This is a genomic window from Moraxella oblonga NBRC 102422, from assembly GCF_001598275.1.
GTDB classification, from domain to species: domain Bacteria; phylum Pseudomonadota; class Gammaproteobacteria; order Pseudomonadales; family Moraxellaceae; genus Moraxella; species Moraxella oblonga.
Genome location: NZ_BCYQ01000015.1, coordinates 1 through 54,751, shown reverse-complemented (window position 1 = coordinate 54,751; position 54,751 = coordinate 1). Strand labels below are relative to the sequence as shown.

Genomic DNA, 54,751 nt, shown 5'->3' with positions numbered 1-54,751 from the left:
GGGCTAATCTAGTACAGTCCCTAAAATTATCCTCTTTTTGCAATGAACCGTAAATTTTATGGAAATTTGGACGTAGTTAGTGAATTAAAAACATCCACAGGAATAATGTGATGAGCTTGAATGGGTGCATTTTCTGCTCTTTGAGTAGTATTGTTTGTCATAAATCTTCTCCAAATAAATCATTAAAAAAATCAAACCAATGCACAAGAACGAAGTGCCCAACCTATCGTCATATTTTGCTCTTTCAGAGCATTTCTTAGCGGCTCAGACATAAAAACAGAGCCAACCAGTCTTGGGTCATTCCAAATGTCAATATCGCAGTTGCTTGCTGTCGCATCAACCTCAACAACACCATCTCTTACACCCCCTTGCTCGGCATAGGTACCATCTTCAAACTGACTCATGGGGTGTGGTATAAATGCCAAGATACCTTTACTTTGAGATTTTGCAAGATAATGACGCTTCTCACAAAAGTTAAAAAAATAAAAAATTTCATCAGACCACAGTTTTCCTGTGTTGATATCGTATATTTGTAATGGTGTTAGCGTGCTTTCTCCCAATCTAAATTGTTTAAAAATATTGGCACACCTTTCACGCATAATAATACAGCCACCTTTAATTTCAAAAACATACTCATCATCTTGTGGATATTCATATTCATTATTAAATCCTGCCCAAAGGCTGTCTGGCAAGACCTCAAATTTTTCTAAGCCTCTCATTTTATGTTCAATTTCAAGACCATAAGCACTGACTTTTTTATACCTTGCAAGTAGTTCTGGGTTATTTTCATCTTTAATAAACTCCATGTGTGTCCTGTGATATAAAGGAAAATCATAAAGAGTTGGAATATTCATGCCAATAGAATAAATATCAACAGACAATCTGCCATAATATACAGCTTGATTACTCATCTCACTTCTCCTTTAACCAAGATAATGTGGTGTGCTTGTGGAAAAACGCTCATAATAAATTCCTTAAAATAAAAAATAAAATGTTAAGTTAAATTAATTGACAAGATTTTATATGATTATCCAGCGTATTGACTGGATAATCCCAAAATCAAACAATCCCAATCTTCAGCCCGTAGGTTGGGTTAAATGACAGTGAAACCCAACGGTTTAAGCCCTGAAATTGTTGGGTTTCGTACCTCAACCCAACCTACGGGCTCAATAACACATTGGGTTAAATCCCAATCTTTTACCATACCCGCATTATGCAATGCTTGATATAATCTATCAGACAAAAATACAGAGTTCATTAACATAGGGTCATGCCAAATATCCAAATCACAATTTGGTGCTTCTTGGGACAATACAAGCTCTCCTTCCCAAGGGTGATAAACATGACGATTATATCCATTTCGTTCATAACCAGAATAATGACATGATTTACTTTTTTCAGGAATTATATAATGTCGCCATTCAGCAAGATCAAAAAAATAAAAAAATCTTTCATCATCAGGTTCTAGCGTTGCCATATTATAAATTTGGAGCTTTACCAATTTGCTGTTCCCTAAATTAAATTTTTGAAAAAGCTCACCACATTGCTCACTTAATACCAATTGACGACCTGTGATTTTAAACACACTTAAGTTAGGGTCTGGGCTATTTACATCACTTGTCCATAATTTATTGGGCAAGATATTCATTCCATGAAAATCCCTAGATTGACCCCATGCCTTTTCGGTTAATGACTGTAAATATTGCAACTCAGCCTCTTCTTCAGTGGTAAAAGTAATATTACTATTAACCACTTGGGCATTATGTTGCTTATGTTCTAGTACAAATTGTCTTTTATAATCAACATGGGAATAACCATTACCAATATAAAAAGATTTAGCCCAACCAAAAACCTCACTAATCCAAACAGTTTGATTGCTCATCTGACCCCTCCTTTAACCAAGATAATGTGGTGTGCTTGAACTGAAGTATAGTCTGACATCATAATCTCCAAAATATTAAATTAAATTATCAAGAATACAAGGCACGAAATCAAAATCAGCAATTATATTGGCATTACTTAATTCCATATACAACCTATCGGACAAGAAAAGTGAATCCCATAACATTGGGTCATGCCAAAGGTCTATATCACAGTTTAATGCTTCATCTGATAATGTTAGTTTTTCATTGCTGTACAAACGATACTGGTACGCATCATAGCCATGTTTCTGATAACCAATCGACCGACAAGCATTGCTACTTTTTTCAGGCAATAAATAATGTCGCCATTCTGCAATGTCTAAAAAATAAAAAAATCGTTCATTATCAGGTTCTAGCGTTCCCATATTATAAATTTGAAGTTTCACCAATTTGCTATTACCCAAATTAAATTGCTGAAAAAGCTCGCCACATTGCTCGCTTAATATCAAATAACGACCTGTAATGGTAAATGCATTTAAGGCTGGGTCTGGTGTACGCACATCCCTTGTCCATAATTTACTGGGTAAAATATTCATGCCTTGCAAATCAGGAGATTTCCCCCAAGCCTTTTTTGAAAGCAAGCTAAGTTCTTGCAACTCCTTTTCTTCTTCAGGAGTAAATACCATATCACTATCAACCACTTTGGCATTGTGTTGCTTATGCTCCAAAATAAACATTCTTTTATAGTCAATATGCGGATAACCTATGCTAATATAGAAATGTTCTGCTGTACGCAAAACGCTACTAAACCATACAGTCTGATTGCTCATTTTAAATCTCCTTTAACCAAAATAAAACTGTATGCTTGTGGATAAACACTCATGATAAATTCCTTAAAATAAAAAATAAAATGTTAAGTTAAATTAATTGACAAGATTTCATATTCCATTGATAAATCATATTCTCATCATTTAAAGTTTGATATAATTTATCAGACATGAAAATTGAACTGCCTAACATAGGATCGTGCCATAAATCAATATCACAATCCAATATGGATTTATTCACTTCAAGTGTATTTGGTTGTATAGGAATTCCACGAGTTGAATATCTTTTTGCTCCTTGTATATAAACAAAGGTTTCATCAGACTGCGGATAATTAATATATTGCCTATGCTCGCATAAATTTAAAAAATAAAAAATCTCATCAGACCATAATTCTCTAGTCTCATATTCATAAATTTTTAATGGCGTTAAAGTTGTTTGACCTAGATTAAACTGCTGTAGAATTTTTGCACAGGGTTCTCTTAGAATTATCCCTCCTATTAGTACCTGAAATATATATTCTTCATTTTTTGGTAACGGATTTTTATTACTTGTTACCCACAAACTATCTGGCAATATTTCATATTTATTAAATTGACTGTTTAAGTTTGATATAACGCCACCATAACCACTTAACCGTTTATGTTTTACAATCAAATCCTGATTGTCTTCATCTGCATAAAGTTCTAGCAAACTTGTTTGATAAGCAGGAAAATCATACAATGTCGGAATATTCATACCAATTGAATAAATATTAACATATTCAAAGGACATAGAACCAACATACACATTTTTATCAAACATAAATCACCTATTTTTAAAAAATATACTCACCGAACTATAAATTTAATACAGTCTTGTAGGGGGCAATTGCAATTTACCCCTACGGACAATGGCTAATTTTGTACCATTTTTAAAGTTGTTTTGGTATAAATGCAGTATTGTAAACAAAAAAGCCCACCGAAGTGGACTTTTTTAGCTTCAAGGTTTAAATCTGTGGATTGTCGCCTTGTCCTAGCTCATCAGCAAAGGCTTTGGCAAAGTCATCAACCGCCGCCGTTTGCTCTGCATTACCAAGTAGCACATTATCAGCGACAATGTTGGCTTTATTGGCTTGCTCGGCTTTACGTTTGCGATTTTGGTGATATGCCAAACCTGTACCTGCAGGAATCAAACGACCTACAACCACATTTTCTTTTAGACCTGTCAAATCATCCACTTTACCCATCGTAGCAGCAGCAGTTAAGACACGAGTAGTCTCTTGGAAAGATGCTGCCGAGATGAAGCTTTCGGTTGCCAAGGATGCTTTGGTAATGCCCAGTAGTTGACGTTCGTACTGTACAGGGAACTTGTTGTTGGCGATAAGCTCAGCATTCAAAGCACGAATCTTAGTATATTCGGCTTGGTCGCCTTTGAAGTAGCTAGAATCACCACCGTCCACAATCTCAACTTTACGAAGCATTTGACGTACAATGACTTCAATATGCTTGTCGTTGATTTTTACACCTTGCAAGCGGTAAACTTCTTGGACTTCTTCTACGATGTAGTTGGCAAGTGCTGTTTCACCTTTAAGACGCAAAATGTCATGTGGATTTTGTGGGCCGTCAGACACCACCTCACCACGCTCTACACGCTCACCCTCAAAGACGTTGATTTGACGCCATTTTGGAATGAGTTCCTCATGGATATTACCTTCATCGTCAGTAATGATGAATCGGTTTTTGCCTTTGGTTTCTTTACCAAACGATACCACACCACTCACCTCAGCCATGATGGCATGGTCTTTTGGTTTGCGAGCTTCAAAGAGGTCAGCAACGCGTGGCAAACCACCTGTAATGTCCTTCGTACCTGAGGTTGCTTGTGGTACACGACCCAGTACTGTACCTGCAGTCACATCTTCACCATCTGCCACACGAATTACAGTTTCGGCAGGTAGGAAATACACCACTTCTTTACCATCAACGGTATTTAGAATTACCGCAGGACGCAAATCTTTGGCAACGCTTGGGCGATCTTTGATTGCCAAAATCTCAAACGAACTCATGCCTGTCATTTCATCTGTTTTCATGGTGGCGGTCATGCCATCGGTAATGTCACTAAACCGTGCTCTACCTGCAAACTCAGTAATGATGGGGTGAGTATGTGGATCCCACTTAGCAACCACATCACCTGCATTTACTGCTGTCTCATCACGCACCAAGACGGTAGAACCATAAGGCACTTTGTAACGCTCACGCTCACGCCCTTGTGCATCAGTAATACCAATCTCAGCAGAACGAGAAACAACCACCAAATGACCTTCGGCATTCTCTACCGTTTTCATATTACGGAAACGCACCGTACCTGTATTGCTCACAGACACGCTATTGTCTACTGATGTGGCAGAAGCTGCACCACCCACGTGGAAAGTACGCATGGTTAGCTGAGTACCTGGTTCACCGATGGACTGAGCTGCCATAACACCCACAGATTCGCCAATATTCACCAAATGACCACGAGCTAAATCACGACCGTAGCACTTGGCACATACACCATGATGAGCTTCACAGGTAATCACTGAACGCACATAAACTTCATCAATGGCGTTTTTGTCAAGCACTTCTACCAAACGCTCATCAATCAAGGTATTTTTGGCAATAATCACTTCACCGTTAGCATTAATCACATCTTTGGCGGTAACACGACCAAGTACACGGTCACCTAAACGTTCTACGATTTCACCACCATCAATCACAGGTGTCATAAGCTGACCTGCATCTGTACCACAATCATCATGAGTGATAACCAAATCTTGTGCCACATCCACCAAACGGCGAGTGAGATAACCCGAGTTGGCAGTTTTCAAAGCGGTATCAGCAAGACCCTTACGGGCACCATGCGTAGAGATAAAGTACTGCAATACCGACAAACCTTCACGGAAGTTTGCCTTGATTGGCGTTTCAATAATCGAGCCATCTGGTTTTGCCATCAAGCCACGCATACCAGCAAGCTGACGAATCTGGGTGGCACTACCACGAGCACCAGAGTCCGCCATCATGTAGATGGAATTGAAAGATTTTTCTTTTTCTACCGTACCATCATTAAGAGTTACCAAATCTACTGATAGGTTATCCATCATCGCATTGGCGATTTTGTCAGCAGTACGAGACCAAATGTCCACAACCTTGTTGTAGCGTTCGCCTGCGGTAACATAACCTTGTTCAAACTGCTGTTCAATATCACGCACTTCGGCATCAGCCGTATCAACAATCTCTTTTTTGGCTGGTGGAATGACCATATCTTCCATACCAATAGAGATGCCTGACAAAGTCGCTTGGGCAAAACCCAAGTACATCAAATGGTCAGCAAATAGAACCGACTCTTTCACACCCAATTTACGATAGCATGAATTGAGCAATTTAGAGATGTTTTTCTTGGTCATCTCTTTGTTACATTCTTCAAATGCCATACCTTCTGGCATGATATTCCAAATCAGAAGGCGACCTGCTACGGTGTCTTTGATTTCGGTTTTGGTGGTTTTTTCACCAGTTTTTTCGTCCAAAATGGTCTCGGTAACACGCACCTTGATTTTGGCATTGACAGACAAATCATCAGAACCAATAGCACGCAAAGCCTCATTTACAGTACTAAACACCATATCCTCACCTTTGGCAGTAAGGTGACTACGGCTGATATAGTAAAGACCCAACACAACATCTTGAGATGGTACAATGATAGGCTCACCGTTGGCAGGAGATAATACGTTGTTGGTAGACATCATCAATGCACGTGCTTCAAGCTGTGCTTCTAGAGTCAATGGCACGTGTACTGCCATCTGGTCGCCGTCAAAGTCAGCGTTAAATGCCGCACAGACCAGAGGGTGTAGCTGAATGGCTTTACCTTCAATCAAGACAGGTTCAAAGGCTTGCAAACCTAGACGGTGCAAGGTTGGCGCACGGTTTAGCAAAACTGGGTGCTCACGAATGACACTAGCCAGCATATCCCAAACGACTGGATCTTCACGCTCCACCATCTTTTTGGCAGCTTTAATGGTTTGGGCAATGTTGTTTTGCAACAACTTAGCATAAGTAAATGGTTTGAACAGCTCCAATGCCATTTTCTTGGGCAGACCGCACTGATGTAGGCGTAGTGTAGGACCAACCACAATCACCGAACGACCCGAGTAGTCCACACGTTTACCCAAAAGGTTTTGACGGAAACGACCTTGTTTACCTTTGATCATGTCAGCCAAAGATTTGAGTGGGCGTTTGTTTGAGCCTGTGATGGCTCGCCCTCGGCGACCGTTATCAAGCAGGGCATCGACCGCTTCTTGGAGCATACGTTTTTCGTTACGCACGATGATGTCAGGGGCATTTAACTCCAAAAGGCGTTTCAAACGATTATTACGGTTAATGACACGGCGGTACGAATCGTTCAAATCAGACGTGGCAAAGCGACCACCTTCAAGCGGTACAAGTGGACGCAAATCAGGTGGCAATACAGGCAATACTGTCATCACCATCCATTCTGGTTTGTTGCCAGAGTCACGGAAAGATTCCAAAAGTTTTAGGCGTTTAGACATCTTTTTGAGTTTGGTCTCTGATGAGGTATTCGGAATTTCGGCACGAAGCTCATCAATCTCACCATCCACATCAATGTCTTTTAGCAAATCTTGGACAGCCTCAGCACCCATCTTGGCAATAAATTCATCACCATATTGCTCTAAGGCGTTAAAATACTGCTCATCATCTAAAAGTTGATATTTTTCAAGACCTGTCATGCCTGGGTCAGTTACGATATAGCTTTCAAAATAAAGCACACGTTCAATATCACGCAAAGTAATATCAAGCAAAAGACCAATACGGCTTGGTAGTGATTTTAAAAACCAAATATGAGCAACAGGCGAGGCAAGCTCAATATGCCCCATGCGTTCACGGCGAACTTTGGCAGCCGTAACTTCTACACCACATTTTTCACAAATGATGCCTTGAAATTTACGGCGTTTATATTTACCACACAAGCACTCAAAATCTTTAACAGGCCCAAAGATTTTGGCACAAAACAAACCATCACGCTCAGGTTTAAATGTGCGATAGTTGATGGTTTCAGGTTTTTTGACTTCGCCATGAGACCATGATTTGATGGTGTCAGGGCTTGCCAACGAGATTTGAATGCTGTCAAATTCTTTCATGCCGTTGTCGGCAGGGTTTTTCATGATGTCTAATAAATCTTTCAAATGAGTTCTCCGCTTAATTCATTTTCATCTTGCGTGGGTATTTGCATGGCAAACACCCGATTAACAGCAATTATTTGTTCTCTTTTAGGTCAATGTTGATTGCCAACGAACGAATTTCTTTGGTCAACACATTAAACGACTCAGGCATGCCCGGATTCATGTATTGCTCACCGTCAACGATGTTTTTATACATACGGGTACGACCTTCCACATCGTCTGATTTGACAGTAAGCATTTCTTGTAGAGTATAGGTTGCTCCATACGCCTCCAATGCCCAAACCTCCATCTCACCAAAACGCTGACCACCAAACTGAGCCTTACCACCCAGTGGTTGCTGAGTAACAAGCGAGTAAGAACCAGTAGAACGGGCATGCATTTTATCATCAACCAAGTGGTTTAGTTTGAGCATATACATATAACCAACCGTTACAGGGCGGTCAAATTTTTTACCCGTACGTCCATCGTATAGAGTTTGCTGACCTGTTTCATTTAAACCTGCCAATTTCAACAACTCTTTGATTTGGGTCTCTTTGGCACCATCAAATACAGCTGTACCCATTGGCACGCCAGCACGTAGATTTTGAGCCATCGCTACAATATCTTCGTCTGACAAGCTGTCCAAATCCACCTGCTCACCGCCGACTTGGTTGTAAATTTTGTCTAAAAATTCACGAAGTTCAGATACTGCCACCTGTGAGCGAAGCATGTCGTTGATTCTGTCGCCCAAGCCACGAGCCGCCATACCCAAGTGCGTCTCCAAAACCTGACCAATATTCATACGAGAGGGTACACCAAGTGGGTTAAGCACGATGTCCACAGGGTTGCCATTTTCATCATAAGGCATGTCCTCCACAGGCATGATGCGAGAGACGACACCCTTGTTACCATGACGACCCGCCATCTTATCACCAGGTTGGATACGGCGTTTGACTGCCAAATAGACCTTGACAATCTTTTGAACGCCATGTGCCAAATCATCATTGGCAGTCAATTTGGCTTTTTTCTTGGCAAATTTATCATCAATCTCTGCTTGCTTGTCGGTCAAAAATTCAGAAATTTGAGTCAAACGCTCCGAAATTTCTTCTTCGGCAGGTTGAATGTCAAACAAAGTATTAAGCGGTAGATTTTCTAAATCTTGTGCGGTCAAAATCGTACCTGACTTAAAGCCAGCTCCGCCTGAGACTTTTTTGCCTGTCAAAAGTGCAATCACACGTGAGCGAGCTGCCGCCTCAAAAATCACAAGCTCTTCTTTTAAGTCCTTGCGATAATCATCAAGCATCGCTTTTTCAATCGCTTTGGCACGGCTATCTTTTTCCAAACCATCACGAGTAAACACCTGCACATCAATCACCGTACCTTTGGTTGATGATGGTACACGAAGTGAAGTGTCTTTAACGTCAGCTGCTTTTTCACCAAAAATCGCACGTAGCAGTTTTTCTTCTGGGGTTAACTGACTTTCACCTTTGGGAGTAACCTTACCCACCAAAATATCACCTGCATCTACTTCTGCACCGATATAGACGATACCTGCTTCATCTAGGTTGGCAAGAGCCGCTTCACCCACGTTTGGAATATCGGCAGTGATTTCCTCTGGACCCAATTTGGTATCACGAGCCACACACGTTAGCTCTTGAATATGAATGGTGGTGAAACGATCTTCTTGGACAACACGCTCAGACAGCAAAATGGAGTCCTCAAAGTTATAACCATTCCACGGCATGAATGCCACACGCATGTTTTGACCAAGTGCCAACTCACCCAAATCCGTAGAAGGACCATCTGCCAAAATATCGCCCTTAGCAATCACATCACCAGCATTAACGATAACACGTTGGTTGATACAGGTATTTTGGTTGGAGCGAGTGTATTTGATGAGATTGTAAATATCAATACCTGCTTCGCCTGCGGTCATTTCACTTTCGTGAACACGCACAATCACACGGCTGGCATCAACTTCCTCAATCACACCACCACGCTTGGCAACCACACACACGCCACTGTCACGAGCCACGTGGCGTTCCATGCCTGTACCGACAAGTGGTTTATCACTACGCAGGGTTGGCACAGCTTGACGTTGCATGTTTGAACCCATCAAGGCACGGTTAGCATCATCGTGTTCTAGGAACGGAATGAGCGATGCGGCCACTGATACCACTTGACGGGGTGATACGTCCATATGAGTTACTTTATCAGGACTCATACGTACTGACTCACCTTGATAACGTACCATAACCATTGGGTCGGTCAGCTCACCATGCTCATTCATGGGTGAATCTGCTTGAGCAATTACCATGCCTACTTCTTCAATGGCAGAGACATAATCAATGTCATCTGTTACCTTACCATCAACCACACGGCGGTATGGTGTCTCTAAGAAACCAAATTTGTTGGTTTTAGCAAATACCGCCAAAGAGTTAATCAAACCAATGTTTGGACCTTCGGGTGTTTCAATCGGACAGACACGACCATAATGCGTGGTATGTACGTCACGCACCTCAAAACCTGCACGCTCACGAGTCAAACCACCTGGACCAAGTGCTGATACACGGCGTTTATGAGTAATTTCCGATAGAGGGTTGTTTTGATCCATAAACTGTGAAAGTTGTGATGAACCAAAGAACTCTTTAATAGAAGCTGCTACAGGCTTAGAATTAATCAAATCTTGGGGTTGTAGATTATCAGACTCAGCCATACTTAGACGTTCTTTGACTGCACGTTCCACCCGAGCCAAGCCGATACGGAATTGGTTTTCGGTCATCTCGCCCACCGAACGGATACGGCGATTACCTAGATGGTCAATATCATCTACTTCACCACGACCATTGCGAATTTCAATAAGCATCTTGACCACATCGATGATATCATCTTTGGACAACACACCTTGCTCACGTTGCACATCAATATCATCGCTTTCTACAAAATCACGACCCAAACGGCGATTGAATTTCATGCGACCAACGTTAGACAAATCGTAACGTTCTTGGCTAAAAAACATTTGCTCAAATAGTTTTTCTGCCGTCTCTAACGTAGGTGGTTCGCCTGGACGCATAACTTTATAAATCTCAATCAACGCTTCTTCACGAGTAGTGATGGTATCAGCACGGAGGGTATCGGCGATATATGTTCCATGATCGATGTCGTTGGTAAATAGAATTTTGAATGCTGGCACTTTCTTTTCAAGCAGTCTTACCAAAGTCTCATGTGTAATCAAATCATTAGCACGAGCAACAATCTCATCATCAACCATTACATCTTCGGCAAGCACACGCTCATATAGGTATTCATCAGGCACTGCAAGTTTGGTTAAACCAGATTCCTTAATCTCCTTGATGCGTTTGGCATTGATACGTTTGCCTTGTTCAACAATCACTGTACCATCTGGAGCAACAATATCAAACTGAGCCATTTCGCCTTGCAGACGATCTGCCACCAATTCCATTTCAAAAGAGTTTTCACCCCTAAACACATCTACTGTTTCAAAGAAAGTTGCCAAGATGTCTTTGGTTTCCATACCAATGGCACGCAAAATTACCGTAGCCAACATTTTACGGCGACGGTCAATACGAGCGTACACCAAATCTTTAACATCAAATTCAAAATCAAGCCACGAGCCACGATAAGGAATGATACGGGCATTATAAAGCACCTTACCGCTAGAATGTGATTTGCCTTTGTCATGGTCAAAAAATACACCAGGAGAACGATGAAGCTGTGATACAATCACACGCTCCGTGCCGTTAATAATGAATGTGCCGTTAGCAGTCATGAGTGGGATTTCACCCATATATACTTGACTTTCACGCACATCTTTGATGGTGCCTTTATTGTCCTTATCTTTGACCACAAGGCGGATTTTGACACGCAAAGGAGCAGCAAAGGTTGAACCACGCATGATACATTCGCGCTCATCATACTCAGGCTCACCCAAATAATATTCTACAAATTGGAGTTCAGCATTGCCAGAATGGCTGATGATGGGAAAAATAGATGAGAACGCCGCTTGTAAACCGATGTTGGCACGTGCCGCAGGTTTTTTATGCTCTTGCAAAAACTGCTCGTAAGAATCCACCTGAATGGCGAGTAGATACGGCACGTCCATCACATCGGGCAGACGAGAAAAACTTTTACGAATACGTTTTTTTTCGGTATAAGAATATGCCATTGAGATTCCTTACGTTAAACCTAGAAAAGACACTCTGGCAGAGCGTCCACTAACACAACTTTAAAAACCACATCACCAACGCCAAACCATAAATATCGTTTTAAAGACGAAAAAACACGCCAAATACAATCATGTATTTAGCTTAATCTCAATCTAAAATAGTAAGGTCGTTCGCATGAGGTATGCTTGTCCTTTTTTAAGTGTAATAACACAAAAGGTCAAATTCCCAATTATACATGAAAAAACCCCATAACGCAATAGGCAATATGGGGTTTTTATTTATTTGGTTAGGTCAATTAAGACGCATGTTCCAAATTATTTCAACTCAACAGAAGCGCCAGCTTCTTCAAGTTTCTTCTTGATTTCTTCGGCTTCAGCCTTAGCAACACCTTCTTTAACAGTTTGTGGTGCGCCTTCAACTAGGTCTTTAGCTTCTTTCAAACCAAGACCAGTTAGCTCACGCACTACTTTAATGACAGCTACTTTCTTATCGCCACCATTAGTTAGAACAACGTTAAAGTCGTCTTTTTCTTCAGCAGCAGGAGCATCGCCAACAGCGGCAGGAGCAGCAGCAAGGGCTGCAGCAGATACGCCAAACTTTTCTTCCATCGCAGAGATAAGCTCAACGATTTCCATTACTGATTTAGCTGCAATCGCATCTAAGATTTGTTCGTTAGTCAATGACATAGCAATTTCCTATGAAATAAAAATTGAATTAAAAATAAAATGAAACTTAAAATTAAGCCTCTGCTTGCATTTTGTCGCGAAGTGCTGCAAGTGTACGAGCCAATTTGCCCGCCGCAGCTTCTTTCATGGTACCCATCAAACGTGCAATGGCTTCGTCGTAGGTAGGTAGGGTTGCAAGTTTATCAATGGATTTTGCATCAATAAATTCGCCTTCAAAAGCTGCACCCTTGATTTCAAACTTGTCGTTAGTCTTGGCAAACTCTTTGAACAAACGGGCAGCTGCACCAGGGTGTTCGTTTGAGAATGCAATCAGAGTAGGACCAACAAAAACATCATTCATGCAAGCAAAATTAGTATCTGCCAACGCACGGCGTAACAAAGTGTTACGAACGATACGCATTTCAACATTTGCTGCACGAGCTTGTTTACGAAGTTCGGTCATCTTAGCTACTGTTACGCCACGAGAATCGGCAACAACAGCAGAAAGGGCAACTTTGGCAGCTTCATTTACTTCAGCAACAATTGCTTGTTTGTCTTGAAGATTTAGTGCCATGGGTTGTCTCCATTTTTTATCACTAAGTGATTTAAATTTACAAATCAAATGATTTGCACCGAAAATACGGCGAGATTTCACCGTCTGCGTAGGCTGATTATTCATTTAGGTTGGTGATTAAAAATAAATACCAACACCTACGGTCTTAGACAGCACAACCCGTTGTGCTGAGCTAAAAATTGGTTCTTTGTTAAAATCAAACGGGTTATTTCAACAAAAACTTTGCCATTATAAGCGAAAAACTACAAAATGCAAGCACTTTTAAGTAAATCATTGAAAATAATAGTTTTTCGCCCAATCCCTAAAGATTATTTGTTGGCACGGTGTGGAACTGGATCAATCGCAAGACCCGGACCCATGGTGCTAGACAGTGTAATCTTCTTGATATAAATACCTTTAGAAGTAGCAGGCTTAGCACGTTTTAGATCATTTAGTAATGCTGTTGCGTTTTGCTCAATTTGCTCGCCAGTAAAACCAACTTGACCGATAGAAGCATGGATAATACCTGCTTTATCAACACGGTATTGAGCCTGACCTGCTTTGGTATTTTTAACAGCAGTTGCAACATCAGCAGTAACAGTACCTACTTTTGGGTTTGGCATTAAACCACGTGGACCCAAGATAGTACCCAATTGACCAACAACACGCATTGCATCAGGAGATGCAATAACCACATCAAAGTCTAAGTTGCCTGCTTTGATACTTTCCGCCAAATCTTCAAAACCAACAACATCAGCACCTGCTTCTTTGGCAGCATCAGCAGCTGCACCTTGTGCAAATACAGCAACACGTTTGGTTTTACCAGTACCAGCAGGTAGGTTGGTAGCGCCACGCACGACTTGGTCTGATTTACGTGGGTCAACACCTAGATTGATGGCGATATCAATAGACTCTTTGAATTTTGCAGGTGGTAGGCTATTTAGGATAGCTACTGCCTCTTCAATGGTGTATAGTTTGCTGCCATCAATTTTTTCATTGATGAGCTTTTGACGCTTGGTTAGCTTAGCCATTATACACCCTCCACATTAAGACCCATAGAGCGGGCGGTACCAGCGATGGTTTTTACCGCAGCTTCTAGGTCAGCAGCAGTCAAATCTGCTTCTTTGGTTTTAACGATTTCTTCAAGTTGGGCACGAGTTACTGTACCTACTTTGTTTTTATTAGGCACACTAGAACCTTTGGCAATACCAGCCGCTTTGCGTAGCAATACTGCCGCAGGTGGCGACTTCATGATGAAAGTAAATGATTTATCACTAAATACAGTGATAACCACAGGCACAGGCAGACCTGGCTCCATGTTGGCAGAAGCGGCGTTAAATTCTTTACAGAACGCCATGATGTTCACACCTTTTTGACCCAAAGCAGGACCAATTGGTGGTGATGGATTTGCCTTACCAGCAGGCACTTGTAGTTTGATGTAGCCATCAATCTTTTTTGCCATGAGAATCTCTCCGAATGGTGGGTAATAACGCCAAAAAGCTCCCCAAGTTGTAAATCAGCACAATGCCGATTCAAGGAAAAAGCCCCAATATTGGAGCTAGGTTGTAATTATACAACAATTAAATAATTTTTTCAACTTTATTAAATTCAAGCTCAACTTCGGTCGGACGGCTAAATACACTGACCGTCAAATATAGCTTGGATTTGTCATAGTCAACCTTTTTCACCATGCCTTTAAAATCCGTAAATGGACCATCAATGATAAGCACTTCCTCGCCTGGCTCAAACATGGTTTTAGGTCGTGGTGCATCTGCACCTTTGTTAATGCGATTTAGGATACGGTCAGCTTCGGCTTGGGTGATGGGTGCAGGATGCTCTGGTGTACCGCCAATAAACCCTGTAATATTTGGGCAACTTCTAACAATGTGCCAAGTATCTTCACGCATTTCCATATTAATAAGCACATAACCTGGAAACAGTTTATGCTCAACGGTACGTTTTTTACCATCTCGCATCTCAATAACTTCTTCGGTTGGCACAAGCACATCACCGAAAAATTCGGTCAGTTCACTGCGTTTAATGCGTTCAATCAACGCACGCTGAACTTGCTTTTCATAACCAGAAAATGCTTGAATGATGTACCAACGCATGATGTTTCCCCAACTTATTTAACTAAAATCAACCCAAATAATGAATGTAACAAAATATCAAATAACCAAATCAACACCCCAAAGACAATCATCACCAAGATGACCTGCCATGTATACTTGACAGTTTCATCTTTGCTTGGCCATGTAACACGGCGAAGTTCAATGCCCGCATCCTTCAATAAAACCTTGAAAGCACGACCTTGATTGGTAAAAGCCAAACAAATTACCGCAAACACAATCAATCCTGCAGTAATGGCAAGCTGTGTTATTGTGTTATTGGCAGGTGCCCAGTATTTGGGTAGATATTGAGAAATCAAGGTGGAGCTGATGAGTGCAACAATAGCAAGCAACCACAAAACCATGTCTTTTGGTGAGCGAGTTTTGGCAACTTCAACCATGTTTTCTTCGGAAACAACGACTGCTTTATGCTTATTAAGCATTTGTTGAGCAGTGGCTTTTGCGTCCGCCAGTTGATTCTCTAAATCGTTTTTGAGATTGTTTTTGTTATCGCTCATGCAAAAGATTTCCTTAAAATAAGGAATGGCTAATTAAAATAGGGAAGTGAGAAAAGATGGCAGGCGATGAAGGACTCGAACCCTCAACCTGCGGATTTGGAGTCCGCTGCTCTACCAATTGAGCCAATCGCCTGTAAGGTGTTAAGGACTGCTATTATATACTTAATTTTGATTTTTGCAAGTACTTTTTGCAAAATTAATAAAATTTTTGGCTTTATTTTAGGTGGATTTGATGTTAAGATATTTTCATTTGGAAAAATACCATGAAAATCCTTTACTTACCCCTAATCGCTGTCGCTTTATCACTAGGTGCGTGTGCCACCACTAATCCCACCTCCAAAACCATCCCAAGCATCATGACAACCAAAACCACCACCCTAACTAGCCCATATGGATTTGATGATACCGTTCGTCTCCTAAAAAACACCATTGAAAGCAAGGGCATGACCACCTTTGCTGTCATCGACCACAAACAAGCAGGTCAGAATGTCGGCTTATCCATGCAACCTGCCACCGTACTCGTCTATGGCAACCCCAAAGCAGGCACACCACTCATGCAAAAAGACCCTACTTTTGCTCTAAGCTTACCCCTAAAAGTACTCGTTACCGAAATCAACGGTCAAGTGCAAGTCATTTACACGCCTGCTGATGAACTCATCAAAGGCAGTAAAATTGAGCCTGCGGACGTAGCAAATACGCTTGCTAATGCCGAAAAACTCATCAAAGCAACGCTTGCCAGCAAGTAATGTAACATACACACAAAGCCATAAGTTAAGATTATGGCTTTTTTAATGACCCCAAATAAATCGCCAACAGCACCAAAAACGCCCCACCCCATTGCCCCCTTGTGATTGACTTATTTAACCAAAAATAATCAATCAGTAGTGTGGCAACAGGTTCGGTCAAAAGCAAAAGCCCTGTCAAAGACAAAGCAATCTTGGGAATGCTATACGCAATCAACCCCCACGCCATACATTGCATGACTGCCCCATACACCAAAATCCAACCCCATGCAGTGAGTGTGGTGGGCAGAATCTGACCTTGATTAAACATCAACATAAGCGGCATGAGCGACACAGTCCCGCCCACGCCCACCAATGTCATCATTGGAAAAATCGCCACTTCTGCCACTTCGTGAGTGCGTCGCACAAAAGACATGGATACCGCCAAAAACGCTCCTGACAAAATCCCTGAAACAAAACCCCACAAGGCAGATGAATTGTGAGCAAACTCTGGGCTTGCGATGAATGCGACACCAATAGATGCCAAAGCAAGGCTAAGTAGTTGCAATTTGGTTTGTTTTTCACCAAACCAAAGAAATCCAATGAGTGCCAAAAAGAAAATTTGCAAACTGTTTAATAGTGTAGAAATGCCCGGCCCTACCGCATGAATACTCTCATGCCACAATCCCAAATCAAGCCCCAACGCACCGCCTGAGATGAGTGCCAAAAAGACCGCCTGTCGTGAATGGGGGAATTTTTGACCAAAAATCACGGTCAGCCCCAAAAAGATAAAGGTAGAGACCAAAAGTCGCCAAAACGCCATGGCATATGCCCCCACACCGTCCACATGAGCAACAATGAGACTACCAAGCCCAAACAGTACACAGCCAACCACCAGCCCAATCATAGAAAACAGATTGGTAGGATTGGCATTTATCTTGTTCACATTCACACTCTATCATCTACCATACTTGGCAAGCATTGCCATAAACTCATCTTCGCCAACCACACGCACACCAAGCTCGGTTGCTTTGTCTAGCTTGGAGCCTGCTTTTTCGCCTGCCAGCAATGCCGTGGTCTTGGCAGAAACCGAACCTGAAACTTTTGCTCCCAATGCCTGCAAATGAGCTTTTGCTTCATCTCGCCCCATGCCAGACAATGTACCTGTTACCACCCATGTTTGGTTATCAAGAGGTGCATTACCCACATCTTTGACGACTGCTTGCCAATGCACGCCTAGTGCTATCAAGTCATTCACGATTACCATGTTGTGTGTGTTGTTAAAAAACTCATGAATATTTTGGGCGGTAATCTGCCCAATATCCACAACCTTCAAAAGCTCCTCCACGCTTGCTTTTTGTAAATCATCAAGCTTGCCAAAATGCTGTGCCAAGTTTAACGCCGTACTCTCACCCACCCCACGAATGCCCAAGGCAAAGATAAAGCGTGGGAGTGTGGTAGCTTTGGATTTTTCTATGGCAAAGAGTATGTTGGCGACCGATTTTTCGCCCAAGCCTTCTAGATTTTGTAAAACATCTACTTTATCAGATAGGCGGTAGATGTCGGCAACGGTTTTGATAAAACCCATTTCAAAAAATTTGACAAGCCACTGACTGCCCAATCCATCAATATCCATCGCACGGCGTGAGACGAAGTGTTTTAGGGCTTCTTGAACTTGGGCGGTGCAGATAAATCCCCCTGTACAACGAGCCAACGCTTCGCCCTCAGGCAGCACCACAGGCGAAGCACACACAGGGCACGTGGTGGGTAAACTCACCTCACGCACATTGTCATCACGCAAATCCATCATGACACCTGATACCTTAGGAATGACATCGCCCGCCCGATGTACGCTCACGACATCACCAATCATCACACCCAAACGCTGTATCTCGCCAAAGTTGTGGAGCGTTACATTGGAGACCGTTACTCCACCAACATTGATGGGGTCAAGTTTGCCCACAGGGGTAAGCTGTCCTGTACGTCCCACTTGCCATTCTACATCTAGCAGGCGAGTGGTGGCAGTAGTGGCAGGAAATTTATAGGCGGTTGCCCAACGTGGCTCACGACTTAAAAAACCCAAATCCTCTTGTAGGGCGAGCGAATTTACTTTTACCACCATGCCATCAATCTCAAAAGGCAACTCATCACGCCCACTCATGGTCGCTTGATAAAACTCATCAATCTGCCCCAAATTTGCCACCACTTTAAAGGGGGAGACATCAAACCCTTGATGTTTTAAAAATTCCATCGCCCCGCTTTGTGTATCGATGTTGTTGGGCAAACCCTGAATGACCGAATAACCATAAAACGCAAGGGGACGAGCTTTGGCGATGTTTGGGTTGAGTTGGCGAAGCGACCCTGCGGCGGCGTTGCGAGGATTGGCAAAGGTTTTTTCACCTTTGGCATGGCTGTCTTGATTCAGCTTGGCAAAGCCTGCCTTTGGCATCAGTACTTCGCCACGCACTTCCAAAAGCTCAATATCCACACAATCGGGCAACACCAGTGGCAAATTACGAATTGTACGTACATTGTGCGTTATATCCTCACCCACACGCCCATCGCCACGAGTAACAGCTTGGGTAAATATGCCGTTGACATACTTTAAAGACACCGCCAAACCGTCCAGTTTTAGCTCCATTTCAAATTTGGGATTTTTACTTTTATCATCTAGACGGTCATTGACACGGCGAACAAAGTTGGCAATATCATCTTTATCAAACACATTCCCCAAAGAAAGCATGGGAATATCGTGGGTAATTTGGGTAAAAAACGGCAACGGCTCACCACCCACATCATCAATGGGGCTATCAGGTTGTTTTAAGTGAGGAAAATTACTTTCTAACTCAACAAGTTTGGCACGCAAGCTGTCATACTCACCATCGGTAATGACAGGGTTATCAAGCACATAATAGGCGTGGTTGTGTTTTTTGAGTGCTTGTATCAAAGCACGCATTTGGGTGATGATGTCAATATTTGTCATGGCGTTGTCCGTGAAAATTGGTTTTTAAATTTGGTAAAATTTAACATTTAAAAAACCGTCTAAACAGACGGTTCTTAGAACATACTACCTCTTAGGCAACATAATCAGCGACTTGTAGGCGAATCTTTTCAATATAACCATCGTCCAAGAGATACCCCTCTTCATCGTGAATGTCAGCATTCAAATCTTTGGCAATCATGCGAGCGGTTGATACCATACTCTCAAAGCCACGCAAGGCGTGCGGATGTGGCAGGGATAAAAACAGCGAAAGTCCTGTAAAATGAGCATCTGGCAAGGTATTTAAGTCAAACACTTGTACACCATTATAATCCACACCCATCATACTAAACCACAAATCTCCCATGCCATCTTCACGCTCATAGCGATGGTACATATTCATCACGCCGTATTTGAGTCCATAGTTGCGAACGATATTAAGGACTTCTTTGCCTGACAAACCAACATATTGGTTGCGTGGGGTAATGACAATAGTAACGGTATCTTGGGCGTTGAGTAGTGGGTCGTTATTTTGGTCAAAGGCTTGTTGTTCAATCAAATGACGGTCAAGCATTGGCGAATTTTGATTGAACTCATTAGATGGTTCAGAAAATTTTTCTACAACGCTGTCTGTTTCTTGTTCATTTTCATAAGACACATCAGAATGCTCAACAGAAGTGTGGGTTGCCATTTGTGTTGCCACACCGTCTGCCATCTCTTGATGTGTAAAATCTTGGTGGGGTGCTTGGCGTATCACCTCTTGATGTTTTGCACTCTCTTGGTGTGGTACATCTGACTGATTGTCTGGTTCTGGGTGTATGGTGTATTTTGGTGACTCGGTAGGATTTTGGCTAGCAACCATCGCAAGGCTAGACAATGCGTCTGCTTTGGTTTCCTCAGCAAGTTCTCTGGCGGATTTGGGCTGTGGCACTTCGTCCAAGTCAATATCTACCGACTGCATGGGTTCATCTGGCACGATGTCAGGTGTTGTTGTTGGTTCTGGGGTAGGTACTGGCAAAGCTTCATCACGCTTATCTCGTGGCAAGATTGGCAAACCGTCTTTGTATTCCAAAGTTTCAGCGTCACCAGCGTAGGTTTTTGAACGTAAGTATTGAACAATCAAAAATAACCCAAATAGTACCACCAAACAACAAAGTATCGTCAAAAATGTATTCATAACCCAAACATCCTACATTTAAATTTTAAAAAATTTACCTATTTTATCACGCTTTATTCACTTCGTCATACATTTTTATCAAACAATCACAAACTACCCCACTCACACATACCTTTCCATGATTTGTTTCATCATTTCAATATGTAACTCATCGGTATTCAAGGCAGGAATATATTCATACGATTTACCCCCCGCATTCATAAAGTTATCACGGTTTTCCACCGCAAGCTCCTCCAAAGTTTCTAGGCAGTCAGCACTAAATGCAGGGCTTAGCACTTGTACCGATACACCCTGTTTGCCCCATTCACTCAAAAGCTCATCGGTGTAGGGTTTAAGCCACTCTTGAGCCCCAAAACGAGATTGGAAACTAACCGCCCACTCATTCGTCCCAAGCCCAAGCTCGCTTGCTACCAGTACGGCGGTTTTGCGACATTGCTCGGCATAGGGGTCGCCTTTGTCGGCATAAGGTTTGGGAATGCCATGAAAACTCATCAAAAGGCGGTCGGCTCGCCCATGCTCTACCCAATACTTTTGAATACTCTCAACCAATGCTTGTATATATAAAGGGTGGTCATGGTACTCACGAGTAAACTGTATGGCAGGCATATTACGCTCACGTTTACAATAATCTGCCACCTTATCAAATACCGCCCCTGTGGTCGTGGCAGAATACTGTGGGTACAAAGAAAATACTACCAAATCATCATAGCCTTGATTTTGCAAATCTCTCATCACGTGCTTGATGTTGGGATTGCCATAGGTAGTAGCAGGAAATACAGGGATATTTTTGCCATCACTGGCAAGGGCAGTTTGCAATAAACTTGCTTGCTTTTTTAAAATCGCAAGTAGTGGCGAACCTTCATCTGTCCAAACACTCTGATAAGCATGGGCAACACGCTTGGGGCGAGTGGTTAGCACAAATAAATTAAGAATGATTTGCCAGATAAAAGGCGGAATCTCAATCACCCGAGTATCGGACAAAAACTCACGCAAATAACGGCGTACTCCCTGTGGTGTGGGTTCATCAGGCGTACCTAGATTGACAAGAATGATGGCTGTTTTCATGAATGTTTATCATTTAAAAATTTGTCTTAGTTTAGCATTTTTTGGCACAAATAACAGTCAGTTTCATCAATTTTTCACATCAATCCTTTAAACCTACTTGCTTTTATGATTGTTATGCAATAACATAAATATTTTTTATTGCTGGAAAATATCATGAAACTTCGCCCCACCCCCCTTATTTTTGCTCTGACCGCCCTTGCCCTGTCTGCCTGTGGTGGCGACAAGGCACCGACAGACAGCCAAACCAAAACCAACGCCACCCCAGCCGACAAAACCCTGACAGTCGTTACTCCTTGGGAAATCACCAATGCCGACCCCAGTACATCAGGTTTTATCTATCAGCGTCTAGGCATTGGTGAGACACTCACAGACGTAGATGAAAATGGAGCAATCATTCCTGCCCTAGCCCAAAAATGGGAAACCACCGATGATGGTAAAACGTGGGTGTTTACCCTGCGTAGCGATGTCAAATTCCATGATGGCACGATAATGACCGCCAAAGAAGTGGTCAACAGTCTAAATATGGCACTCAAAAAACCCACCGCCCTAGAAAATGCCAAAATCAGTACCATCAAAGCCCTTGACGACAAAACAGTAGAATTTGCCCTATCCGAACCCATTAGCACACTACCTGCATTTTTGGCACACGCCACCGCCATCATCTTAGCACCCAACTCTTTTGATGATAAAGGACAAGCCATCACCATCATCGGCACAGGAGCATACAAAGCCGACAAAGTAGAACCACCCCAAAAACTTGAACAATCCGCCTATGCTAACTACTGGGGAACAAAAGCCCACATCAACCACATCAACTATCTTGCCAACTCTCGTAGCGAAACTCGCACCCTACTTGCCGAAGGCAATGATGACCATCTGGTGTACACGCTAGATTCAGCAAGTTTAAAACGTTTGCAAAATAACCCTGATTTACAAGTCGCTACTGCCACACTCGCTCGCACCATCACCCTAAAAATGAACATCGCCAACCCCCTATTTAGCGATAAAATCGTCCGCCAAGCACTCTCTGACGCCATTGACCGTGATGCCATCGCCCAATCCGTGCTACGCATTGGCGATGCAGGGGCGTATGAGCTACTACCGCCGATGTTTGGTGGTTGGCAAGTGGGCAATCACAAAATAGGCACGCCTGACTACAACGCCATCAAAGCCACCTTGCTTGCCAATGGTTTTACCGAACAAGATGGCAAACTTCATAAAGATGGCAAACCATTTACCATTTCACTCTTAACCTTCTCTGATCGTCCAGAGCTACCACTCATCGCCACCGCCCTCCAAGACCAATGGCGTAAAATCGGCGTGGATTTACAAATCAACATCACCAACGCCTCAGAAATCCCCAAAGCCCACCAAGACGGCTCACTACAAATGGCACTCTATGCTCGCAACTACGGCATGAGTCCTGACCCATTGCTCGCTTTGTCCGAAGATTTAAATCCCAAAGGCAGTGATTGGGGCGTGATGAATTATAAAAATGATGAACTCACCCAAGCCCTAACCGACATCGCCACTACTACCGATGATGCCCAAAAAACCAAACTCAAACAACAAATTGCCAAAATCCTAGTTGATGAACGCCCACTCATTCCTGTGGCTTATTATCAACAAAGTGCGTCCACTCACAAATCTCTACAAGGATTGACACTTGACCCATTTGAACGCAAATATAATTTAAATCTGCTAAAATGGTAAAAAAACAAAGACCACTTTTAAGTGGTCTTTTTTATGGCTAAAAACAATAAAAAGCGATGATTTTTAACAAAGGATAGATGAAATTGAACCATGTAGAAGTTTACTTAAATATTACTGGCGTAGTGATTTTGTAATCATTAAAAATTCTAATTGATAATATTGATAAAATGTGTATAAAATAAACCAATGTTATTTTTAGTGATTTTGTTTTTTAAATAAAAGAGGTGTTTTGTATGAAAAAACTTATCCTATCGGCACTCTTTGCCACCGCCCTATTTTCTGCCCCTGTAATGGCAAAAGTTGCCCCTGATATTATCAAGAGCTCGTATGGCGATTTTGATGCACAAGGGCAACTCTTATCTGCCAATCCTACTGCCCTAAAAGCAATGAAGTTTAAAACCGTTCAGAAAAAAGCCAATAAAGGCGATAATATGGCTCAATTTCATCTTGCCAAAATGTATCAATTGGGCATTCATACCCAAAAAGACGAAACTAAAGCCCAAGAATGGTATAAAAAATCTGCCGAAAATGGCAATGCCTTTGCGATGAATAATTATGCTAATTATTTAAGCGAAAATGAAGCCTTAGAATGGTTTAAAAAAGCCAGTGATTTAAATCAACCGCACGCCAAAATGTATGTGGCAATGTATTATATCAACAGCAAAACCGATATTCAAAAAGGCGTGGACATATTATTAGAGCTTGGAAAAAATGGCTTTGCCCCTGCCTATTTTTTGTTATCGCAAATTGCCACAGATTTACCTGCTGATATTTATAAAAATCTTTATCCAGACGAAAACGGCTCATTACATCATATCAAACAATCTGCCGAAATGGGATATAGCGATGCCCAAGTTTATTTGGCACAATTTTCTAGTATGCTGTTTTTGTTTGGAGCGGATATTGATGAAAATGGCAAAAAAGCCAATAATGAAATTAGCCAACTTGAAAAAACAAAACAAAATATCATCAACGCTTATGGTTGGGCAAAACGGGCGTGCAATAATGGCAATGAGCAAGGTTGTCGGGCATTGGCATTTTATGATGATTTTAAAGATGGGTTTAAAGATACTGAGCGAACAGAATTTATAAACTCATCTTGCAAAACCGAAACAGACCCTGAATTAAAACAGGAAATATGTCAAAGCGAGAAACTGTATCAAGACTTAAATCAGGCATTTGAAACCATAGACAAACGCTATCAATAATGGTTTAATAAAATGAATTGGGGAATGGTATTCTTTTTTCCCAATTCAATTAACTTTAAAAGGAAAACTTTTATGAAAAAATTTATTCTCCCCCTAACTCTTGTTTTAATCGCAAGCCCTGCCTTAGCAAAACCTGTCGTTACGCCAATTCAATTTGCCAAAGGCAGTGATTGTGGTTATTTTGAAGGCAATGTTAAAAATCGTGAATTGACCTTAAATTTAAAGAAAGGGCAATATTTAATTGTTACTGTTTCCAAATCATTTGACGAAGACGACTATGTAAACCCAAAATTAAAAGACCCAAAAGGCAAAGATCAACTGCCTTTTTCTAGCACCGTATTTGTTGATGAATATTTGGAGGAATATCAGATTGCACACACGGGCAAACATCGTTTTACTTTTGATTTGTATGATGAATATACCTTTGCTGAAATTAAATTTTGTGCTTACGATAAATAACTGGCATTCATTCCCTAATTGATTTAAATTGAGGAATGACATTTACTTTAACCTTAAAAAGGAAAATCCTTATGAAAAAATTTATTCTCCCCCTAATCCTTGCTCTAATTGCAAGCCCTGCATTGGCAAAACCTGCCAAAACTTATGTTACGCCAATTCAATTTGCCAAAGGCAGTGAATGCGGTTATTTTGACGGTAGTTTGGCAAATCGTGAATTTACTTTACATTTAAAGAAAAATCAATGGATTCGTATTGGTATTGAAAGCAGTAAACCCATTACAGAAATCGTCAAAGACCCAAAAGGCAAAACCCTAAAACACGATGATGGCGATGAATGGGGCGTTATTTATGACATTAAGCAAACAGGCAAATATCGCATTGCATTTGATTTGGACGATAAAGCCTATCCTTTTGCCGAAGTCAAAATTTGTGCTTATGACAAATAAATATCTTTCATTCCCTAATTGATTTAAATTGGGGAATGACATTCACTTTAACCTTAAAAGGAAACTTTTATGAAAAAATTTATTCTCCCCCTAATCCTTGCGTTAATTGCAAGCCCTGCCTTTGCCGAAACGGTGTTTTTGTGCAATACCACAAATGGCAAACAAATTAAATTGACGGATAATGGCGACACCTTTACCTATCAATTTGGTAAAGCCCAAAAGCCAGAACTTGTCTTAAAAGTCGCAAAAGAAGACATTATTGCTAATTGGAATGGGAAAGACGGTGTTTTTAATGATTTTATTGAAATTCCCAATCAATCAGTAAGTTATAGCGTATTTTCTTCATTGAATAAAAATACAAAAAAAGTAAGTGCAGGCGTAACCGTTTATCAGGACAATGCTAGCCCGAAAACCATTTTTTGCAATCCCAAGCAAATTAAGGTAAATAAAATTGAAAAATATACTTCATCAAACTAATTTTTAAAAACCCATTTCCCAATTTTTTAAATTAAATTAAATTGGGAAATAAAATTCACTTAACCCAAAAAGGAACACCTTATGAAAAAATTTGTTTTACCGCTAATCCTTGCGTTAATTGCGAGCCCTGCCTTTGCCGAAACGGTGTTTTTGTGCAATACCACCAATGGCAAACAAATTAAATTGGTGGATAATGGCGACACCTTTACTTATGAGTTTGGCAAAGGCAAAAAGACCGAGCTTGCGTTTTCCATTGCCAAACATAAGGTGCAATATGATGGCGGTTTTTGGAATGTAGAAACCAGCAACTGGTTTGAACTGCCTTACAGGGGCAATGTCTATACCGTATTTTCCAGTTTGGTGAATTTGGACGAAAATCGTGAAGAATTACCCACACCCAGAAAAAAAGCAGGGGTGATTATCAATCAACACAAACCCAATTCAAAAACCATTTTGTGTAATCCCAAACAAATCAAAGCAGATAAAATTGAAAGCTATGGCACGCCAAGTTGATTGTTAAAAAAGCCATTCCCAAGTTTAATTAAGCTTGGGAATGAAATTGACTTTAACCTTAAAAGGAAACTTTTATGAAAAAACTGTTAAAAATCTCCGCCACCGCTCTAATCATCGCAGGGGCAAATATGTTATTTAGCCAATCGGCTTTGGCGTGCGACCCTGCACAAGGTACAGGGCAATGTAGCAATATTGGCGGTTATGGCAATGTTAATTCTGGTGGTTATAGCGGTACACAGCATAAATACATTGGACTTGCTTGGACAAAAGATGATAAACCATTTTTTTATAATACCACAATGATTACAGCATATTATAATCCAACCCCATACGATTGGGAAATGCAAGATTATATTTTTATTAGCCGATGCAACCAAAGCAGTCAGCGTAGCCCTTGCAGAAAGGCTTTTTCAATGACAAATGGCTGTATCGCTATCGCCCAAGTAGGCGAGATGATGTATGCTGATGGTGGTGCAACTTGCAAAGAAGCCAAACAAAAAGCAATACAATGGTGTCAAATCAAAGATAGCAATCCCAATGCCTGTAAAATTTATAGAACTAAAAGGTCTTAATTTTAACTTTAAAAAGTAAAAATCTAAGACAAAAACGGTGTGTTATATACCCCTTAGGGTTTTTAAAAATTGGGCGAAAAAGTTATCCATATTCGCCCAATTTCCTAAATATGAAGGATTGTTTTATGAAAAAATTGATATTATCCGCTTTAATTAGCACGGCTTTATTTTCTAACATTATCCCTTGATTTTTCTTAAAAATTAAGATAGATTAAATTTAGACATCATTTAAAATATGTTATAATAGAACCAATCTAATTGGTTGTTTTTATTACAAAACTTAATTTTGGGAGTAAAAAAATGTTTATTGATTTACCACCACATATTGAACAAAGCATTGTTATCCAAGCCCAAAATGCAGGATTAAGCGTTTCTGACCTAATTAGCCAATGGGCAAATCAAGCCAATCCCTATCCCAAAGGCGACATTCGCCGATTAAAAGGCATTGCCAATACTGATATCAAAGCCAGTATTGATGAGATGAATAATGCGGTTGCAATGGGGGCTATTTATGGCGAATAAAATTGGTATTGATACCAATGTTTTGGTGCGATACATTGCCCAAGATGATGAAACACAAGCCAAAATTGCAGGCGATTTTTTGGAAAATTTAACGCTTGAAAATCAAGGTTTTGTTAATAATATTGTGATTGTAGAAACGATTTGGGTATTGACGAGAGTTTATAAAAAGACCCGTGCCGAAATGGTCATTATTTTGGAAACCTTATTTTCATCGTCTGTGTTGATATTTGAAAACTTAGCATTATTGTGGGAAGTGTTGGCAATTTATAAAAATACAAAAGCCGATTTTTCGGATTTGTTAATTTGCAAAATAAACCAAATGGCAAATTGCCAATTAACAGTAACTTTTGATGAAACCGCTTTTAAACAAGCAGGAATGGTGTCATTAACCACTTATCCAAATAGATAAGATTTTAATTTTAATATTTTTGGAGCAAAAAATGTTTATTGATTTACCACCGCAAACCGAGCAAATCATCGCCCAAGTTGCCAAACAAAATGGACAAAGTTTGCAAGATTTTATTGTCATTAGTGCTTATGAAAAAGCCTTGCAAAGTATGGCTAATCCACCAACGCAAGGACTAGGAGACCGCTTACACCAAATTTTTGCACAAGCACAATTTCCAGAACTCAATATTTTAGAAAGACAGGAATATCCAAGATTTTGAAAATATCAATGGATTATCAATGGTTAATCCATTTTAAAAAAGCAACCACCCAAAATTTTAAAGGAAATTGTGATGAAAAAATTGATATTATCCGCTTTAATAAGTACGGTTTTATGTTCTAATCTTGCCTTTGCCGAAACTTATTTTGAATGTACTGATACAGACAATAACCACATTAGCCTAAAAGACAATGGCGACTTGGTTCGTTATCATTTTAAAAATAGCGATGGCGAAACTTATTTTGATATGCAAAAAGACAGCATTGTTGCAAAAACAGAGTACCTAGACAATACTCAAGAACAATATGCTGAATTTTTTGGCGATAATGTCCATTATTATTTGGGTCATACCAAATTTACCAATGGCAAAGAAGAGACCTATTTAGAAATTACGATGACTGATGAATTTGGCAACATTAAGGAAATTCATCAATGTAACCAAGAATTGCCCATTTTAAATTCTCTGAATTTATTGAGCAATTTTTAATATTAAAAAGAGAGATTTTATGAAAAAGTCAATTTTATCCACCGTAATGGCAAGTTTGCTATTAACAGGCTGTACGACTGTTAAAGATACCGTTAGGGATTCCATATTTCCCATTGCTATGGTAACAGCGTTTGCAGTTGATAATTTGACAAGACCCAAAAAGTTAGATGAGTGCATTTATTTTAGCAAAATCAAAGACAGTAAGATTTTTGCTTGCAATTTACAATACAATTACGGTATTGCTCAAAGTAAAAAAGACAAAAGCCTTGCCTTAATTGACAAAGACGGCAATATTTTAATTCCCTATGGCAAATTTGAGTATTTTTCAGAAATTAAACCCAATTATTTTTGGACTTATCAAGACAAAAACACCGACAATTTTAATACAAGAGGCGTGGTTGATAGGTCAGGTAAAATTATTGTGCCTTTAAAATATATTAATGTCATAGATTATAAAGAATATTTTTGTGGCGATAACAACAACTACAAAAGTTATCACCCAGAAGGCAAAGATTGTTATGACCGTAATGGTAATTTAGTACACGGATTAAGCTCCAAAAATGATGTCTTTACAAAAGACGGATTGGTATCTAAAGATGACATTGACACAGAGCGTTAATTTTAAAATATGGTAAGGTTTTTTATATGAAAAAGTTAATTGTATCTGCTTTAATAAGTACGGCTTTATGTTCTAATATAGCGTTTGCTGATGTGACTGTATGTCCCAAATTTAGCAAAAACGGCTATACATATACCGATTGCCCAAATCAAGACATATTATTGATTAAAAAAGATGATAAATACGGCTTTGCTACCAAAGATAATAGCATTTTTGTAGAACCACAGTATAATACATCTATTTATTTTTATGATGGATTGGCAATTGTACAAAAAGATAAGAAATATGGTGTGATTGATACAACAGGAAAAATAATTATTCCTTTTCAATATGACAATCTTTCTAATTTTTTTAAAAATAATTTGATAGAATTTACAAGAAATCATCGCTCTGGTGTGATTGATAAAGACAATAACATTATTATCACAGCCAATTATGATACAGTATGGATTTTTGGTAACAAGTTGTTTGCAGTTAATAAAAATAACAAATGGGGAATTATTGATATTAAAAATCAAATAGTTGTCCCAATCATTTATGATGAAGTTTATGATTTTCGTGATGGTTTAGCACAAGTAAAATTAAATGGAAATTATGGTTATGTGAACAAAACAGGCAACTTAGTCATTGATGTCAAATACAAACAAGCAGATAATTTTAAAGATGGTTTGGCAATTGTCGCCAATAAAAACTACGCTCGGGGTGTAATTGATACAAAAGGTAAAACCATTGTGCCATTTATTTATAATTTTATTGATGAGTTTGATGATGGTGTAGCGGTAGTAACACAAGGGAAATATAAAGGATTGATTGATAAAACAGGCAAACTTCTAACCAAAGTTTATTATAAAGAAATTGGTAAATTTAATGATAATTTGGCGGTTGTGAAACAAAATGGCAAATATGGTTTTATTGATAAAACTGGCAAAGAAATTACTCCTATTCACTATGATATGGCTTGGGATTTTAGTGAAGGGTTGGCGGTTGTAGCTAAAAATAATAAATACCAATTTATTGATAAAAGCGGTAAAATTGCTATTAAGCAACGGTTTGATTTTGCTTATTCATTTGAAAATGGTCGGGCAAAAGTACTGTCCAATAAAGCTGAGATTTATATTGATAAGCAGGGTAATGTTATTAAAAAATAATCTTTTTTTTAATTGATATAGGGAAATTATTATGAAAAAATTAATTTTATCCGCCATTATTGGTACGGCTTTGTTTTCTAATATCGCCTTTGCCGAAACTTATTTTGAATGTACTGACATTTTAGGCAGTCAATTTCGTTTAACAGACAGCGAAAAAAGCAATGACTTTTTGACTTATCAAGTGATGTATCATAATGGCGAAAGTGAGCAATTTGACTTGCTAAAATCTGATGTAAATTTTATTGCAGATAATTTGCAAGACAATAAAAACCAAAACCATTATTTTCAATCTGCTCAATTTAAAAGCGATAAAGCCCACCACGAAATGTACTACCATAAATTTGCAGACAGCAAAGAATATGCTTATGTTACTGCCATTTTATTTGGTGAAGAAAGTATTGATGATAAAGGATTTTATCATTGTAATATGAGAAAACCTGTAATTCATTCTTTGGATAAATTAAAATAGGAGAATTGCGATGAAAAAACTTTTATTATCCGCTGTTATTGGCACAAGTATGGCAGTTATTTTAACCGCTTGCGTATCGCCAAAAACTCGCCAATTAGAACAGCACAATCAAGCTTTGTATGACAGCGTCAAAGCCGAAGTTAATCCCAATCCGACCCAAAAATACGACATTATCATAGATGCCAGTGATAGTATTGAAGGTTTGGTATTGAGCAAATTGACCGTTCATTTTTACAGCGAATGCAGATTATTTTTAAAACGCATTCCTGCGGTAACGCATATAGATAAGCCCTTATTTTATAGAGCCGTTTTACCCTTTAAGCAAATCGGCAAACAAAAATATCAAGCCACCGTTTATCAAGATTGGCTGATAGACAAAGATTATTTTAATCAAGGTAAAAATTGCGGTTGGGAAACGCCCAATGTTTGGTTTACATTTGAATCAACGACCAATCCTAATGCGACAATGATTGATTTTGCAGATATTGGGCGAGACCACGAAACAGGAAAATTATTGGCAGAAAATACCGCCTATCAAGGCACTTTTTATTTTAGTCGTCTGTTTATCGCCAATGCCAATCCAGAAAATAGGGATATGGTTAAAAAGATAGCTTTATCTCCAACCGATAAATGGTTTGGGGCAGAGCATCGCAATCATTTGGGGAGAATTACCATTACGGCAAAAAAACAGTTTGCTAAACCCACCACCAATCAAACACCGTAGTATTTTTATTCACTTTTATTTGCTTTAAAAGGAAAACTTTATGAAAAAACTGTTAAAACTTTCCGCCACCGCCCTAATTCTCGCAGGGGCAAATGTATTATTTAGTCAATCGGCATTGGCGTGTAACTCAACCGATTTTGCTTGTCAGCAACAACAGCAAATACAATGGCAATTACAAAATGACCCAAATTATTGCCATTATGGTTATAACCCAAATTGTGGCAATAATCGTGGCGGTTATGGTTATAGCAGTGGCTACCGTGTTAAATATCTAGGGTTATTTCGTGACCGCAATTATAAGCCTTATTTTGTAAGAAAATCTTATATCAGCAGTGACGGTTATTTGGATTTTGAACAAGCGGATGGTGATGGCTTGGCAGAATGCAACAAAAGTAGCAAGCGTGCCCCTTGTGAAACCCTAGCGTCCGTAAAAGGTAGTCGTGGATGCATTGCTTATTTGGATACACCACAAGTGCTGTATAGTTACCCTGCCGAAACTTGTAGGGAAGCCAAACAAATTGTCAATGACCGTTGTATGGCACGCTATAATGACCTAAATACCTGTAAAGGCATTAAAAGTAAAGAACTTTAATTGAAACTTTTATTAAAATTGGGCGAAAAAGTGATTGATATTTGCCCAATTTCCCCAAGTTTAAGGAAACTTTTATGAAAAAGTTTATGTCATCTGCTTTTAAAATCGCCATTATTGGTATCATACCAACGCTTGTATTAAGTGCCTGCGTTTCGCCAAAAACTCGCCAATTAGAACAGCACAATCAAGCCTTGTATGACAGCGTCAAAGCCGAAGTTAATCCCAATCCCACCCAAAAATACGACATTATTATAGATGCCAGCGACAGTATTGAAGGTTTGGAATTAAGCGAGCTATCCTTTGTTTTTCGCAGCGAATGCACATTATTTGTAAAACGCATTCCTGCGGTAACGCATATAGATGAGCCCTTATTTTACCGAAGTGTTTTACCTTTTAAACAAATTGGCAAACAAAAATATCAAGCCACCGTTTATCAAGATTGGCTGATAGACAAAGATTATTTTAATCAGGGTAAAAATTGCGGTTGGCAAACGCCTAAGGTTTGGTTTACATTTAAATCAACGACCAATCCTAATGCCATATTTTATTTTGCAGATATTGGGCAAAACCACGAAACAGGCAATTATCACGGTATTTTTTATTTTAGTCGTCTTCATATTGCCAATCAAAAAAATACAGATATTGCCAAAACGATAGATTTATTTCCAACCGATAAATGGTTTGGGGGAGAGCATCGCAATCATTTTGGGAAAATTTATATTACCGCCACCCCAAATTTTAATAAGTCCGATATGAATAAAAAGCCGTGATGTTTTTTAAATTGTTTTGATATTTTTAAAGGAAACTTTGATGAAAAAATTAATATTATCCGCTATGGTTGGCACAAGTATGGCATTTATTTTAACCGCTTGCGTATCGCCAAAAACTCGGCAATTAGAACGCCACAATCAAGCGTTATATCCCACCATTAAAGCCGAAATCAATCCCAATCCTACGCAAAAATACGATGTGATTATTGATGCCACCAATAGCATTGACGGATTGGCATTGAGTGAATTATCCATAGAATTTACCAGCAAATGCCGATTATTTTTAAGACGCATTCCTGCAACGGTAACAATTTCTGAGCCTTTATATCATAAAATGCCAGTCGCATTTCAACAAATCGGCAAACAAAAATATCAAGCCACCATTTATAAAGATTGGCTGATAGACAAAGATTATTTTAATCACGGTCAAAATTGTGGTTGGCAAACGCCCAGTATTAGATTTGCCTTTACGCCCAATCCCAATCCTTACGCTCTTGAATTATCCGATAGTACCGATATTGGGCGACATCACGAAACAAGAGAATTATTGGCGGACAATGAACCTTATCAAGGTACTTTTTATTTTAATCGCCTAAAAATTACCAATCCCAGAATATCAAACATTCATAACAAATATTGGGCAGAATTATCATCAACCGATAAATGGTATATAGATGAAGTTCGTCCACATTTGGGTAAAATTTATATTACCGCCACCCCAAATTTTAATAAGTCCGATATGAATAAAAAGCCGTGATGGTTTTTAAATTGTTTTAATATTTTTAAAGGAAACTTTGATGAAAAAATTGACATTGTCCGCTTTAATAAGTACGGCTTTGTTTGCTAATATCGCCTTTGCCGAAACTTCGCCCAAAATTCATCATTTGCCCAAGCATATCAAAAGCTATGATGAATTAATCCAAAAAACTACCCCAACCGCTAATTTAAATCCTAAATCTTATTATGAGTTTGAATTTGAATTGGTTGATGTGCCACAAAATTTAGAGCTTATTTCGGTCAATGGTAACTATTGGGCGAATTGCTGGTATTCTTTACACAGTATTGGTATAGAATCCGCCAAACCCTTTTATCCAAGTAGCAAAATCACCATTAACACCATTCAAAAAATCAGTGATAATCACTATACCGTCCGTATTTATGACGACCATTGGCAAAATCAAGACTACCTAAAAAATGGCGTGGTGTGTGAATGGCAATTAAATCAAGGCGAATTTGTCTTTGCCCAAAAAGACAATCCCAATAACAGTATTGCTGTTTATCAGTTTAATCATCACGATTATAAAAAATGGTTAAAGCAAAATCATCTACCCAATGCCTTGTATTTTGATAAACAATCCTATGATGTCCCGACAAATCATCAATATCACCGCCATATTGATAAAATGGTGACGGATATTACAGAGCATAAACCTAGCTTTAATGTTTATCAAATGCGTGTGAATATCAAAATGATTAATCTTAATTAACCATTGTTTAAAATTAAGGAAATTGTGATGAAAAAACTTATTTTATCCGCCTTAACCGCCACTCTATTTGCCAATTTAACAGGGTGTATCGCAATCGCCAAACATATCAAAGAACAACAAGAACTGGCTGTTGCCGAGTGCGATAAATTCCCCAAATTGGCAGGACATCGTTTTACTTATTGTCCAAATACACATTATGCCATTGCCAAAAAAGGCATTGGACAATATACCCTAATGAAACCGACAGGCGAAATCACCACTTATTATGATGATATAAGATTTAGCCAGCGTATTAAAGATGAATTTTATTTTAACATTCAGCGTGGTAAACAATCTGGCGTAATGAATTTGGACGGTAAAGTTATTTTGCCATTGGATAATTATACAGGCAATATTGGCTATGAATATGCCAAAGGCTTTGCCATTTGTGGAGCATTTGGCAGTATTGGCGATACAGGTTATAAAAAAATATGTTATGATAAAAATGGCAATAGAGCCAAGCAATACGAAGTGAATTAACCACGCTTTAATGCTATCGGTATTAAAATTAGCCTTACTAGGAAAATTTATGAAAAAATTGATTTTATCCACCATTATCAGTACGGTAGTATTTGGCAATATTGCCTTTGCCAATACCTGCCCCAATCCACCGATATTAAAAGAAAGTATCGCCAAACAATACAGTGAGATTGAATTAAAAGCCTGTCAAGAACAGCAGGAATTTTGGCGAGTCAAGCGAGATGGCAAAATTGGTGTGATTGACAATAAAGGCAACATTATCATTGCCTTTAAATATGATTATGTTGGCAAATGGTCAAAGTCGTCCGATTATTTATCGGTTGCCACCTACGATAAAGACCGCCCCTTTTTAAAGGCAAAATGGGGCATTATTGATAAAACAGGTAAAGAAATTATCGCCCCACAATACGATTATATTTATCCAATTAGCGAAACTTTATTTGTGGTAGAAAAACAACAGCCCACCGATATTGATGTTGATATGGCAGAAATGAACCTTGAAGACATTGATAATGTAATGAACATTATTTTTATTGCACAAGGATTTGGTTTTTCAACCACAAAACAAGATACAAAAATAGGCTTGGTTGATGTCAATAACACCTTATTATTACCCATAGAATATGATGGATATAGAGATATTGATAAAGACTTTATCAATATTTATAAAGATGGTAAGGCATTGTTAATTGACAAACAGGGCGAGATTTTAAAAATACAATAGGTGCAATGATGAAAAAGTTATGGCTTATTTTTTTAATATTGATGGGTGCAGCTTTATTGTCCCCTACCGCCAATGCAGGGTTGTTTTGTCGTTTGGTTAAAATAGAAAACCATCAAGGCAGTTGTTATGTTGATGGCTATGCCCCCATTCAAAATACCAAAACCCACAAATACGGACTTGCCAAAAAAGGCAATCACATCATCATTCCTGCCCAATATGACAATTCGGCAGGTATTGATAATGGACTTTGGGCGGTAGAATTAAACAGCAAATGGGGAATGGTCACTGTCAATAATGACATTATTATTCCCTTTGAATACGATAAGTTAAACCCACCCAATCAACACGGCATTATCCGTGCCAATAAAAACGGGCAATGGGGATTTATAGACAAAAACCAAAATGAATTATTGGTATTTGGTAAATATGACTATGTAGAACCCTTTGCCTTTGATGGTTTTGCTTGGGTGCGTAAAGATGACAAATGGGGATTTATTGATAAGGATTTTAATGAAATAGCCCCGCCACAATACGATACGCATAATTATTTTACCCGCCCCATTGTTTGTATCAAAAAGAATGGCAAATCAGGCTGTATCAACAAACAAGGCGTGGAAGTCGTGCCGTTTATTTATGATAAAATTGATGTCTATGGCTCTCAAACACAAAGTACAGTGGTGGCGTATTTAAATGATGAAGTGTTTTATTTTGACAATTTAAGGATAAAAAAGGTCGTCCAATAAATTTTTAGGAAGTAAAACAAGAATGAAGTGATTGTGTGTTGTAATTACTATGACATTATTTAATCATATCACCATCACAATAAAAAATCGGTTCAAGTGAACCGATTTTTTATTGTCAAACCAAAATTATTGATAACCAGCTTTTTTCATGAGCATGATGGCTTTTTGTTGATGTTGACCTGCCACAGAGACATTGATAAAGTCTTGTTTAAAATGCCCCCACTTAGAGACCAATGGTGCATTGCTTGCATGAACGCTTGCCACAAATTCATAGTTGTTGCCTGCAAAGATGGCTTGGGCTTCGTTGCTTGACAACCACTCAATGAATTTTTGGGCTTCGGCGACATTTTTACTGTGTTTTACCACGCCTGCACCCGAAACATTGACATGCGTACCTTTGCCATTTTGGTTGGCAAAAAATACTTTGACGTTAAGATTTGGGTTTTTGGCAACCAGACGACCAAAGTAGTAAGTGTTGGCAATGCCCACATCACATTGCCCTGCACCAATCGCTTCAAGTAGGGCGGTATCATTGGCAAATGGTTTGGTGGCTAGGTTGGCAACCCAACCTTTGACTGTTTTTTCGGCATTGGCTTGACCTTCGTTGGCAATCATGGTTGCAACCAAAGATTGGTTATAAACGTTGTTGGAGGTACGCAAGCACAATTTACCTTTCCATTTTGGATTGGCTAGGTCAGCATAAGTAGAAAGCTCGCTTGGCTTAACTTTGGTTGGGTTATAAAAAATGGTTCTGGCACGCACTGACAAACCAAACCAGCGGTTTTGAGGGTCTCTTAGGTGTGATGGAATGTTGGCTTTTAGCACGCTTGAATTGATGGGTTGCAACAAACCTGCTTGGGCGGCTTGCCAAAGGTTGCCACCGTCTACGGTGATAAGAATGTCGGCTTTGGTGTTTTTGCCTTCGGCTTTGATTTTTTCCATGAGCGAACCTGCGTTACGGTCGGTAACTAGGTTGATTTTATGCCCTGTTTTTTCTTGATACCTGGCAATAAGAGGCTTTAACAATTCGTCAGAACGGGCTGAATAAACGGTCAATTCTGCACCGAACGCAGGCAGGGCGGTCGCAAGAATGATGGAAGTGGCAAGGAGTTTTTTTGACATAACAAGGTTTCCTTTGGGTTGCAAATTTCCCCATATGATACTAAATTTTCATAAAAGAAACAATAAAAATTATCATTATCTTTTTTGTGGTATAATAGGTCGTCTACAATGATTAGTTTGCAATTTAAATAATTTTTGGGATAACCATGGGAAATCTAACCGTCCTACTGTCTCGCCTTTGGGTGGTGCTGTGTGCGTTTTTGGTGGTCGTGCCTGTGCTGGTGATTGTGTCGGCATTGGGCAAATTTGACCAAGAAATTTGGGATTATCTATTAGACTATCAACTGCCTCTACTGGTCAAAAACACCATTATTCTAGCAATTGGCGTGGCGGTAGGCGTACTATTTTTGGGAACGACAACGGCATGGCTACTTGCGATGTATCGTTTCCCCTTATCCAAAACCTTATCATGGGCGATGATGCTCCCCTTAGCTGTCCCTGCCTATGTGCTTGCTTTTGTGCAATTGGGTTTGTTTGAATATTCTGCACCAATTAGCACTTATCTAAGAGAAACGTATGGCTTTGAGCAAGGATTGCCCGACATTAGAAATGGTGTGGGACTAACCATCGTGATGAGCCTTGCGTTTTATCCTTATGTTTATTTGCTTGCCAAAAACGCCTTTGGCAGTATGGGGTCTCGTGCCTTAGAAGTGGGAGCAAGTTTGGGCTTGTCGCCTGTACAGTCCTTTATCAAAATCGCCTTACCGATGGCTCGCCCTTGGATAGCGGGTGGACTGATGTTGGCTTTGATGGAAGTTTTGGCAGATTTTGGGGCGGTATCTATTTTTGGTTATGATACTTTTACCACCGCCATTTATGAATCGTGGTTTGGCTTTTTTTCTATTGAAACCGCCAAACAATTGGCAAGTTTGCTCATTCTAGCCGTCTTTGTCATGGTCGCCTTAGAAGAATGGACACGACGTGGCAGGCGATTTGAAGAGGCAGGACGAGGCAACCATTACACACCCAAAACCTTGACAGGTATTGGCAAATATCTGGCGATGGGTTGGTGCTTATTGGTGCTAGGTTTGGCGTTTTTTGTGCCTGTGATTCAGCTTATCATATGGATAGTACAAACTTGGCAAGGCATTGACTGGCAAGAGACCGCCATGCAGGCTTATCATTCAGTATCGGTGGCAATCGTAGCGTCTGTGGTGGTTACGCTGTTTGCTCTACTTATCGCCCTTGCCCAAAGACAAGATGGTGGTCGTTTTACTTTTTTTACCACCAAACTTGCCTTGATGGGTTATGCAATCCCTGGAACGGTGTTGGCGGTAGGCGTGTTCGTACCTGTGGCATACGTGGATAATGTACTGATTGAATGGCTCAATCTTGGTGAAGAGACCACCGCCATTTTTAAAGGAACACTTGGCGTGATGATTGTTGCTTATTTGATTCGCTTTTTGGCACTTGGTTCATCGTCAGTATCAGCAGGTATGGAGCGGGTCAAGCCATCTTTGATTGAAGCATCTCACTCACTTGGTGTGTCAGGTTTGCCTGTGATTTGGCGAGTGTATTTGCCAATGCTCAAAGGGGCAATGGGCGTGTCGCTATTGATGGTATTTGTAGATGTGATGAAAGAAATGCCCATTACGCTCATGATGCGTCCTTCTGATTGGGATATGTTGGCGGTGCGGATTCACGCCTTTACGATGGAGGGCATTTATGACAGGGCGAGTTTGCCTGCACTTTTGATTGTGGTGGTGGGGCTTGTACCTGTGATTTGGTTTTCAAGATTGGGGCAAAATGACAAATAACTTTGGATAAAAGTGGCGACATTTATACTTAGTGATTGCAATTTTACCCTAAAAAATCAATTAGTTATACCAATTTCAAATAAAATATATCGGAAAAATACAATGACAACTTTACCAACTGAAAACTTAACCAACCCACATTTGACGGTGGATAATCTAGCCGTTGCCTTTGGCAACAAAACCATTTTTTCAGACATATCTTTCACTCTTAATCAAGGCGACATCGGCTGTCTTTTGGGTCAATCAGGCTGTGGCAAAACTGCGGTTTTGCGTTCTATCATGGGCTTTTGTCAGCCCAATGCTGGTAAGATTCGCCTAGCCCAGAAGGAGCTGTTTAATGGGACGACAAGACAGGCGGTTGCTCCACATTTACGCCAAGTTGGCATGGTGTTCCAAGATTATGCTTTGTTTAGCCATTTGACGGTGGCGGACAATATTTGCTTTGGTATCAAACACTTAGCCAAAAGTGAACAACAAGCTCGCCTTGATGAGCTTTTGTCATTGGTGGGCATGGGTGATTTTGCTCGCCGTTATCCACATGAGTTGTCAGGTGGACAACAACAAAGGGTGGCTTTGGCTCGGGTTTTTGCCATGAAGCCCAAGCTGATTTTGCTTGACGAACCATTTTCAAACCTAGATGTGGAGCTTAGAGCCAGTCTGTCTTTTGAAGTGCGAGAGCTATTAAAATCGCAAAACATCACCGCCATTTTGGTTACGCACGACCAAGCAGAAGCCTTTGCAATGGCGGACAAAATCGGCGTGATGGCGGACGGAAAATTACAGCAATGGGACACACCAACAAGGTTATATCAATTTCCAAACACCAAGATGGTGGCCAGTTTTATCGGCGATGGGGCATTGATTGAAATACAAAACATTCAAAATGGCATGGCAACAACCGCCATTGGCAAGATTGTTTGCGAAAATACCAACGACACAAACGCAAGCACGCTCCTAATTCGCCCTGAAAATGTACATTTGGACGATATGGGCGTATCGGCACAGGTGGTATTTTGCGGCTTTAAGGGCGGATATTTTCGTTGTCAATTACAAACCCAAGCAGGCGAACTGATTGCACATTTACCCATCACAAGTGGGGTCAAGGTGGGCGATGAGATTAAGATTAAGATTGTCAGTGGCGTGGTGGTATAACGTAAAGAGCAAATTATCAACAAACCACCGCTTTTTCAATAACAAATGTGAGAGTTTTATTAACAAAAACCCCATTATCAAATCCCCACAAATTATGCTAGATTAGTGTTATTATTCTCATTATCATTTGGAGAGCATGATGACCACCAAAGCTTACACCAAGCCCAAACCTGCCAAAACCAAATCAGGTCGCCAACCTGAAAAATGGTTTCGGATATTTTTATGGATAGTGTCATTTATCTTTGCAGGATTTTTGATTGGGCTTGGCAGTAAAGTGGTGGCAGATTTGCCAATGTTTACCACAAACGAGACCACGATTGAGGACTTTGTCGCTGACCACTCTGCTTACAAAAAACTCCAATCCGAGCGTGATGATGCCGAAAACCAAAAACTTGGCATTGACCATGAATGGGAACAAAAAAACCATGAGCTAATCACACAGCAAGATACCTATGCCAATGCTCGTGAAAGCTTTGATAATTGGCTTGCAACCCGCTCAGTAACCGAGCAGTCCGACCAAAACCCCGAAGTCATCAAACGCACAGGTGAACTTGACACATTAAAAGCCCAAGAAAGCAAGTTAAAGCACGAATTAGAAGCCATTGAAAAACGTCAGCTTGACCGCAGACACACCATTGAAAACATTGAAAACCAAATCAGCATGATGGAAGCAGATGCGATGAATGATTACAACAAGTATCTCAATCGCACTGAATTTACGGTATTTATGTATCGGCTTGTCATTACTTTGCCTTTGCTGATTTTGGCGTGGTTTTTGTTTCGCCGTTATCGCCATACGAATGCGTGGCCGTTTGTATGGGGATTTGGATTTTTTGCAACCTTTGTGTTTTTTGTAGAACTTGTGCCATACTTGCCCAACTATGGGGGTTATGTTCGCTATGGCGTGGGCATCATCATGACGGTATTTATTGGCAAATATGCCATCGGTGCGATGAATGCCTATCTAGAACGCAAACGTGCCGAAGAAGCCTTATCTAGCAGTGAACGCCAATCCCAAATGGATTATGATGAAGCCCACGCCAAAATCGCTAGAAGCATTTGCCCAAGTTGCGAGCGGACACTAGACTTTGGCAATACCGATTTGGATTTTTGTCCGCATTGTGGCATACATTTGTTTGAGCATTGCTCCAATTGCCAAACTCGCAAAAGTGCTTTTAACCATTATTGTTTTAAATGTGGCTTGGCAACTAAGGATTTGACCAGCCAGATGTTTGACCCTGCGGTAGCATCTACAAAAAATTGATTGGGCATACCAAACCGCCATCATAATAGCCCTAAGACTAGTAACCTAAACTATGCCAGACTAGAAGCCTATAAAATTCCACACCTCCCAATCAAAACCCTGCCTGTGGTAGGGTTTTATTTAATGAGAACAATTTTAGAAATAATATACCATTTCATTTGCCTTTACTCCCAACACCCCTTATAATGGTGCGATTTGATTTTACAATAATACACCATGTTAAAACTACTCACCGCAAGACTTATCCAGCTATTGCTCGTCATTTGGTCGGTTGGGACATTGACCTTTGTTCTCATGAAAAGCCTACCAGGTGATATGGCATACCGCATCGCCAGCTCTCGCTATGGCTACGACCAAGTTACCGCCAGCTCCGCCGATGCTGTTCGTGCCGAATTGGGGCTAGATTTGGTGTGGTATGAGCAGTATCTGGCATGGTTTGGCAAACTTATAAAGCTTGATTTGGGCAACTCACTTGTCAGTGGCATGAGTGTATGGAGCGAAATCGCTCACCAATTTGGGCATACGTTGTCTTTGGCGATAGTCGCTCTCATCATATCGCTGTTTATTGGTGTGCCTGTGGGCGTGCTGTGTGCGGTACGACAAGGTGGTGTTTTAGATAAAGTTGTTTTGTTTATGACCACCTTACTACGCTCTGCCCCCACCTTTATCATTGGGATTTTACTCATCACACTGTTCGCTGTACAACTGCGGTGGTTGCCTGTGGCAGGCTATGGCAAACCCACTCACTATATCCTGCCTGCCCTAACACTCGCTTTGGCATTATCTGCCGTGTCGGTACAAGTATGTCGTAAAGCCACTTTATCGGTACTAAATGCCACATTTTATAACTTTGCCCACTTAAAGGGTCTATCATCATGGCAAGCCTTTTACCGACATGGCATTCGCAACATCGCCATTCCTGTGGTCGCCTATCATGGCGTACAACTTATCTATCTGATTGAGGGTGTGGTTATCGTTGAGAGTGTTTTTGCTTGGCCGGGCATCGGTCACGCCCTCGTTCACGCCATCATCGCACGAGACATTCCGATGATACAAGGTTCAGCACTCGTCATGGGGGCATTGTTCGTTGTGCTAAACACCATCGTGGACGTACTCAACAAACTCATTGATCCACGTTATCAGGCTTAGGGGGCAACATGATTGTTTTAAAAAACCTCACACTCACCCAAAAAATCGGCATGCTGATTTTACTTGCTCTGCTTGGTTTTGCCTATTTAACCCCCCTATTTCGCCCTTATGACATGGCATTACAGGATTTAAATGCTGTACTAACCAACCCCAACGCCACACACCCACTTGGTACAGACCATCTGGGGCGTGATATGCTCGCTCGGCTTACATCTGCCATTCGCCTATCTTTTGGGCTTATTGTGATGTCGGTGGGTGTGTCGTTCACTTTTGGGCTAAGTTTGGGGCTACTGGCAGGGATTTTTGGGGGGATTTTGGATAAAATTTTGGGCTTTATTTGCGATTGTATCATGGCTTTACCGGGTCTGTTATTTATCCTGCTGTTTGCATCCATCGCCCCAAACAGTTTTTGGTCACTTTATCTGGGCGTATCGCTGGTGATGTGGGTGGAATTTTTTAAAATGGCTCGTGCCATGAGCCTAAACCTACGCCATGCCCCCGAAGTGGTAGCAAGCACACTCATGGACATGGGGCTGTGGTACATCATCAAACGCCACTACCTGCCTCGCCTGATGAGCGTGATGTGGACGCTCATGGCGTTTGGAGCAGGTAATGCAGTGTTGACTCTTGCCACGCTTGGCTTTGTCAATGTTGGTTTAAAACCACCCATTGCCGAGCTTGGGCTGATGATGACGGAACTTTTTCCTTATTATTATGAAGCTCCGCTCGTGTTCTTTTTGCCCATCATTACGGTATTTTTACTGGTGCTAAGTTTTCAACTTTTATCAGGCAAACAACATGAACAATAAAAATCTAATCCAAATCAAAGACCTATCCGTCATCACTCGTAGTGGTGTAGTGCTTGTTGAGCCTGTCAGCTTTGCCATCGCACAAGGTCAAAACCTCATCATCTTGGGAGAAACAGGTTCAGGCAAAAGCCTACTTGCTAATGCCATCATGGGCGATTTGCCAAACGAGCTGACCGTAACAGGTTCTATCATCATCAACGGTCAAACCTTGCACGAACAAGGTGAAATTAACCTTGCCAAATTTCGTCCCCTATGGGGCAAAACACTTGCCATGCTCCCCCAAGAACCTGTGCGTTCGCTTGACCCCACCATGACCGCCCAAAACCAAGTCGCCGAAAGTTTGTATTTGGTAAAAAAACTGGACAAAACCACCGCCCTTGCCCAAGCCAACAACCTGCTTGGTAAGCTTGCTCTTACCCACGCTAAACATCACTACCCCCACGAACTGTCAGGAGGTATGGCACAGCGAGTGTCGTTTGCCGCTGCTACCATTTTGGGAGCAAACATCGTCATTGCAGACGAACCCACCAAAGGGCTTGACCACACCAACAAACTCATCGTTGCAAATATGCTTGGGCAAGTCGCCAAAAATGCTGGCTCACTGCTTGTCATCACCCACGACATTGAGATAGCCAGCCACCTAAGCGGTGATGATGATATGCTGATGGTGATGAAAAAAGGCAAACTTTTGGAGCAAGGGCGTGCCAAAGACGTACTCACCACCCCACAGTCCGACTACACCAAAGAGCTTATTCGTGCCAACCCCGCCACATGGGTCAAGGGCAACGCACGCACCTTTGACAAAGCACTATTACGCCTTGATGATGTTGCCATCAGTCGTGGTAACAAGGAGTTATTTTCTGGACTAACGCTTGATTTGTACGAAGGGCAAGCGGTGGGACTCATCGGTGATAGTGGTATTGGCAAAAGCTCACTTGGAGACGCTTTATGTGGGCTACTTGCCCCAAGTAAAGGGGGGATACATTGGTACAAAACCCCCGCCCGCCACCAAGTCCTAAAACTCTACCAAGACCCGCCGTCCGCCTTTGCTAGCTCAGTCAAACTTGGTACGCTCATTGATGATATCATCAAACGCCACCGCCTTGACAAAAGCCAAATCGCCCCACTCATGGAGGCATTGCAACTGTCGCCAGAGTTATTAAACCGCACAAGTGAACACGTCTCAGGGGGCGAACTCCAACGCATTGCCATCATGCGGGCATTGCTTATGAAACCTGCACTACTCTTTGCAGACGAAGTAACCAACCGCCTAGACCCAATTACCCAAAAAACCACACTTGACCTACTTACACAAGCCTGCCAAAGCCAAAATTGCACACTCATCATGGTAAGCCACGACCATGATTTAACTCGTTATTATTGTGATGTGGTGGTGGATTTGACCGAGTATAAAAAGGCTTGATAAAAACTTGATATTGGGCGAATTTTATTTTATGATGAAATTTTTGGCATTGTTAGGTAGTAATATGTACAGAGTTTTTCGTTTGTGGTAAGTTTGTTAAACCATAAATAAAAAATCATTCTTAAACTTAGTTTAAGGCGGACAGTTTGCTCTAAACCTCATTTAATTAACAATACCAAATTTTATAAGGAAAACACCATGTTTGACTCACTCAAAAACACCTTAGGACTTGACACACTCAAAGTAGATACTCGCCTAAATCAAGAAAGCTGTATGGTTGGCACATCTCTAAAAGGCACAGTTACCATAAAGGGAACCAAACACGACAAAACAGTCAATCATGTCAATTTACATCTTATCACCATCGCCGAACAAGACACCGACGATGGGGATTTTACCAAAGCTCACACCTTAGGCTCGGTACGTTTGGCAAATCAACTCATCGTTCCTGCCAACGACCAAATTGTGTTGCCTTTTGAGTTGACCTTGTCTGCCGAAACACCCATCACACACATCAGCTACCCCCATCACAACAATACTCGCCTATGGCTACATACTGATGTGGATGTGGCACGTACGTTGGACAGCTCGGACAAAGACCCCATTCACACCACACCCACACCCATCATGTCACGCTTCTTGGATGCAATGTCAAAGGTGGGTTTTCATCTTGTCAAATCCGATGTAGAGCTTGGTTATCTTAACACCCCTTATGGACGGTCAAGTTTTGGGTGTTACCAAGAATTTGAATACGCAGGGCGTGGTTTTGGCTTAAATAGCGTGGAAGTGTCGTTTTTGCCAGTTGGTAATTTAACCCATGTCGTGCTTGAAATAGACCGAGCTTTTCGTTCGGACAGTTATGGAGTACTTACCCTAAATGACACCATGAGCGTCTTGGATATGGCAAACATGATACGTCAAAAGGTAGGGGTGTGATATTTTAATGACTTTTAAATAAAAAACCACGTATTTTAATAGGTTTAGACTTATGACCTCACCCAATCCCCCCTCATGGCTCAATCGTGACTACAAACTTCCCAAGCTTCACTACAAAAAGTTCATTTGGGCTTTTTTGTTATTACTTGCACCCAACGTGTTTTTTCTGGTGGGGGCGTATTTTGTGGGTTTGGCTCGCCCCTTGATTAACATTGATTATTTTGTGGCATGTATTTTATTTGTTATGCCAAACCGCTTTTTAAAATGGCTTGGCATATTAGCTTTTATCATCGCCATTTTTATTGATGTCATGATGCTTAGTATGCAGTTATTTCCATTTTTGGATATTTCTGCCATGCTCTCGCTTGCCCCATTTTTGGTCAATGCTCCTTTGCGTTACATGGTACTTGTGGGTTTGGTAGCACTTTATTTAGCACTCATGCCTATTTTGATGACAAAAATTAGCAAACGCCTTTTTACCCAAAAACGTGATTGGTTTTATGTACTCACCATCGCTTTGTTTGGTTTTTTGATGTATCAAAAATTTAATGACATACGTTATGTAGACGTAGAAGGCGACCGTTTTGCCCAGTCAGACTTTTTTGTGATACACAGCCAATACAAACGCTATCGTTGGATGGCGGACAGCGAATTTGTAAAGCATTTTAGCAACATTCCCACCATCAAGCCCCTCAGTGCTGACATTGAAAATGCCTCTCACCACCTAACCAATGCCAACCGAGTATTATTCATCGTCGCTGAATCATGGGGCGTGGCTCGTAAAGAGAGCGTTACTGATGATATGTTGGCAAATATCTATGCCCAAAAAGATAATTTTGAGTTTATCGAGCGAGGTTATTTTGACGCATCGGGGGCGACCGTTGAGGGTGAATTGCGTGAGCTTTGTCGGCTTAGTCTGCATGGAGGCTATGCGTTTAGCAAAGTAGATGATACAGTATTCAAAGACTGTTTACCCCACCACTTGACCAAACTGGGGTATCACGCCATTGGCATGCACTCAGGATTTAGTCAAATTTATGAGCGGAATTTTTTGTACCCCAAATTAGGTTTTAAAGAAACCATTTTTGCTGAACAGCATAACGACAAAAAACGTTGTTCTGCTTTTAATGGCATTTGTGACAGCGAGATGTTTGATGTGGTTGCTCAAAAATTCGCCAGTCATGACAAATTATTTTTTTATTGGTTGACACTCACAAGCCACGCCAGCTATCCCAAAAAAGACATTCGCAACCATCGCTTAGACTGCGATAAGCATGGTTTGCCTAAGGGGGATATTTGCAACAACTTCATGCTCCATACCCAGTTTTTTGATGATTTGGGCGAACTCATCAAACGCCCAGAGATGGCAGGCGTAGAAGTCATTGTGGTGGGCGACCATATGCCTCCTGTTATGATGAGAAACCCCATTCACCCTTATATTCATTGGCAACAGGTTAGTTGGCTACATTTTAAAGTAAAAAGCTAAACCAAAAAAAACCACCTTAAAGGTGGTTTTTTTAGGATATTGGCTTTTCACCAAATTTGGCAACCAATTGCAATTCTTGATTCAATGCAAAATATGCTCCGTTATATTTTGCCAACACAGCGATGACATAAAGTTTGCCGTGTGTTTTTTCTAAATTTTCCAACGTTGCTTTATCATCAGCACTAAGGCTTGGACGAGTAATTTTGTCAGTTTCTTGGATAATATTAAGTGAGTTTGATAATGTTTGGTAAGGTGCTTGCCTTGAAACACTCGGCGAATAAACAGCCACAGGCAACTCACCCCATTTGCTATAATCACCGTTAAGATTAAAATTGGCAACCTCATCTAACTCTCGTTTATTAAATACCGTAGCAGAACTTTTATGATAAACCACCACCGCCTTGGGGTGTTCTTGGTATAACGTATTTAGCCCATAAAGCAATGCACCTACTTGCACCAAACCAATAATGGCAAAATCAGAAAAGATTTCTTTTTTGGGCTTTTTAGGATTATACACCAAAAATGAAAGTAAAGGCCCCAACACCACATCCACCAAAAAAACAAGCGTCAGACCCTGTACCGCCCCTGCCATGGTAAAATAGACATCAGGATAAGCCACAAACCATACCCACGCCAACACTAGACCAAAAATGGATAAAGAAATCAAAAAATGAATCAAGCCAGCTTTCAGCTTAGATAAAACGAGTTGTTTACTTATTGTTACCATAAAATTACAATCTTGGTATGAAAATTGCTTTTTATTATAGCAAAGAATTGTGTTTTTATCACAATCATTTACCCCTTTGTAGCAACACGCATACAAAAAAAACGGCACATAACATTTGTTGCCGTTTTATCGTCTAGGAACAACGTCATGAAAACAAATGTACAACAAGGCTTTACTCTGATTGAATTGATGATTGTCATCGCCATCATCGGTATATTGGCAGCGATTGCTCTACCCATGTATCAAGACTACGTCATCAAAGCTCAGGTTCAGCGTGTCCATTATGAACTAAGTAGCACACGCACAGTCATTGATTCACTACTGTCCAATGGCATACTCCCCACCATGAAACCTGCCGAAGACGGTCAAACCATCAACAATACCTTACATGAATACATCGGCATTGATCAAGACAACCTCAACTCAAATCTTATCTATACTGCCGATGTTGACAATACAGGTGGCAATTTTAAAACACTAACTGCCACCTTTGGTAAAAATGCCTACACAGGCATACAAGGTGTCAAAATCATCATGGCTAGAGGCAATGATGGTCTTTGGACGTGTACCATCAATCCCAATGGCAAACAATGGTCAACACGTTACACGCCCCCTGCTTGTGCAGTCCAGTAAAGACCATGTATCATTGCCACATTTGGATAATATGAAGTAAAATTTTGGGTTTTGGCAAAAAATGTTTTATAATAAAGGCAAGTAAAGTAAGTCCTAAGGTGTAAAACAGCATATGTCAAATAAACCAACTGCCCTAGTCATTGATGATGAAGCCGACCTATGCCGTCTTATGCAAATCACACTCACCAAAATGGGCGTTACTTGTGATGTAGCATATGATTTGTATCGGGCTCGTGAGCTACTAGAAGAAAATACCTATGATTTTTGTTTGACGGATTTGGCACTGCCTGATGGTTCTGGATTTGAGATTGTCAAATTACTCTCCCAAAAGGCAGATACCCCTGTTGCTGTCATCACTGCACATGGTGATGAAACCGTAGCAATCGAAGCCCTAAAACTTGGTGCATTTGATTTTGTTAATAAACCCTTAGAGTTGCCACGCCTACGTGCTTTGGTGGAATCCGCCCTAAAAGCTCGTGCTGACATTCGTGCCAACCGTGCCCAACCACCCAAAAAAACCACCATCAAATCAGAAACACCCACAACAGACACAACACCACCACAAAAAAGCAATGACGATATCTTGCTTGATGAACGACTTATTGGCGATTCTCGCCCAATGCGTCAGCTTCGCACCACCATCAAAAAACTCGCTCGCTCCCAAGCTCCTGTATTTTTGTGGGGTGGTTCTGGCACAGGCAAAGAAGTTGTCTCACGACTTATCCATGACCTAAGTCCGCGTCGCAGTGGTAATTTTGTTCCTGTCAACTGTGGTGCAATACCTTCTGAACTCATGGAAAGCGAATTTTTTGGACACAAAAAGGGCAGTTTCACAGGAGCAACAAGCGACAAAATCGGTCTATTCCAACAAGCTGATGGCGGTACGTTGTTTTTGGACGAAGTGGCGGATTTACCACTTGCCATGCAGGTCAAACTTCTACGTGCCATCCAAGAAAAAACCGTGCGTGCCATCGGCGACACCAAAGAAGTCCCTGTGGACATTCGCATCGTATGTGCTACGCACAAAGATTTGGCGGATTTGGTACAAAAAGGGGCATTTCGTCAAGATCTATTTTACCGCATCAATGTTATTGAGGTTAAACTGCCTGCTCTCAATGACCGCCGTGATGACATACCTATGCTTGCCCGTCATTTTTTGGACATGATTGTCAAAGATTGGGGGTTAGACCCACTTACTCTCACCGATGATGCTATTGACGCTTTGACCTATCATGATTTTAAAGGCAATGTGCGAGAGCTTCGCAACATCTTGGAGCGTGCTGTTACCATGAGTGAAGGTAGTGAGATTGATGGTGAGCATTTATCTCTTGAAGCCATCACCCCCGAAAAAACAGAAGAAATTAAAAAAGAACTTCAAATCTCCAAAGATATGGCAGAACCCAAAGAGTCAGACATTCACCATCTTACATGGACAGAAGACAGTGAAGTAGAAACATTGATTTTTGAGGAAGAGCCAATTTTGGTACTAAATCCTGCCTTAGCAACAACAACAGGTGGAGGTTTTTCCCAAAAAATCTCTCCTTATCACGACAACCGCCCCACCTATGCCCCCCAACCCCTTATCAAAGAAAATAAGCCTGCCCAAAAAGTAGGTCTACAAATCAGTGGCACTGCCAACTATGGCACACAAAAACAATCACACCCAAGCGAACAAACATTACCAGAAGAAGGTTTGGAAGCTTATTTATTAGAACAGGAAAAACAACTCATCACCACCGCCATGCACCAAGCGGGAGGCAACAAAACACTGGCCGCCAAACTGCTAGGCATGAGCTTTCGCTCACTTCGTTATCGTTTATCAAAATTGGGGCTGGATAACGATACCGAAGATGACGAATAACCTAACAAAAAGACTTGCTGTATGGCAAGTCTTTTTTGGGATATCTCCACCTTTTGTATTTACAATTTAAAATGAGGTATAGTAACTTCTATTCAAAAACAAACAAAGGTTTTTGTTTGTGGCAAACTTCAAACCATAACAAAAAACCACTTCACCCAAAGGCTTGGCTTAGGGTGAAGTGGTTTTTTGTGTGATTTTGATGTGAATTAAGTACAAATTGCACATTTTTAGAAAAAAAACGTAGACTAATGTGATGGTCATTCTATCAGACAAGTTTTTGTCTTCAAGCCACAAGATTTAGCCATTTTTAATGTAAAAACGCCATCTTGATTTCTAAATTATGGCTAAATGTCAATAATGTTATAAAGAGTGGGTATGCCCCACACATCAAAATCCACCCACAGGGTCAAATTTAATCCCCTTAGGCAGTTTCTTTTGTTCCATGATTGTCAATGCTTGTTTTAGCCATGTATCTTGAATGACTTCAGTTGGCACAACACGCTCTTGTATGTCAAAAGCAACATCAGGCACAACCCCCACCCCGTCAATCACATCACCATTTGCCGTAAGATAATGAGCAGTAGTCAATTTGACGGCTTGGCTACTATCGCCAATGGGTATGACTGATTGTACCGAACCTTTGCCATAGCTCCTTTCGCCCACTATCAGGGCTTTATTTTGGGCTTGTAGGCTACTTGCCAACACTTCGGAGGCAGAAGCCGAATAGCGATTTTGGAGTACCATCACAGGCAACTCTGCCAACAAAGGTGAACCTTCGGTGGAAATTACTCTTTCTAAACCATTACGACCCATCACCTGCACTACTTGCTGTCCCCGCACAAACAACGACACCACATCTCGGGCGGATTCTAGCACGCCCCCTGGATTGTTGCGAACATCTAAAATAACACCAGAAATGGGAGTAGAAGACTGAGCAAGACTATCTAGGATTTGTTGGCGAGTATTGTCTTGAAAAACGGGCAACTTGATGATGGCAACCCCATCATAAATCATGGTTTCAATACTTGCCTTAATCATCTCTGTACGCTGAATACTGACAGTACGTTTTGAGCGTCCTGCCTTAGAAAATACCACATCCACCTGCGTACCTGCGATACCGCTAAGCAACTGGGTAATGTCATTTTCTGATTGACCGACCCCCAATTTAATATCACCAATTTGGTGCAAATAATCCCCCACATCAATACCTGCTTTTTTTGCAGGTGACTGGCTACCTACAGAAGTTACCACCCAGTGAGCTTCTGCTTCTTGCCAAGAAGCGGTCAAACCAACATTAGCAATATTACCTTCGGTAAAAGATTTAAGATTGGCATAAGCTGTTTGATCCAAAAACCCTGCATTACGGTCAAGTTTGGTAAGCATACCACTCATGGCATACTCAAACAGCTTTTCATCATTGACATCTTTGACATAATCACGACGCACCAAATCCACCACCGACACAAAGGTTTTTAGAGTATTTGGCGATACCGCTCCCAATGGCACACGCCCTTGATGAAGTCCATCAATGCCATGCAACATATTTGGTTCACTATCTAGTGCTGTCAAACCCAGATCATTTGTAGTAACAACTTTGGTCGTAACTTCCTGCGTTGGGGGGTTGTTGTTTTTTTTATCAAACCAACCTGCATCGGCATGGGTTGAGAATACCACCGCCAACATTGCCACAAGTAATGCTTTTTTCAATTTCATCTTACACCACCAAAAGGCTCTCACCCGTCATCTCACTAGGTTTTGGTAAACCCATCAAATCCAAAATGGTCGGCGACACATCACACAATCGTCCGCCTTCACGCACGTTCACCGATTTGTTACCTACATAGATAAACGGCACAAGATAAGTGGTATGTTGGGTATGCACCTGTCCTGTCTCATAATCCTGCATTTGCTCGCAGTTGCCATGGTCTGCCGTGATAAGTAGATGTCCATTCATGGCACGCACCGCTTCAACCACCTTGCCGATACAGACATCCACCGCCTCTACCGCCTTGACCGCCGCCTCAAACACTCCTGTATGCCCCACCATGTCGCCATTGGCATAGTTTAGGATAACGGTGTCAAATTCGCCTGACAAAATGGCATCAACCACATTTTGAGTTACTTCAAAAGCACTCATCTCTGGCTTTTCATCATAAGTTTTGACTTTGGGGCTATTGACCAAAATACGTTTTTCACCCTCATATAACTCCTCACGCCCTCCACTAAAAAAGAAACTCACGTGAGGGTACTTTTCAGTTTCGGCGATACGAAGCTGAGTTTTGCCTTGATTTTGCAAATATTCGCCCAGCGTATTTTTTAGGGAAATGGGCTTATAAGCAATGCTGACTTTGGGATTACTTTCCAAAATATCCGAATACTTGGTCATGGTAACAAAGGCGGACAACTCGGGGGTTGATTTACGTTCAAAACCATCAAAATCCGCCATCACAAAAGCGTTGGATAGCTCTCTGGCACGGTCAGCACGAAAATTAACAAAAATCACGCCATCATTATCAGCAATCACGCCGTTATCATCAATGATGGTTGGCTCAACAAATTCGTCCGTTTCACCACGCTCATAAGCTTGCGTTAAAGCGGTTAAGCCATCATCATGGGCATGCTCAGCTTTGGCAATGGTCAATAAATCATAGGCTTTTTGCACTCGCTCCCAACGGTTATCCCTATCCATCGCAAAAAACCGCCCAACCATGCTTGCCAGTTTCACTTCGCCATCAAATGCTTGATTTAATTCATCAAATTTATTTTGTAATTGGTCAATGTAGCCATCAGCAGATTTTGGGGCGGTGTCTCGCCCATCTAAAAAGGCATGAACAAATACCTGCTTCGCCCCTCGTTCTAATGCCAGACGGCAAGTAGCATAGATATGGTCTTGGTGCGAGTGCACACCCCCATCAGACAGCAGTCCAATGACCTGCACCGCCCCTTCATTGACTATCGTATCATCAATCGCCTTTATCAGTACTTCGTTGTTGAAAAAATCACCATCAATAATCTCTTTGCTAATTTTGGTAGAATCTTGGTACAAAATCCGTCCCGCCCCCAGATTCATGTGTCCAACTTCGGAGTTACCAAACTGACCATCAGGCAAACCCACATCAAGTCCAGATGTACTAATCAGCCCATTTGGACAGCTTGCCAACAGACTGTCTAGGTTGGGCGTGGAAGCGGTATAAACAGCATTATCTTGTGTATCCTCACGATGTCCAACACCGTCCAAAATCATCAAAACATGGGGAATTTTTTTCATGATAAAATCCTTAAAAACCATTAAAATCCTATTCATTTTATCACAAAATACCCCCATTTAGCACCGCCCAAAGCACCCAAACTCCTAAAAATTTACAATTTTATCGCACCTTGAAATTTTGATGAAATTGTCGTACAATGGCGACCACTGAAACACTCGCCAGTCAAGCATACACCTGAGCCGATAATCACACTTATAGGGTGATGACTTTTTGTTGTGGTGTGTATGCCCGCATCTTTTGATGTATCGGGAAACCTAAAACAACATTAATTCGCCCGCCTTGAACTTTTTGGTTCATGGTCAATCCTTGACAGCGGTGTTTTGGTTTTTATTTTAACTTATTGATTTTTTATAAAATTTTTAAAATTTTAAAAAAATATCTATATTTTTAAAATTTTTTCTTGACAAATTTTTAAAAATCTATATAATACGCAATCACTTGATACGACAAG

Annotated in this window: 53 protein-coding genes, 1 tRNA gene and 1 other RNA gene; 34 read left to right on the top strand and 21 right to left on the bottom strand. The window is 40.8% G+C overall.

Going from position 1 to position 54,751, the window contains the following annotated elements; genetic code table 11:
• Positions 1-191: 191 nt before the first annotated feature.
• The 13 genes from MOB01S_RS05870 to MOB01S_RS05810 all read right to left on the bottom strand — a co-directional run bounded on the left by MOB01S_RS05870 (position 192) and on the right by MOB01S_RS05810 (position 16,042).
• On the bottom strand, positions 192-911 hold the full coding sequence (locus tag MOB01S_RS05870; RefSeq protein WP_066802604.1) for a hypothetical protein: 720 nt from the start codon (positions 909-911) through the stop codon (positions 192-194).
• Between the two features lie 182 nt (positions 912-1,093).
• A complete protein-coding gene (locus MOB01S_RS05865; RefSeq protein ID WP_066802602.1) occupies positions 1,094-1,882 on the bottom strand; it encodes a hypothetical protein in 789 nt (262 codons plus the stop codon).
• 75 nt (positions 1,883-1,957) lie between these two features.
• Positions 1,958-2,692 (bottom strand): hypothetical protein, encoded by a 735-nt coding sequence (locus MOB01S_RS05860; protein WP_066802601.1) that lies wholly within the window; start codon positions 2,690-2,692, stop codon positions 1,958-1,960.
• An 88-nt stretch (positions 2,693-2,780) separates the two neighbouring features.
• Positions 2,781-3,491: a hypothetical protein gene (locus tag MOB01S_RS05855; RefSeq protein ID WP_066802599.1), complete on the bottom strand. Its 711-nt coding sequence runs from the start codon at positions 3,489-3,491 to the stop codon at positions 2,781-2,783.
• A 184-nt stretch (positions 3,492-3,675) separates the two neighbouring features.
• Complete coding sequence (gene rpoC, locus MOB01S_RS05850; RefSeq protein WP_066802597.1) at positions 3,676-7,902, bottom strand: DNA-directed RNA polymerase subunit beta'; 4,227 nt, start codon at positions 7,900-7,902, stop codon at positions 3,676-3,678.
• A 70-nt stretch (positions 7,903-7,972) separates the two neighbouring features.
• On the bottom strand, positions 7,973-12,064 hold the full coding sequence (gene rpoB, locus MOB01S_RS05845; RefSeq protein ID WP_066802595.1) for a DNA-directed RNA polymerase subunit beta: 4,092 nt from the start codon (positions 12,062-12,064) through the stop codon (positions 7,973-7,975).
• 315 nt (positions 12,065-12,379) lie between these two features.
• Positions 12,380-12,751, bottom strand: a complete 372-nt coding sequence (rplL, locus tag MOB01S_RS05840; protein WP_066802593.1) for a 50S ribosomal protein L7/L12 — start codon at positions 12,749-12,751, stop codon at positions 12,380-12,382.
• Between the two features lie 52 nt (positions 12,752-12,803).
• The gene (gene rplJ / locus MOB01S_RS05835) at positions 12,804-13,304 is read right to left on the bottom strand and encodes a 50S ribosomal protein L10 (protein WP_066802608.1); all 501 of its coding nucleotides are present in this window, start codon (positions 13,302-13,304) and stop codon (positions 12,804-12,806) included.
• Between the two features lie 308 nt (positions 13,305-13,612).
• Positions 13,613-14,314 (bottom strand): 50S ribosomal protein L1, encoded by a 702-nt coding sequence (gene rplA / locus MOB01S_RS05830; RefSeq protein WP_066802591.1) that lies wholly within the window; start codon positions 14,312-14,314, stop codon positions 13,613-13,615.
• Positions 14,314-14,745, bottom strand: a complete 432-nt coding sequence (gene rplK, locus MOB01S_RS05825) for a 50S ribosomal protein L11 (RefSeq protein WP_066802589.1) — start codon at positions 14,743-14,745, stop codon at positions 14,314-14,316. The genes rplA and rplK overlap by 1 nt, the downstream gene beginning before the upstream one ends.
• Before the next feature lie 118 nt (positions 14,746-14,863).
• Entirely contained in the window at positions 14,864-15,397 is a 534-nt protein-coding gene (gene nusG / locus MOB01S_RS05820) for a transcription termination/antitermination protein NusG (protein ID WP_066802587.1), read from the bottom strand.
• Positions 15,398-15,408: 11 nt separating this feature from the next.
• Entirely contained in the window at positions 15,409-15,909 is a 501-nt protein-coding gene (gene secE, locus MOB01S_RS05815; RefSeq protein ID WP_066802585.1) for a preprotein translocase subunit SecE, read from the bottom strand.
• 57 nt (positions 15,910-15,966) lie between these two features.
• Positions 15,967-16,042 (bottom strand) — tRNA-Trp (locus MOB01S_RS05810).
• A gap of 130 nt (positions 16,043-16,172) precedes the next feature.
• Between MOB01S_RS05810 and MOB01S_RS05805 the strand changes: the two genes are divergently transcribed.
• Positions 16,173-16,655: a DUF302 domain-containing protein gene (locus tag MOB01S_RS05805; protein WP_066802583.1), complete on the top strand. Its 483-nt coding sequence runs from the start codon at positions 16,173-16,175 to the stop codon at positions 16,653-16,655.
• A gap of 31 nt (positions 16,656-16,686) precedes the next feature.
• Here MOB01S_RS05805 and MOB01S_RS05800 read toward each other — a convergent pair whose 3' ends face one another.
• From MOB01S_RS05800 to hemH, 4 genes are all read right to left on the bottom strand, one after another.
• On the bottom strand, positions 16,687-17,538 hold the full coding sequence (locus MOB01S_RS05800; protein ID WP_066802581.1) for a DMT family transporter: 852 nt from the start codon (positions 17,536-17,538) through the stop codon (positions 16,687-16,689).
• 51 nt (positions 17,539-17,589) lie between these two features.
• Positions 17,590-19,614 (bottom strand): NAD-dependent DNA ligase LigA, encoded by a 2,025-nt coding sequence (gene ligA, locus MOB01S_RS05795; RefSeq protein WP_066802579.1) that lies wholly within the window; start codon positions 19,612-19,614, stop codon positions 17,590-17,592.
• Between the two features lie 91 nt (positions 19,615-19,705).
• Positions 19,706-20,788 carry a cell division protein ZipA C-terminal FtsZ-binding domain-containing protein gene (locus tag MOB01S_RS05790; protein ID WP_066802576.1) on the bottom strand — a complete coding sequence of 361 codons (1,083 nt, stop codon included), beginning with the start codon at positions 20,786-20,788 and terminating at the stop codon, positions 19,706-19,708.
• Positions 20,789-20,890: 102 nt separating this feature from the next.
• Positions 20,891-21,853, bottom strand: a complete 963-nt coding sequence (gene hemH / locus MOB01S_RS05785; RefSeq protein ID WP_066802575.1) for a ferrochelatase — start codon at positions 21,851-21,853, stop codon at positions 20,891-20,893.
• Positions 21,854-22,006: 153 nt separating this feature from the next.
• Here hemH and MOB01S_RS05780 point away from each other — a divergent pair, with 153 nt between their 5' ends.
• From MOB01S_RS05780 to MOB01S_RS05675, 22 genes are all read left to right on the top strand, one after another.
• Positions 22,007-23,566 (top strand): ABC transporter substrate-binding protein, encoded by a 1,560-nt coding sequence (locus MOB01S_RS05780; RefSeq protein ID WP_084349631.1) that lies wholly within the window; start codon positions 22,007-22,009, stop codon positions 23,564-23,566.
• A gap of 233 nt (positions 23,567-23,799) precedes the next feature.
• Positions 23,800-24,774, top strand: coding sequence for a tetratricopeptide repeat protein (locus MOB01S_RS05775; protein WP_066802574.1), 975 nt, complete (start codon positions 23,800-23,802; stop codon positions 24,772-24,774).
• A 72-nt stretch (positions 24,775-24,846) separates the two neighbouring features.
• Complete coding sequence (locus MOB01S_RS05770; RefSeq protein WP_066802573.1) at positions 24,847-25,233, top strand: hypothetical protein; 387 nt, start codon at positions 24,847-24,849, stop codon at positions 25,231-25,233.
• A 71-nt stretch (positions 25,234-25,304) separates the two neighbouring features.
• The gene (locus MOB01S_RS05765; RefSeq protein ID WP_066802572.1) at positions 25,305-25,679 is read left to right on the top strand and encodes a hypothetical protein; all 375 of its coding nucleotides are present in this window, start codon (positions 25,305-25,307) and stop codon (positions 25,677-25,679) included.
• Positions 25,680-25,748: 69 nt separating this feature from the next.
• The gene (locus tag MOB01S_RS05760; RefSeq protein ID WP_066802571.1) at positions 25,749-26,156 is read left to right on the top strand and encodes a hypothetical protein; all 408 of its coding nucleotides are present in this window, start codon (positions 25,749-25,751) and stop codon (positions 26,154-26,156) included.
• An 81-nt stretch (positions 26,157-26,237) separates the two neighbouring features.
• Positions 26,238-26,669, top strand: coding sequence for a hypothetical protein (locus MOB01S_RS05755; RefSeq protein ID WP_066802569.1), 432 nt, complete (start codon positions 26,238-26,240; stop codon positions 26,667-26,669).
• Positions 26,670-26,743: 74 nt separating this feature from the next.
• Positions 26,744-27,241: a DUF4189 domain-containing protein gene (locus MOB01S_RS05750; protein ID WP_066802567.1), complete on the top strand. Its 498-nt coding sequence runs from the start codon at positions 26,744-26,746 to the stop codon at positions 27,239-27,241.
• Positions 27,242-27,541: 300 nt separating this feature from the next.
• Positions 27,542-27,763, top strand: a complete 222-nt coding sequence (locus MOB01S_RS05745) for a hypothetical protein (RefSeq protein WP_066802565.1) — start codon at positions 27,542-27,544, stop codon at positions 27,761-27,763.
• Positions 27,753-28,172 carry a type II toxin-antitoxin system VapC family toxin gene (locus MOB01S_RS05740; protein ID WP_066802563.1) on the top strand — a complete coding sequence of 140 codons (420 nt, stop codon included), beginning with the start codon at positions 27,753-27,755 and terminating at the stop codon, positions 28,170-28,172. Before MOB01S_RS05745 ends, MOB01S_RS05740 begins: the two co-directional genes overlap by 11 nt.
• Positions 28,173-28,203: 31 nt before the next feature.
• Positions 28,204-28,431 carry a type II toxin -antitoxin system TacA 1-like antitoxin gene (locus tag MOB01S_RS05735; protein WP_066802561.1) on the top strand — a complete coding sequence of 76 codons (228 nt, stop codon included), beginning with the start codon at positions 28,204-28,206 and terminating at the stop codon, positions 28,429-28,431.
• Positions 28,432-28,503: 72 nt separating this feature from the next.
• Positions 28,504-28,917 (top strand): hypothetical protein, encoded by a 414-nt coding sequence (locus MOB01S_RS05730; RefSeq protein ID WP_066802560.1) that lies wholly within the window; start codon positions 28,504-28,506, stop codon positions 28,915-28,917.
• A 19-nt stretch (positions 28,918-28,936) separates the two neighbouring features.
• On the top strand, positions 28,937-29,536 hold the full coding sequence (locus MOB01S_RS05725) for a hypothetical protein (RefSeq protein ID WP_066802558.1): 600 nt from the start codon (positions 28,937-28,939) through the stop codon (positions 29,534-29,536).
• Between the two features lie 26 nt (positions 29,537-29,562).
• On the top strand, positions 29,563-30,684 hold the full coding sequence (locus MOB01S_RS05720; RefSeq protein ID WP_066802556.1) for a WG repeat-containing protein: 1,122 nt from the start codon (positions 29,563-29,565) through the stop codon (positions 30,682-30,684).
• A gap of 31 nt (positions 30,685-30,715) precedes the next feature.
• Positions 30,716-31,153 (top strand): hypothetical protein, encoded by a 438-nt coding sequence (locus MOB01S_RS05715; RefSeq protein WP_066802555.1) that lies wholly within the window; start codon positions 30,716-30,718, stop codon positions 31,151-31,153.
• A gap of 10 nt (positions 31,154-31,163) precedes the next feature.
• The gene (locus tag MOB01S_RS05710; RefSeq protein WP_066802554.1) at positions 31,164-31,877 is read left to right on the top strand and encodes a hypothetical protein; all 714 of its coding nucleotides are present in this window, start codon (positions 31,164-31,166) and stop codon (positions 31,875-31,877) included.
• Positions 31,878-31,917: 40 nt separating this feature from the next.
• The gene (locus tag MOB01S_RS05705; protein WP_066802553.1) at positions 31,918-32,469 is read left to right on the top strand and encodes a hypothetical protein; all 552 of its coding nucleotides are present in this window, start codon (positions 31,918-31,920) and stop codon (positions 32,467-32,469) included.
• A gap of 74 nt (positions 32,470-32,543) precedes the next feature.
• Positions 32,544-33,239 carry a hypothetical protein gene (locus MOB01S_RS05700; RefSeq protein WP_066802552.1) on the top strand — a complete coding sequence of 232 codons (696 nt, stop codon included), beginning with the start codon at positions 32,544-32,546 and terminating at the stop codon, positions 33,237-33,239.
• A gap of 40 nt (positions 33,240-33,279) precedes the next feature.
• Positions 33,280-33,996, top strand: coding sequence for a hypothetical protein (locus MOB01S_RS05695; RefSeq protein WP_066802551.1), 717 nt, complete (start codon positions 33,280-33,282; stop codon positions 33,994-33,996).
• Positions 33,997-34,036: 40 nt separating this feature from the next.
• Positions 34,037-34,726 carry a hypothetical protein gene (locus MOB01S_RS05690; protein WP_066802549.1) on the top strand — a complete coding sequence of 230 codons (690 nt, stop codon included), beginning with the start codon at positions 34,037-34,039 and terminating at the stop codon, positions 34,724-34,726.
• Between the two features lie 27 nt (positions 34,727-34,753).
• Positions 34,754-35,245 (top strand): hypothetical protein, encoded by a 492-nt coding sequence (locus MOB01S_RS05685; RefSeq protein ID WP_066802547.1) that lies wholly within the window; start codon positions 34,754-34,756, stop codon positions 35,243-35,245.
• Positions 35,246-35,294: 49 nt separating this feature from the next.
• Positions 35,295-35,969, top strand: coding sequence for a WG repeat-containing protein (locus MOB01S_RS05680; RefSeq protein ID WP_066802545.1), 675 nt, complete (start codon positions 35,295-35,297; stop codon positions 35,967-35,969).
• A gap of 8 nt (positions 35,970-35,977) precedes the next feature.
• Positions 35,978-36,712, top strand: a complete 735-nt coding sequence (locus MOB01S_RS05675; RefSeq protein ID WP_066802543.1) for a WG repeat-containing protein — start codon at positions 35,978-35,980, stop codon at positions 36,710-36,712.
• 126 nt (positions 36,713-36,838) lie between these two features.
• On the opposite strand, the gene MOB01S_RS05670 is transcribed toward MOB01S_RS05675, so the two are convergent.
• Positions 36,839-37,834: an extracellular solute-binding protein gene (locus MOB01S_RS05670; RefSeq protein WP_066802540.1), complete on the bottom strand. Its 996-nt coding sequence runs from the start codon at positions 37,832-37,834 to the stop codon at positions 36,839-36,841.
• A 146-nt stretch (positions 37,835-37,980) separates the two neighbouring features.
• Between MOB01S_RS05670 and MOB01S_RS05665 the strand changes: the two genes are divergently transcribed.
• The 8 genes from MOB01S_RS05665 (at position 37,981) to MOB01S_RS12675 (ending at position 47,810) form a co-directional block, all read left to right on the top strand.
• A complete protein-coding gene (locus tag MOB01S_RS05665) occupies positions 37,981-39,591 on the top strand; it encodes an ABC transporter permease (RefSeq protein WP_066802538.1) in 1,611 nt (536 codons plus the stop codon).
• Positions 39,592-39,693: 102 nt separating this feature from the next.
• Positions 39,694-40,743, top strand: a complete 1,050-nt coding sequence (locus MOB01S_RS05660; RefSeq protein WP_066802536.1) for an ABC transporter ATP-binding protein — start codon at positions 39,694-39,696, stop codon at positions 40,741-40,743.
• Positions 40,744-40,882: 139 nt separating this feature from the next.
• A complete protein-coding gene (locus MOB01S_RS05655) occupies positions 40,883-42,007 on the top strand; it encodes a zinc ribbon domain-containing protein (RefSeq protein ID WP_066802534.1) in 1,125 nt (374 codons plus the stop codon).
• Between the two features lie 216 nt (positions 42,008-42,223).
• A complete protein-coding gene (locus tag MOB01S_RS05650) occupies positions 42,224-43,156 on the top strand; it encodes an ABC transporter permease (protein ID WP_066802532.1) in 933 nt (310 codons plus the stop codon).
• An 8-nt stretch (positions 43,157-43,164) separates the two neighbouring features.
• Positions 43,165-43,965 (top strand): ABC transporter permease, encoded by an 801-nt coding sequence (locus tag MOB01S_RS05645; protein WP_066802530.1) that lies wholly within the window; start codon positions 43,165-43,167, stop codon positions 43,963-43,965.
• Entirely contained in the window at positions 43,955-45,388 is a 1,434-nt protein-coding gene (locus MOB01S_RS05640) for an ABC transporter ATP-binding protein (RefSeq protein WP_066802528.1), read from the top strand. The genes MOB01S_RS05645 and MOB01S_RS05640 overlap by 11 nt, the downstream gene beginning before the upstream one ends.
• A gap of 198 nt (positions 45,389-45,586) precedes the next feature.
• Positions 45,587-46,324 (top strand): sporulation protein, encoded by a 738-nt coding sequence (locus tag MOB01S_RS05635; protein ID WP_066802526.1) that lies wholly within the window; start codon positions 45,587-45,589, stop codon positions 46,322-46,324.
• Between the two features lie 157 nt (positions 46,325-46,481).
• Positions 46,482-47,810: an alkaline phosphatase family protein gene (locus tag MOB01S_RS12675; protein WP_218016071.1), complete on the top strand. Its 1,329-nt coding sequence runs from the start codon at positions 46,482-46,484 to the stop codon at positions 47,808-47,810.
• Positions 47,811-47,841: 31 nt separating this feature from the next.
• On the opposite strand, the gene MOB01S_RS05625 is transcribed toward MOB01S_RS12675, so the two are convergent.
• Positions 47,842-48,489 (bottom strand): hypothetical protein, encoded by a 648-nt coding sequence (locus tag MOB01S_RS05625; protein ID WP_169798124.1) that lies wholly within the window; start codon positions 48,487-48,489, stop codon positions 47,842-47,844.
• Positions 48,490-48,684: 195 nt separating this feature from the next.
• Here MOB01S_RS05625 and MOB01S_RS05620 point away from each other — a divergent pair, with 195 nt between their 5' ends.
• Positions 48,685-49,170: a pilin gene (locus tag MOB01S_RS05620; RefSeq protein WP_066802520.1), complete on the top strand. Its 486-nt coding sequence runs from the start codon at positions 48,685-48,687 to the stop codon at positions 49,168-49,170.
• A 112-nt stretch (positions 49,171-49,282) separates the two neighbouring features.
• Positions 49,283-51,031: a sigma-54-dependent transcriptional regulator gene (locus MOB01S_RS05615; protein WP_066802519.1), complete on the top strand. Its 1,749-nt coding sequence runs from the start codon at positions 49,283-49,285 to the stop codon at positions 51,029-51,031.
• A gap of 387 nt (positions 51,032-51,418) precedes the next feature.
• Here MOB01S_RS05615 and MOB01S_RS05610 read toward each other — a convergent pair whose 3' ends face one another.
• Both MOB01S_RS05610 and gpmI read right to left on the bottom strand, forming a co-directional pair.
• Entirely contained in the window at positions 51,419-52,744 is a 1,326-nt protein-coding gene (locus tag MOB01S_RS05610; RefSeq protein WP_066802518.1) for a S41 family peptidase, read from the bottom strand.
• A gap of 1 nt (position 52,745) precedes the next feature.
• Complete coding sequence (gene gpmI, locus MOB01S_RS05605) at positions 52,746-54,299, bottom strand: 2,3-bisphosphoglycerate-independent phosphoglycerate mutase (protein ID WP_066802516.1); 1,554 nt, start codon at positions 54,297-54,299, stop codon at positions 52,746-52,748.
• A gap of 141 nt (positions 54,300-54,440) precedes the next feature.
• Here gpmI and ssrS point away from each other — a divergent pair.
• A non-coding RNA gene (gene ssrS, locus MOB01S_RS05600) (6S RNA) lies at positions 54,441-54,631 on the top strand.
• Positions 54,632-54,751: the final 120 nt, after the last annotated feature.

What these genes read in the sequence shown, in the direction of transcription:
- MOB01S_RS05870 (WP_066802604.1), bottom strand. Translation starts at nt 911, where the DNA reads ATGAGTAATCAAGCTGTATATTATGGCAGATTGTCTGTTGATATTTAT.
- MOB01S_RS05865 (WP_066802602.1), bottom strand. Translation starts at nt 1,882, where the DNA reads ATGAGCAATCAAACTGTTTGGATTAGTGAGGTTTTTGGTTGGGCTAAA.
- MOB01S_RS05860 (WP_066802601.1), bottom strand. Translation starts at nt 2,692, where the DNA reads ATGAGCAATCAGACTGTATGGTTTAGTAGCGTTTTGCGTACAGCAGAA.
- MOB01S_RS05855 (WP_066802599.1), bottom strand. Translation starts at nt 3,491, where the DNA reads ATGTTTGATAAAAATGTGTATGTTGGTTCTATGTCCTTTGAATATGTT.
- rpoB (WP_066802595.1), bottom strand. Translation starts at nt 12,064, where the DNA reads ATGGCATATTCTTATACCGAAAAAAAACGTATTCGTAAAAGTTTTTCT.
- rplL (WP_066802593.1), bottom strand. Translation starts at nt 12,751, where the DNA reads ATGTCATTGACTAACGAACAAATCTTAGATGCGATTGCAGCTAAATCA.
- rplJ (WP_066802608.1), bottom strand. Translation starts at nt 13,304, where the DNA reads ATGGCACTAAATCTTCAAGACAAACAAGCAATTGTTGCTGAAGTAAAT.
- rplA (WP_066802591.1), bottom strand. Translation starts at nt 14,314, where the DNA reads ATGGCTAAGCTAACCAAGCGTCAAAAGCTCATCAATGAAAAAATTGAT.
- rplK (WP_066802589.1), bottom strand. Translation starts at nt 14,745, where the DNA reads ATGGCAAAAAAGATTGATGGCTACATCAAACTACAAGTGCCTGCTGGT.
- secE (WP_066802585.1), bottom strand. Translation starts at nt 15,909, where the DNA reads ATGAGCGATAACAAAAACAATCTCAAAAACGATTTAGAGAATCAACTG.
- MOB01S_RS05805 (WP_066802583.1), top strand. Translation starts at nt 16,173, where the DNA reads ATGAAAATCCTTTACTTACCCCTAATCGCTGTCGCTTTATCACTAGGT.
- MOB01S_RS05800 (WP_066802581.1), bottom strand. Translation starts at nt 17,538, where the DNA reads ATGATTGGGCTGGTGGTTGGCTGTGTACTGTTTGGGCTTGGTAGTCTC.
- ligA (WP_066802579.1), bottom strand. Translation starts at nt 19,614, where the DNA reads ATGACAAATATTGACATCATCACCCAAATGCGTGCTTTGATACAAGCA.
- MOB01S_RS05790 (WP_066802576.1), bottom strand. Translation starts at nt 20,788, where the DNA reads ATGAATACATTTTTGACGATACTTTGTTGTTTGGTGGTACTATTTGGG.
- hemH (WP_066802575.1), bottom strand. Translation starts at nt 21,853, where the DNA reads ATGAAAACAGCCATCATTCTTGTCAATCTAGGTACGCCTGATGAACCC.
- MOB01S_RS05780 (WP_084349631.1), top strand. Translation starts at nt 22,007, where the DNA reads ATGAAACTTCGCCCCACCCCCCTTATTTTTGCTCTGACCGCCCTTGCC.
- MOB01S_RS05775 (WP_066802574.1), top strand. Translation starts at nt 23,800, where the DNA reads ATGAAAAAACTTATCCTATCGGCACTCTTTGCCACCGCCCTATTTTCT.
- MOB01S_RS05770 (WP_066802573.1), top strand. Translation starts at nt 24,847, where the DNA reads ATGAAAAAATTTATTCTCCCCCTAACTCTTGTTTTAATCGCAAGCCCT.
- MOB01S_RS05765 (WP_066802572.1), top strand. Translation starts at nt 25,305, where the DNA reads ATGAAAAAATTTATTCTCCCCCTAATCCTTGCTCTAATTGCAAGCCCT.
- MOB01S_RS05760 (WP_066802571.1), top strand. Translation starts at nt 25,749, where the DNA reads ATGAAAAAATTTATTCTCCCCCTAATCCTTGCGTTAATTGCAAGCCCT.
- MOB01S_RS05755 (WP_066802569.1), top strand. Translation starts at nt 26,238, where the DNA reads ATGAAAAAATTTGTTTTACCGCTAATCCTTGCGTTAATTGCGAGCCCT.
- MOB01S_RS05750 (WP_066802567.1), top strand. Translation starts at nt 26,744, where the DNA reads ATGAAAAAACTGTTAAAAATCTCCGCCACCGCTCTAATCATCGCAGGG.
- MOB01S_RS05745 (WP_066802565.1), top strand. Translation starts at nt 27,542, where the DNA reads ATGTTTATTGATTTACCACCACATATTGAACAAAGCATTGTTATCCAA.
- MOB01S_RS05740 (WP_066802563.1), top strand. Translation starts at nt 27,753, where the DNA reads ATGGCGAATAAAATTGGTATTGATACCAATGTTTTGGTGCGATACATT.
- MOB01S_RS05735 (WP_066802561.1), top strand. Translation starts at nt 28,204, where the DNA reads ATGTTTATTGATTTACCACCGCAAACCGAGCAAATCATCGCCCAAGTT.
- MOB01S_RS05730 (WP_066802560.1), top strand. Translation starts at nt 28,504, where the DNA reads ATGAAAAAATTGATATTATCCGCTTTAATAAGTACGGTTTTATGTTCT.
- MOB01S_RS05725 (WP_066802558.1), top strand. Translation starts at nt 28,937, where the DNA reads ATGAAAAAGTCAATTTTATCCACCGTAATGGCAAGTTTGCTATTAACA.
- MOB01S_RS05720 (WP_066802556.1), top strand. Translation starts at nt 29,563, where the DNA reads ATGAAAAAGTTAATTGTATCTGCTTTAATAAGTACGGCTTTATGTTCT.
- MOB01S_RS05715 (WP_066802555.1), top strand. Translation starts at nt 30,716, where the DNA reads ATGAAAAAATTAATTTTATCCGCCATTATTGGTACGGCTTTGTTTTCT.
- MOB01S_RS05710 (WP_066802554.1), top strand. Translation starts at nt 31,164, where the DNA reads ATGAAAAAACTTTTATTATCCGCTGTTATTGGCACAAGTATGGCAGTT.
- MOB01S_RS05705 (WP_066802553.1), top strand. Translation starts at nt 31,918, where the DNA reads ATGAAAAAACTGTTAAAACTTTCCGCCACCGCCCTAATTCTCGCAGGG.
- MOB01S_RS05700 (WP_066802552.1), top strand. Translation starts at nt 32,544, where the DNA reads ATGAAAAAGTTTATGTCATCTGCTTTTAAAATCGCCATTATTGGTATC.
- MOB01S_RS05695 (WP_066802551.1), top strand. Translation starts at nt 33,280, where the DNA reads ATGAAAAAATTAATATTATCCGCTATGGTTGGCACAAGTATGGCATTT.
- MOB01S_RS05690 (WP_066802549.1), top strand. Translation starts at nt 34,037, where the DNA reads ATGAAAAAATTGACATTGTCCGCTTTAATAAGTACGGCTTTGTTTGCT.
- MOB01S_RS05685 (WP_066802547.1), top strand. Translation starts at nt 34,754, where the DNA reads ATGAAAAAACTTATTTTATCCGCCTTAACCGCCACTCTATTTGCCAAT.
- MOB01S_RS05680 (WP_066802545.1), top strand. Translation starts at nt 35,295, where the DNA reads ATGAAAAAATTGATTTTATCCACCATTATCAGTACGGTAGTATTTGGC.
- MOB01S_RS05675 (WP_066802543.1), top strand. Translation starts at nt 35,978, where the DNA reads ATGAAAAAGTTATGGCTTATTTTTTTAATATTGATGGGTGCAGCTTTA.
- MOB01S_RS05670 (WP_066802540.1), bottom strand. Translation starts at nt 37,834, where the DNA reads ATGTCAAAAAAACTCCTTGCCACTTCCATCATTCTTGCGACCGCCCTG.
- MOB01S_RS05665 (WP_066802538.1), top strand. Translation starts at nt 37,981, where the DNA reads ATGGGAAATCTAACCGTCCTACTGTCTCGCCTTTGGGTGGTGCTGTGT.
- MOB01S_RS05660 (WP_066802536.1), top strand. Translation starts at nt 39,694, where the DNA reads ATGACAACTTTACCAACTGAAAACTTAACCAACCCACATTTGACGGTG.
- MOB01S_RS05655 (WP_066802534.1), top strand. Translation starts at nt 40,883, where the DNA reads ATGACCACCAAAGCTTACACCAAGCCCAAACCTGCCAAAACCAAATCA.
- MOB01S_RS05650 (WP_066802532.1), top strand. Translation starts at nt 42,224, where the DNA reads ATGTTAAAACTACTCACCGCAAGACTTATCCAGCTATTGCTCGTCATT.
- MOB01S_RS05645 (WP_066802530.1), top strand. Translation starts at nt 43,165, where the DNA reads ATGATTGTTTTAAAAAACCTCACACTCACCCAAAAAATCGGCATGCTG.
- MOB01S_RS05640 (WP_066802528.1), top strand. Translation starts at nt 43,955, where the DNA reads ATGAACAATAAAAATCTAATCCAAATCAAAGACCTATCCGTCATCACT.
- MOB01S_RS05635 (WP_066802526.1), top strand. Translation starts at nt 45,587, where the DNA reads ATGTTTGACTCACTCAAAAACACCTTAGGACTTGACACACTCAAAGTA.
- MOB01S_RS05620 (WP_066802520.1), top strand. Translation starts at nt 48,685, where the DNA reads ATGAAAACAAATGTACAACAAGGCTTTACTCTGATTGAATTGATGATT.
- MOB01S_RS05615 (WP_066802519.1), top strand. Translation starts at nt 49,283, where the DNA reads ATGTCAAATAAACCAACTGCCCTAGTCATTGATGATGAAGCCGACCTA.
- MOB01S_RS05610 (WP_066802518.1), bottom strand. Translation starts at nt 52,744, where the DNA reads ATGAAATTGAAAAAAGCATTACTTGTGGCAATGTTGGCGGTGGTATTC.
- gpmI (WP_066802516.1), bottom strand. Translation starts at nt 54,299, where the DNA reads ATGAAAAAAATTCCCCATGTTTTGATGATTTTGGACGGTGTTGGACAT.